Here is a 57671-nt window from a genome sequence, read left to right as displayed (position 1 = left end):
AATCAGGATCAGGCTGACTTGCGGCCATGCCAGGACATTGAGCGAAGCCGATAGTTGCAGTCCGATACCCCCCGCTCCGACCAGGCCAAGAACCGTGGATTCGCGGATGTTGATATCCCAGCGAAAAACGGCGATGCCTGCAAAGGCGGGCAGAATTTGTGGGACGATGCCATAAGCCATGATCTGCCAGCGCGATGCGCCGGTGGCCGTTATGGCCTCGACCTGAGTGTGGTCGATTTCTTCTATGGCTTCATAAAGCAGCTTGGCGCAAAACCCGATAGACCGGATCGCGATGGCGATAACGCCTGCGAAAACCCCTGGACCGATGATTGCGATCAGCAGGAGGGCCCAGATCAACGAGTTGATCGAACGGGTTGAAACGATAATCAGCAGCGCGATAGGCCGGATGAAAACGGCCGAGGGTGTGGTATTGCGCGCAGCCAGAAAAGCGACTGGTACGGCAAGAAACAGGGCGATGATCGTGCCGAGCGTGGCAATATTCAGCGTGTCCCAGATCGGACGCCCCAATTGCGTGATATAGTCCCATTTTGGTGGTGTCGCACGGGTCCAAATGTCATTTGCGATGCGCGGTGCATCCCAGACAAAGAACCAAGTCGTCGACGCCGAGATGATCTGCCAGCAATAGACAAAAACTGCGACGCCCAAAAGCCAGCCAAACCAGCGAACAAGGCTTTGTCCGGTCGTTCGCCTGCGCCAAATCTGCGTACCTTCCTGCTCCAGAACCGGCATTACTGTACCCTCGCGCGAATGATACCCGAGAGGTATTCGAGCGCCATGACGATCCCGATAATCAGGATCAGTATGGCGGCAGCAGTGTCGTATTCGTATCGATCGAAGGCTGTGTTCAGTGTCGCTCCGATGCCGCCCGCACCCACAAGCCCTAAAATGGCGCTTTCGCGGAAATTGATATCGATCCGGTACATTGAAAGACCAACCAGCCGCGGCATGACCTGCGGCTGCACGCCGTAATTGATCCACTGCATCCAGCGTGCGCCCGAGGCTTTGATGGCTTCAGCCTGCACTTTGTCCATGGCCTCGATATCTTCAGCCAGAAGTTTCGACAAAAACCCGATGGTGGCGAATGAGAGCGTTAGGAAACCTGCCAGCGGACCAAAGCCAAAGATCGCAACCAACAGGATCGCTACAATGATCTCTTGCAAGGCACGGCTGATGGCGACAATGCCGCGACAGATGACGTAGATGGGCAGAGGAGCGATGTTGCGTGCAGCACCCAGCCCGATCGGAATCGAAATCAGGATGCCCACAACAGACGCCGCAACAGTCATGACAATGCTTTCCAGCAAACCGCTCCAGATATCGCTCCAGCGTGATACAAAATCGGGGCTGGTGAAGGCGAGCACAAAGGCCCAGCCGCGATCCAGCCCTTCATAAACCCGACCCCAATCGACCTCGATGGTCAGAATGGCGGCAATCAGATAGGCGACAAAACCTACAATCAGAGCCCAGCGGAGCATCGCGTTCTTAACAAACGGTGGTTTACGCCACCCCTTGCCAAGAACGTCATCAAGTTCGGTGTGGCTCATTCTGCGGCCTCGATCTCTTCGTCATCGTCCACTTTTTCAATCGTGGCTTCCCAGTCTTCTTCACCGTAGATTTCGGTTAGTTTGTCGGGGGTAAGACCGGTGGGGAGGCCGTCATACACGATCTCGCCAAATCGAAGGCCCACGACACGCGGCACGAACATCTGCGCAAGCGCCACGTCGTGAATGTTGATGATTGCTGCCAATCCGCGTTCCTGACAAAGCTCGGTAATCAAGCGCATGATCTGACGGCTGGTTTTGGGGTCCAACGAGGCAGTTGGCTCGTCCACCAGCAAAAGTTTGGGGTTCTGAATCAGAGCGCGGCAGATGCCGACCCTCTGACGCTGACCGCCCGACAGTTCATCCGCACGTTTGTCTGCCATATGCAGCAGTCCGACCCGATCCAGCAGACGAAAGGCTTCATCGACATCAGATTGAGGGTATCGCCGCAGGAAGCTGCGCCAAAAGCCGACATATCCCAACCGCCCTGACAGGACGTTTTCCATAACCGTCAGGCGTTCAACGAGCGCATATTCTTGAAAGATCATACCCATTTCGCGTCGCGCTTTGCGCAACCCGCCTGAGCCAAGTTTGGTCAGGTCGGTATCATCTAGCATGACAGCGCCACTTGTCGGCTCAACCAGTCGGTTGATGCAGCGGATCATCGTGGATTTGCCTGCACCGGATGGCCCGATCAAAGCAAGCACCTGTCCCTTGGGCACCTCAAGATTGATCGCCTTTAGGGCCTTATCTCCGGTTTTATAAGTTTTAGTAAGCTCTTGAAGCCGCAGCATTTAATACCCCTGTAAGGGTTGAGACGGGCCCGTAGGGGCCCGTCATTATAGTATCGGATTATTGGCAGGCGTAGGAAACGCCGTTTGCCGCATCAATCTTGCGGATCACGTCCCAGAATTCCTGATAGGTCATTTCGAGGAACTGGCCTTCGTTCGATTTTGAGAACTCAGCCTCGAGCGTCGTGCCGTCCCATTCAAAGCTAAAGAAAGCGTTGCGGATTTTCTCCTGCAGTTCCGGAGTCAGGTTGTACACGGTGCCAAAGCCCGTCGTCGGGAAAGTCTGCGACTTGTAGATCGTGATGACGTCGTCTTCGTTGATCACATCTCGCGAGATCATCCGCGATTTGACCGAGTTTGCGATCGAAGCAGCCAGATAGTCCTTGTTGGCCACACCGAGGATCGAGTTGTCATGTTTGCCGGAATAGACTGGTTCGAAATCACGTTCGGGCAACAGATCAAAGTCGCTTTTCAGAATAGCCGACGGTGCCTTGAAACCCGAGTTCGAAGTGGGTGAAGTAAAGGCCAGTTGCTTGCCCTTGATGTCCTCGACCTTTTCGATGCCAGAGCCTGGATAGGTAATGATCTCCATTTCATACCCGAAGTTACCATCTTTTGAGGCCATGATCGTGAAAGGACGGAACCCGGCGCAGTTCACCGCCAGCGGGTTCGAACCAGTGTTGAAACCCGCGATATGCAGGCGTCCAGACCGCATCGCCTCGATCTGGGCGGCGTTGTTCTGAACCGGGAAAAAGACAACATCTTTACCGGTTTCAGCTTTCAAATGGTCAAGAAAGTCCGACCACGCGGTTTTGTAAACGGCTGGGTCCTCGACCGGAGTGTAGGCGAAGATCAATGTGTCGGGATCGATCTGTTCGGAAGGATCGGTGGGGATGTCCGCGATCAGATCACCGTCGGCATCGCAGAACCGTTCATCCAGATCACCGCGCGGACAATCCTGAGCCGACGCAGCCCCGCCCAACGACAAAAGTGCAAATGCTGATGCTCCGATCAGTAATTTCACGTCAATATTCATATTATTCCTCCCAGTTATGCGTGGCCGTCACTGTCCACAGTTAGTCGTTCTTTGAAATGGATTCTCCGATAAGAATGGCAACGCCGGCTGCATTGATAGAGCCCAGCAAATCACCTCTCGGCTTTGTGTCGGTAATGATGGAATCCAGCCCATCAAGATCACCTACCTGCGACAGGCCTTTGCGCCCGAATTTTTCTGAATCAATCAGCAAATGCCGTTTTGCTGATCGCGCCAACATCTTTTGTTTGACCGCAGCAAACCCCTGCACGGTCTCAGACGGGCCCTCGGCCGAAATTCCGGATGCCCCGATCATGCATTGATCGACATTGAAACGGGACAGGTATTCGAGCGTATCAGTGCCGATAATGGCCGATTCCTCGGCAAGATACTCGCCTGGGCACAAGAGAACCTGGGTGGGCGAATGGCCGAGTGTCATCGCTACGGGGATTGAGTTTGTTATCACCGTGCACTCAGTTCCCTGATAAGAAAGCGCGCGCGCCATCTCAACCGTGGTCGAACCGGAATCAATCATCACCGTATCGCCATCCTGAATCAGCGCGGCCGCACATCTTCCAATTCGTTCACGCTCCTCCGTACGCGCATTGGTCCGTTCATCAAGACTTGGATATCGTCCCTGTGTAGGCGCAGATGCCCCGCCATGTGCGCGTGCGATCAGCCCGTCTTCTGACAAGGCATCGAAATCCCGGCGCACGGTTTCTGCCGACACATTGAACCGCTGCGCCAGCTCACTGATCCGGACATGCGGGCGCAACTTCAGTTCAAGCAGGATCTCTCGACGGCGATCGGATTTTTTAACCCGAGCCTGACTTTTTTCAGACCTCATCCCGCGTGTTTCTGTTTTGGACATCCGGCAACCCGACTCGGCTTCATATTCACCTTTGTGGTGTTTCGGGCGTTTTGCAACTATTTCTGTTGCAAAACCCTCATATTGTTGTGAGACTTCGGAAAACATTGCCTCTTTCGAAGTCCCGGATCAATGTATGGATTGGCTGGTTGGCATCGCAGAGAACGGTAATTGAACGGACATACAGAATGCGCGATGGCCACGTTCGAGGAACAACGAAAGTCTGAAGGAAAAAGCACATAATACACCGGGAAAACCGGACGCAATGAACCAAACAGGGAGAGAAAATAATGAAGAGATTTACGTCTACCGCATTGGGCTCGCTAATCGCCCTTGCAGCTTCAATGTCAGCAGCCCAAGCAGACAAGCTGACTCTTTATTGCTCTGCTCAAGAGGATTGGTGCCAGCTGATGGCGCGCAGCTTTGAAGATGCGACCGGCATCGACGTCAACATGACACGTAAATCCTCGGGTGAGACATTTGCTCAGATTCGTGCTGAAAGCTCCAACCCTAAGGGCGATGTCTGGTGGGGTGGCACCGGTGATCCGCATCTTCAGGCCGCAGAAGAGGGTCTGACAATGGAATACGTCTCGCCCATGCGCGATCAGCTTCATGACTGGGCGATTTCTCAGGCTGAAAGTGCCGGTAACAGAACCATCGGCATCTATTCCGGTGCGCTTGGTTACGGCTACAATGCCGATCTTGTCGCCGCAAACAACCTGCCCGAGCCGGCGTGCTGGAAGGATCTTTTGAAGCCCGAATACAAGGGTCATGTTCAGATGGCGAACCCAAATTCGTCAGGTACGGCCTACACGACACTTGCCTCAATGGTGCAGATTTTTGGCGAGGATGAGGGCTTTGACTACATGAAAGGCCTGCATTCGAACATCAACCAATACACCAAATCGGGCTCGGCCCCGATCAAGGCTGCGGGGCGCGGCGAAAATACCATCGGTATTGTCTTTATGCATGACGCGGTTAAGCAGGCCGTGTCGGGCTTCCCGATCAAAGTCGTCGCACCGTGCGAGGGGACCGGTTACGAGATCGGTTCGATGTCGATCATTGAAGGCGCGCGCAACGAAGAAGAGGCCAAGAAGTTCTATGACTGGGCGTTGTCGCCCGAAGCACAGAACCTTGCCCTTCAGGTCAACGCATTTCAGGTGCCGTCAAACAAAGGCGCCGAGACGTCCGAAAGCGCTCCGGACATGAGCCAGATCAAGCTGATCGACTATGACTTCAAGAAATACGGCTCGTCGGATGAGCGCAAGCGCTTGCTGCAAAAATGGGACGAAGAGGTTTCGGTACTGCCGCAGTAAATGACTGACGACACGACAAAAACGACCCATCCGGTTCTGATCTTCTGGGTCATCGCCGGGTGGGTCGGATTCTGCCTGCTGCCGTGGTACATGGTTGACGGTGGCCTGTGGTCGTTCGAGTGGCTTCTGGACGGCTACCCTTTCGACGAAGATTATGCTCCAGCAGCCTTTCTGATCGGGCAGGGTGAAAAGCTGTGGCTTGCGCCGCTTCTTATCGCTCTACTGTTGCCGCTTTCGGTACTAAGGCGAGCCAAATCAGATCCGCTCTATGCGCGCATTCTGATCCTGTCAGGGGCGCTGGGCTTCGGCTGGCTGATCGCACAAGGCTTTAGCATCGGAATCCGAGGCTACAATTTCGATTGGCTGGAGTCTGTGTTCGGAGAACTCGGGGATCGGCAATTCGGCATGGGCTATGGCGCGATGATCTGCGCGTCGAGTTTTCTGTTCCTTCTAACCCAGGGTGTCGCCGCACGTGGGGCGATTAACGGAGACGTCTTCGTGGTCAGCGCCATCGGTGGTGTGATCACCATCGTTACCGCGTTTGTGTTCTTTCCCATCGCCAAGATGCTATTCGCTGCCTTTGTGACGGAAGAGGGCGCGTACTCCATCGCAGTTTTCTTCTCGAAGTTCTTTGACGACCGGCTATGGGGGTTGGGTTGTTTCTGGGGTGCGCGATGCGGGGCGGCATGGAACTCACTGTTTCTGGCCATCCTCGTCGGCTTCATCACCACTGCGCTCGGCTTGTGCTTTGCGCTTGTCGTGACCCGCTCGGGCTTTCGGTACAAGCGCGCGTTGCGCGCACTGACGGTTCTGCCGATTATCACGCCACCGTTCGTGATCGGCCTAGCGCTGATCCTGCTGTTTGGATTGTCGGGTTCAGTAACGCAGTTCTTTGCCGAATTATTCGGCACCCAACCCACTCGCTGGCTGTATGGCATGCCAGGTGTTCTGATTGCTCAGACTTTGGCATTTACACCCATCGCCTTCCTTGTGCTGATTGGCGTCGTTGAAGGGGTGTCTCCCTCGATGGAAGAAGCGGCCCAGACATTGCGCGCGAATAGATGGCAGACGTTCAAAACCGTGTCCCTGCCGCTGATGCGCCCTGGCCTTGCCAATGCATTCCTTCTGGGCTTCATCGAAAGCATGGCGGATTTCGGCAACCCACTGGTTCTGGGCGGCAATTTCGACGTGCTATCGACCGAGATATTCTTTGCCATCGTCGGCGCCCAGTACGATCAAGGCCGCGCTGCGGTTCTGGCCATGGTGCTTCTGTTCTTCACGCTTTCAGCCTTCTACGCGCAACGTGCCTGGCTAGGTAAGAAAAGCTACACCACAGTCACGGGCAAAGGTGACGCTGGCGTACATCCATTGATGCCAACCGGGCTTTCCATCCCCGTTTTGACTGTCGCCCTTGGCTGGGCCGTATTTACCATCGTCGTCTATGCCATGATCGTTTACGGCAGCGTGGTTGAACTGTGGGGAGTCAATAATTCCCTCACGTTCAAACACTACGTCACTGCCTTCTCAGTTCGGTTCGAGGCGGAGGGTATTCGCTGGACTGGCGCTGCGTGGGATAGTTTCTGGACCACCATAACGATCGCCGCAATCGCTGCGCCGTTAACCGCTGCTGTGGGCCTGGTGACAGCTTATCTTCTGACCCGCCAAAGCTTCGCGGGTAAAGACGCCTTTGAGTTCGGCACCATGCTGTCCTTTGCCATCCCCGGTACGGTGATCGGTGTCAGCTACATTCTTGCCTTCAACGTCCCACCGATCGAGATCACGGGCACGGGCGTCATCCTTGTTGTCAGCTTCATCTTCCGCAATATGCCAGTGGGCGTCCGAGCCGGCATTGCCAGCATGTCGCAACTGGATCGCAGTCTGGATGAGTCCTCGCTGACACTGGGCGCTAATTCCTGGCAGACTTTCCGCCGGATCATCCTGCCCCTGTTGCGCCCGGCAATTCTTGCGGCGCTTGTCTATAGTTTTGTGCGGGCCATGACTGCGATTTCGGCGGTGATCTTTCTGGTCAGCGCGGAATATGACATGGCGACCAGCTATATCATCGGACGGGTCGAGAATAACGACTATGGCCTCGCCATTGCCTATTCCACGACGCTGATCTTTGTGATGCTGTCTGTAGTTGCCTTGATGCAGCTGATCGTGGGTCGGACCAAGATCGGGCGGCGAATGACGCAGTCGCGGACCAATGTTTAGGAGAGTTTGACATGAGCCTGCAGTCCAAAGCCGCGCCGGTTCGGTTCGAGTCCGTGACGAAGATGTTCGGCAAGGATGTCGTTGCTGTCGACAACATCAACCTGCATGTCGAAGCTGGAAAGCTGGTCACGCTGCTGGGCCCTTCAGGCTGTGGCAAAACAACGACCTTGAGGATGATCGCAGGGCTCGAAATGGCTACCTCGGGCAAGATCACCATCGGGGATCGCGACGTCACCAAACTGCCCGCCACGGACCGGGACGTGTCTATGGTGTTCCAGTCCTACGCCCTGTTTCCCCATATGAGCGTACTTGAGAATGTGATGTACGGCCTCACGTTTTCGGGCTTTGCCAAAGACGACGCCCGCAGCCGCGCTCTGGACGGTTTGGAGCTGGTTGGCCTGAAAGGTTTTGATGGCCGTTTGCCTTCCGAGTTGTCCGGTGGTCAGCAACAGCGTGTTGCTGTTGCGCGGGCCTTGGTGTTGGAACCGCAGGTGTTGCTGTTCGATGAACCGCTATCCAACCTTGATGCGAAACTGCGCCGTCAGGTCCGAGAAGATATCAGGGCCATCCAACAGGACCTTGGCCTGACGGTCGTCTATGTGACACATGATCAGGAAGAGGCCTTGGCGGTATCAGACGAAATTGTCGTGATGCGGAATGCCGCCATCGCGCAGATCGGTACGCCACGCCAGCTCTACGATGCACCCAATGATCGCTTCGTTGCGGATTTTATTGGCGAAGCCAACTTGCTGGCTTGTCAGATCATCTCTGTCGAAGGAGATATGGCCACGATCGAGATCGAGGGCTACCGCCACACGCTGTCATCTCGCGATATGCCTCAGGGGCCTGCAACTGTCGCCATCCGACCCTCGCGTCTGGTGATCGGCGCCGAGCAGGGCATCGCCGCCACCGTCGCCAAGGCAACCTATGTTGGTGTTCGCATGGAGTACACTCTGACTGGAGCGTTCGGTCAGGTCTTCGCGGTGCATGACGATGTGGATGCACCGCTTGAACCCGGTGCAGAAATTCGGATGGGTTTTGCCGAGAAAGGACCCGTGCTTTTGCCCGAATAAATGCCCAAGCTTCTGATCATCACGCATCCCGAGGTCGTAATCGACCCCAACATTCCTGTAACGGATTGGGGGCTTAGTAAAACAGGGCGTCACCGCGCTTCCGCGTTTGCGAATGCCGAGATCTTCTCGGAGGTCTCTCAAATCTGGACCAGCACCGAGCAAAAGGCCCGCGATACGGCTGAGATTCTAGCGACGCCCCGAGACCTGCCGGTAAATCTAAATGCTGACCTTGGCGAAAATGACCGCAGCACCACCGGTTTTCTGCCGCGCGATGCTTTTGAAGCCGCTGCTGATGCTTTCTTTGACCACCCGGCTGCCAGTTTTCACGGTTGGGAAACGGCAATAGAGGCTCAACAACGCATTCATCGGGCAACGATTTCGATTGTTGAAAAACAAGATGGCAACGACCTTGCCATTGTTACGCACGGGGCTGTCGGTACTCTGCTATGGTGCATCTTATCGGGCCGTCCCATTGACCGGAGATACGATCAACCCGCGCAAGGCCACTATTGGCAGGCCGATCTAAAGACGCTTGAACCGTTAAGCGGGTGGTGCTCACTCGACTAGTCTCTCATGTCTTCCATGCACGCTCGGCTATCTCGCGCAGGGTGTCGAACACATCCGGTGTACCTGCGATCACCCGGCCGCCATTGCGGATCATTGCATCGGCATCCTGATCCTCGATCCTGCCGCCAGCTTCCGCGATCATCAACTGACCGGCCAAGCAGTCCCATGCATTCATATGCTCTTCGACATAGCCCAGCAGCCGACCCGCAGCCACATAGGCCAATGACAGAGCACCGCTGGCGTTTCGGTGAAACATCGCTCCATGTTCGATCAGATCTGCGATAATCGGAACAACGTGGCGGGCTTCGATGCGGTTCGAATATCCAACTGCTACTGTTCCTTCCTCCAGCGCGACGCCTGAAGCTACCCGCATCGGGGCGTTATTCAGCGTTGCGCCTCCACCCCGGACGGCGACATAGCTTTCGTCGACATTTGGATCATGGATGACGCCAATCTGGGTCTGCGCATTTGACACACCAGCCAGAACGATGGTCCAGGCCGGAATTCCGTTAACAAAATTTGTCGTCCCGTCGATTGGGTCGATCACCCAATCAAACCCGCTTGTCCCTTTGCTTGCACCATGCTCCTCACCAAAGACTCCATCTTCGGGCCAAGCATCCCTGATCTTGTCGCGAATAAAGGTTTCAACGTTCCGGTCTGCCTCACTCACCCAATCCTGAGCGCCCTTTTGGTCGACCAGCAACGCATCCCGATTTGCGAAATACCCGGCCGAGACTTTTCCCGCTTCCTGGCAAGTCATAACCGCAAATTCTTTTCGCTCTGAGAGTTGCAACATGGGTGCCCCTGCATTTGATGAGTAGAATGTGCACCTTGGCGGATGTGGTATCGGCTGACAACAACCTTGGGAGTATGTTTTTCAATTCTTTGAAATGCGCATTGATCAGCTCAGAGGAGCAAGTGTCGCATGTAGATCGGTCACATTTGTGAACATCGGTGAATGACTGAATTCTGCCTTATCCAACCTGATACGCGGAAAGGATTGAGTCATATATCGGACAACTTCTTCAACTTCGATTGTGATCGCGTAGCGCCCTAGGCAAGAAAATACACCACCCCCGAAATTCAAATGAGCTGGCTGCCCAGCACGTTCGAGAGAAAATTTTTCAGGCTCCGGGTAATAGCGCTCATCCCAATGGGCGGCCCCGATATTTGCAAAGACCGGTGTGCCCTTGGCGATATGCACGCCATCGATTTCTACGTCCTCCAGTGCTTCGCGAGAGGTTGAGATTGACCGTGGGTGGATACGCATAACTTCGTTCACGGCAATCGGAATTGCGTCAGGATCTTCGCGCAGCCTTTGCCAGATAGCGGGGCGTGACGCCAGTTCGATAATGGTACTCGCGATTTGATGAGAGGAGTTGTCGGTATTCGCCTCTGCCAGTTTGATAACCCAATTCCGAAGATCGTCATCCGTAAACTCACCGGCGTCTGCTGCCCGGACCAAATCCGAAATCAGGTTGTCAGAAGGGGCTTCGCGCGCGGCAGCAATCCGTGCGTCCGCATAATCAAGCAGGCTTTCAAACGCATCGACAATTTCCGGCGTCTTTTCCGGATCTCGCGTATGAACTTGCTGAACTGTGTGTGACGTCTTGGCGATATAAGGCGCGTCGTCTTTGTCGGCGCCGACCCAATAACAATAAACCCGAGATGGCGTAGGATCACAAAGTGCCTCGATCAGGTCAACTCTGGTATGCGTCGGGATGTCAGAAATGATGTCAGCGACAACATCCTTAATGTCTTGCCGGAACGCCTCAGAGGCGTGCGGGCTCATCAGGCGCGCTATCGGCTGTCGTAATTTGCGCCGTTTATCACCGCGGTTGTAGAAGGATATGGACTCACGTTTGTAATTTAGCGCACGTCCTTCCGGCAGGCCCAACAGATGCATCAACTTTGGATGTCCTGTGCCAAATCGACGATCCAGGATCATGTTCCTGCAAATGTCATAGTCCAAAATTTCCACGCCGCGTTTACTACGGGCGATGCGCCATTTCCGTGCATGCTCAGCAAGGGTTTGAAACGGTCGCTTCTGATACGCTTCCGATGAAAAGTCTATCTCGGGTAGTTCGGAGATTGATAGCATATCGATTGCCCCAGAGTGGTCGACTTACCAGTGCGTGTCCTTTCTAAGACTGGCGTATCGCTACAATGGACCACAGAACGGCTCTTGGGCAAACTTCGTAACGATTACGGAAGGGTTCTGCACGCAGCCAATTCGTTTCTTTGGTGATTATCCCCGTCAAAGCTCGCAATCAACTCGTCAAAATCGTGCCTTCACTTTGGGTCATACAGATATCCGATGCCACGCACGGTTCTGATGATCTCGGGCTTTTCCGGGTTGGTTTCAAGTTTTCGGCGAAGCCGGGAAATCCTGATGTCGATACTGCGATCAAATGGATCCCAGGATCGATCATGGGCCTGTTCAAGCAGCTGGTCGCGGTTCAGAACGCGTCCCTTGTTTTCGGCGAATACCTTGATCAGGTTGTATTCCATAGCGGTCAGCTGAACCTCGGAACCATCAGCCGCCAGAAGTTTGGCCGCGTCTTTGTCCAATGTAAAATCGCCAAATGGTGCTCCGTTGATGTCAGGGGCTTCCTTGGTCGCCGTTTCATGTATTGCTTCGCGCCGGAGTATCGCCTTGATCCGGGCTTCGAGTTCCCGAAGGTCAACAGGTTTGCCCAGATAATCATCTGCGCCCATCTCCAATCCGACGATGCGATCGATAACGTCGCCTGCTGCAGTCAACATGATAACCGGTGTAGTGTTCTCAGGGCGCAAGGATCGAAGTATTGAAAGGCCATCTTCCTTTGGCATGTTGATATCCATGACAATGACGTCGACCCCGTTCGCAGACAGTATCTGCCTCAGCTCATCTCCGCCGGATGCTGCCGAAACCTCATATCCACGCTTGCCCAGATATTCCTGAAGCATTTCACGCACATCGACTTCGTCATCGCACACCAGGATATGCGTTCTCTTTTCATCCATCGGTTGCTTCCTTCCCTTCGGCAAGCAAATTGCCAACGAGGGTTCTGAGTTCCAAAGGCGAAACGGGTTTCTCGAGATGAGGCAAGCCGGATTCACCAAGCAATGCTTGCGAAGCCTGCCCCATCGTATCCCCGGTCACATAGGCCGTTCTGTTCAGCATGTGCGGAAATTCGGCAACCAGAGCCTGATAGATCTTTCGTCCATCAACACCCGGCATATTCAAGTCACTCAGGAATACGTCATAGTTTTGTGAGCGAAGATTGCGCAATGCTTCCTCACCGGATGAGACGAAATCGACGTCAAAACCTTCTCTTCTCAGAATCTCTGCGTGCAGCTCACCAACTTCAACTTCATCATCCACCACCAATGCCTTCAAAGACAGTGAAGAAGAAATTGAATCTTTCGGCTCATCTTCCATAAACTCGCTCTGTGCCCCGATAGGCAGCAAGATCCGCATACAGGTGCCAGTACTGTCGCTCTGATCAAGCCGGATCTGACCGCCATGAGACAGTATGATCCTGTGGCAAAACGCGAGACCAATACCGGTGCCTTCCCCAACTTCCTTGGTGGTGAAGAACGGTTCAAAGATTCGGGCACGAATAGCCTTGGGGATTCCCGGGCCATTGTCCTTTACCGTCAACTCGACCATGCCTGAATCAAACTTCGGCCGCGCTGAAAGCTCGATCAGGTCACCGCGCCCAGATGACCTCATGGCCTGTTCCGCATTAATAATCAGATTGATGATAACTTGGGTGATCTGATCGGCATCCGCGGCAACCGGTGGCAAATCGGCAGGAATTTTCTGCACGACGCGGATTCCATCTGATGGCGTGCCATACCCAACGACATCCGCCGCAGTCGTGATCAGCCCGGCGACATCAACATCCTCGATATTGCTGGGTTGCTGGCGTGCCATTGCCAGGAATGTTTTAACGATTTTCGCACAGCGCTCGGCCGCATTGCTGATCTTCTCGATCCGGGCAGTCATGTCTGGGTCGGTGATTTCCTCTTTCAGCATGAGAGAATGCCCGACAACCACCGAAAGCGGGTTGTTCAGTTCATGGGCCACGCCAGCAAGAAGTTCGCCAAGCGCTGACATCTTCTCATTCTGGAATAGCATCTCGCGTTGTTTTTCAAGCTCCTCTTCAATCGCCAGTTCATCTGTCAGATCTCGTGTGTTCGAGACGATGACTTCTTCGCCGTTGAATTCGATCAGGCGGGAAGAATCTGCAGCCCAAAACTTTCTTCCATTTGCATCAACAAACTCCATCCGCCGATCTTTGAGAGATCCAGCTTCGCGAAGGTCTTTCAGGTATCGCTGACGTTCTGTCGGATCAGCGTAGTAAGATTTGGCACTGCGGGCAGGACCAAACAGAGCCTTTATTTCCGGCGTTGCAAACAGGACTTCACCAGTCTCTGCATGCGTCATGTTGATCGCGGCGGGATACGCTTCCATCACCTGCCTGATCAAAGCATCGGCTTCCTGCTGAACCGTGAGATCAATTATACTGGTTACGATTACTTCTTCGCCTTTGTAATCGATCAGCTGCGACGAAATTGAGGCTGGAAAAATCTTTCCATTGGCATTGCACAAATCGAGCTTGAAGTTTTCGACATGACCATCCGCCAACAGCAAGGTCACAAAATCCGCGCGCTCCTCAGGCTTGGCGTAATGCTCCCGCGCGAACTTGGAGGCGCCAAACATCTGAAGGGCGGCGGGTGTGCGATACAGGATCTGACCATCGCCAATGCGCGCCATCGTCACGACCGCAGAACTGGCATCCAGCACCTTCCTGATCAGAAGGTCTCCGTCGCGTTCTTCAGCCTCGGCCTGCTTCCGATCAGTAATATCCTCGCGCGTAACAACAAAGCCGCCAAGATTGGTGGGATGGACCGACACCAGATAAGTTCGACCGTCCGTTTCGGCCAGTTCATAATCCTGAATGAACTCGATCCCGTTGGCCAATCGATCCGAGACCCACTGTTCTTCATTGCCGATGGCGTCAGCATAAATCCCGCGCCGCGCTGTTTCCCGCATTAGGATTTCCCAGTCTAGTCCGGGCTTTAACAGGTCCGCGACACCCTTGTTCATCTCGGCATAGCGCTGGTTGAACATGAGCAGGCGACGGTCGTCATCATAAAGGGCGAACCCTTCCTTAAGAGACTCGATTGCATCGCGCAGAAGGTCCCTTGCCTTCTCGATTTCCTGAAAATCGTTCGCCATGTCCATCGTCATCCTATTTTTCTACGGTATCATTGTTTCAGCGCCATTTCAAAATCAGCATCTAATGTTTCAATTGTTTCAAACCGGTCGGAGTGGCGCAAATTCCGGCCGTAATTTCCCATGTTTCAGAGACAGATAGCGCGTTGTGTGACTTGCTTCACAGAGCAACAACTGAAACACTTTGCGCCCGTTTCGGAAATTTCAATGAAACAATGAACCGTCAGTTATTGCTCATCTAAAACGCAAGTGAGTAAGTACGATGACGATTTCATTTAGGTCTACCGAAGCAAGCAATGCACCGATTGTCGCATTGCATTCCTCCGCATCCAGCAGCGCTCAGTGGAGCCAACTGGAAGCCGATCTTGACGGTCGCTTTGATGTTCATGCCTTTGATCTGCCCGGCTATGGTCGTGCACCTTTGGCGAGCGATCACAGCCAAAAGGGGGCGGCAATTTTGGCGGCCTCCGTAATCAGAGAAATCGAAAAGCTGGGCAGCGCGGTTCATTTGGTCGGTCACTCGAACGGTGGCGGCATCGCGATCAAAATCGCCCTGATGCGCCCTGATCTGGTCAAAAGCCTGACTGTCTATGAACCGGCCGCGTTTCATTTTCTGGCCCATGGGAACAACAAAGGACGTCGCTTGTTTCAACAGATCAAGCTTTTGTCTGGGTTGGTATCTGGCGCTGCTGCCGAAGGTGATGCGGCCGCAGGAATGCAGCATTTCCTTGATTTCTGGAACGGAGACGGTTTTTGGGACAACCTGACCGACAAGGCCAAAAAGAAATTTGCGGGCCTGATTTCCTCAGTCATGACGGATTTTGCCAATGGGTTTGCCGAGAGCTGGACGTTAAAGGATCTGGCCAATCTCGAGATGCCAGCCCTGGTGATGACCGGTCTGGAATCCCCTGAGATCGCTCAGAATGTCGCCGTGGCCATCGCCAAGACGTTGCCCAATGCACGTATCGCATTGTTGCCCGAGCTTGGACACATGGCGCCAATCTTCCAGCCGGAATGGGTCAATTCAAGAATCTTCGAGCATGTTGCCAATGCCGAGCGGCCGATCGCCGATTTCAGCTGGCCTGATCTCGAAGCTGCATAACTCAAACGCATTCAGAAGATGCGGCTATTTTGAAACCGCTGATCTAGGGTCAGCACAACACCCGGAGGACATCAATCATGGGTATTCAATCAACCATCGCACCCACAGCAGATTACACGGCAATCAAAGCCAAACAGAACGCAGCGTGGGGTGCCGGAGATTACAGCAAAGTCGGGGTCACGCTGCAGATAACCGGTGAACAGCTTGCTGAAGCAATGGACATGCGCGCAGACTCAACGATCCTTGATGTGGCAGCGGGCAACGGCAACGCAACACTGGCCTTTGCCAGACGCTTTTGCGACGTAACCTCAACCGATTATGTCGAAAGCCTGCTGGAAGCCAGCGGCAAGCGTGCCCAAGCCGAGGGTCTGTTCGTAAACTACAAGGTCGCAGACGCCGAGAACCTGCCCTTTGATGATCAGTCATTCGACGCGGTAGTGTCCACATTCGGGGTAATGTTTACACCTAATCAAAAACAATCCGCTGCCGAACTTCAGCGGGTCGTTAAGGCAGGTGGAAAAATCGGCATGGCCAACTGGACCCCGGAAAGCTTTATCGGGCAACTGTTTAAAACGATTGGCAAGCATGTGACGCCGCCTGCGGGCGTGAACTCTCCGGCGATGTGGGGAAACCGGGACTGGATCGATCAGAATTTCGGCACTCGGTGCGCGGTGAAATCGTTTCGGCGCAAGAACTTCATGTTCCGCTACCGGTCAGCCGAGCATTTCATGGAATATTTCCGCACGTTCTACGGCCCGATGCAAAAAGCATTCGAAGCGTTGGATACCGAAGGTCAGACATCATTGCGCAATGACATGATGGCGCTGATCAAAAGGTTCGACATCTCGACCAACGATTCACTGTGCATTTCTTCCGAGTATGCCGAGATTATCGTCGAACGCCGCTGACATAGTTTTTAGAACCCTGACGCCCTTCGGCAAAGCTCCGAATGGCGTCAGAATGCAGCGACGGCGGCAGACTTGAATTGAACTGTGTAGAATTTGTAGTCTTTGACAATGGGAGCGCTTCCCTATTCGTACTATTTTGAAAGGGTTTTGGTATGGCTGAACGCACGCTCTATGAGAAGTACGGGGGATTTTCGCAGGTTAGCAAGATCGTCCTCTCCTTCTACGATACCCTTCTTGATAACGACGACATCGGGCCATTCTTCGACGAGGTCGATATGTCCCGGATGGTTGATCACCAGACTAAATTCATTGCTTCCCTGCTTGGCGGACCAGCGTCTTATACGGACAAACAGCTAAAACAGCTACACTCACATCTCGATATCAACGACGCTCATTTTGATGAGCTTGAGGTGGTGCTGCGTGCGACCTTGATTGAACACGGTGTGGCCGACGAGGATGTCGAGGCAGTTGTCGCAGAGTTCGCCAAACGCCGCCCATTGATTGTCGGGTGACCCATGAAGATAGAAGCCATTAATGAACAGCTCCTGCGCGCAATCGGCGTAGGGGTCGCGCTACTGGATCGTAAATCATTGCGTTTCAATTTTCGCAATGACACGTTTGACGACTGGTTCAGCAACGAAGCAGAGCCAAATCAGTTGCAAGAGCTTTTTCCTGATCTGGATGCCGAGGCCATGCAGACTGCCCTTGAGGATAACGGGCGATACGCATCGGAGATCAAGTTCAAAAAGAAACGCAGGACGCTGATCATCGCACTCGATTTCACTTCCACCAAAGACGACGTCCTGGTTCTTGTCTGTCAGAACATCACGCGGATCAAGGAGTTGGAATCTATGATCGATTCCTATTCGATGATGGTCGAGCGCAACACAAGAGAGATCAAACGCGAAAAAGAGCAGGTGGAGAAACTGCTTCTCAACATCATGCCTCGTTCGGTCTATGAAGAATACAAAACCTTTGGTGTGGTGACGCCACAGCTGTACAACCCTGTCTCTGTTCTGATGCTGGATTTTGTGGGCTTTACGGAAATGGTCGCCTCGCAGGACCCCAGCGTGACCGTCACTGAACTGAACGACATATACAGCGCGTTTGATCGTATAGGTGAGCAATTCGGTTGCGAGCGCATCAAAACGATCGGAGACGCGTATATCACTGTGGCGGGATTGCCTGATCCGACACCGGATCACGCCAAGGCAATCGCCAACACAGCCATCCGATTTGTGCGCTATCTGAACCGGCGCAATCTGAGCCATCCGCATCAATGGCATTGCCGGGTTGGTCTGTCTTCGGGTTCGGTTGTCGGCTCGGTCGTCGGAATTCAGAAGTATGTTTACGACATATTTGGACCTGCCGTGAACCTCGCTTCACGGTTGCAGGAATTCTCCGAGCCGATGGAAATCAGTGTTCAGGGCGAAGTCGCACATGTCCTGAAGGACCAATTCGATCTTGAAAATATTGGGGTCAGAACGATCCGAGGATTTGGTGAACAGGAAGTCTGGCGGCTTTCGGACAGCAGCTGAATGCAGCACCCTTGCCATCTTGGCTAACGGTAGATCAACTGAGTTGCACTTTCACAAAGTACGAAACGGTATTTCTACGCGCGTTTTGGTCACTCGAACTCCATGTAGTTCATCATATCGCGGCGTTGCTTGGCAAATACGATCAAATGGGAGAACACATCGTTTACAGTCGGCGTGAGCTTTGAAGTTTGATCGCTACAAATCGCAATAAAAATCGTCACTCCTGTGCGATTGTTCCAACGGATTGGTTTGTCGCAATCAACGTCGATCCATTAATTCCAAAGAATGGTATTGGCGGCGCAAAAGTCCCACTTCGATGGTCCAGAGCTAGTCAATGTCGCAGAGCCTAGTAGTAAACATAAACACCGTCGCAACGGTATTCTCTCATCATCTTAGCAGAACCGAAGGTACACTACACCTGGGTGGAGCCGGGATAGACGGAAGAGCAACTGGATGCCCATGTCGAAGAGGTTTGGCATGAAAATGGATTGTCGGATGATACCAAAGTTATTGCGTTTCATTGGAAGTCATCTGAGGATTGAAGCTGGTGGCGTTTTGCGGCGTCGAGAATGGCGCAAATTTACCTGCAGGGTGCGGCTAAAACCATAACCCAAGTACGATCCGCCGCTTCATAAAGCGCGAACTCCTTGGCTTTGCGAGAAAGCAGGTTTGCTCGATGTCCCGGTGATTTCGACCATGCTGCCATCACAGCGTCCAAACCGTTTTGTCCCTTTGCAATGTTTTCAGCCACGAAACACCAGTTGTAGCCTGTTTTGCGCACCCGTTCGCCCACGTCTGACCCGTTAGAGCCGGTATGCGAGAAGAACCCCCTCTTCACCATGTCATCGGCATGCGACTTGGCGGCTTGCTCCAACTTTGGGTTGTAACTTAGTGCTGGAACACCTTGACCGCCGCGAAACGCATTCAGCTCGTTTGTAGCCAATTTGTCGGCCATGAGAGCCGAGGGGAGCAAGAGCGCCATGGATAACAACAGGCCTAGCATCTTATGTTTGCCCGTAACTTTACTCAGTAATTTGAGTACCTGAAATTGACCACGGCATCGTTTTGAATTGCGCAGTGAGCTTTTATGTAGGAGCGGGCATCGGTACTATCGCTGGATCTCGCGACCTCCAAATCAATTAAATCAATCCCGTCTGCATTTGTCGTGTACGAGAGTGTGCGTTGGAAATCCACGGCGTAGTAGCCCTGATTAGTCATTGCGGCATGCGTTCGGTGCATACAAAGCCCGACTGCGTTTTCCTCTGAAGAAAGACTTGGGTGCTTCTGATAATGCGACCCATGATGGTGGTGATGCCGCGCTATGGATGCCCCTAAAACCCCGAGTGCGACACCTGCGATAACGTCTCCAGCATCACTGGCATTCGCGGTTGTTGGCTTTAGACCGGTCGTAACGAACAAGGCAAAGGTGATCCCCATGCAGAGAGTTCTGTTAAACATTGGGCCTCTTCCTCGAAAATGGGCATGGTATGCGTTGTCAGATATCCGTACCTGTAAGGCTAAGCTAGATTGCACGTTTCGGACCAGCTTTTTTGACTAAATTCGTGTCGATGGCTGGTTTGCACAAACAGTTTTATCTTCGTTTCAAAAGGTACGACGCGCCGAACGCGTACCCCCTCATAGAAATCGCCAATCTCCATCAAGGCACGCCGCTCCTGCTTTGTATCGGTACAGCGTGTTTGAATTGTGTCTGGGATCAGAAAATAAGGGGTCTACGGGAATCCCCCAATTTCGGACAAGGCACTAACAGGGTAGATTGAATTCAACGGAACAACACTACCACTCCGTATACCCCCTCAAGAGAGAGGGGCTGGCTAAGACCCCCTCATCCAGCCCCTCACCACCTTCACTCTCAATCATTTGTGAGACGGTGGGTTCTTCCCCTACTATCAATTTGGGAGTCCAAGGCAGTATACCACATGTGGCCCGCCATATTCAGCCCGCTATAAATGGGGGGTAGGCAGGCCAACTGTCAGAAGGTGACGAATTCTAAGTCATCACTCCGGTTTAGTCGGATGTCGGCTCTGAGCCCAAAGCTGATACATCCCAAAGGTCTTAGTGACGAAAGCAGACGACGGAATTCTTTTTTTGCTAGGGTGTTGCCGCACCACAGATGGAACATCCGTGGTGCGCTTCCATGGTCAGGCGAACGATACGCCGTTGTCCCTCATAGGCAGTTCTGCAATACGCACGTCAAGCTGTGCAATGGCATTGGCTAGGGCAGGCGCTGCCGGAGGCGTCCCAGGCTCCCCAATCCCCGTTGGCGCCTCGGCCGAAGGCACAATGTGCGTAACTATGCTCTTGACGTCGGAGATCCGCAGCGGTTCGTAGTCGGGGAAATTGAACTGTTCCACCGTTCCACCATCAAGTGTAATCTGCTCGCGCATTGCGTGGCCAATTCCGTAACCGATCGCCCCTTCCGTTTGGGCGCGAACAATGTCCGGGTTGACAGCGATGCCGCAATCCACGGCTGCGGTGACCTTTTCGATCTGAATACCGTCATCAAGGCTGCCGGAAATCTCTACTATCTCTGCCACGTAAGAGCCAAAGGATTTGTGAACGGCGATCCCTTGGACATTACCGACCGCTGGCCGGCCCCAATTGCCTTTCTCAGCAACCAGTTTCAGTGCGCCTGCCTTACGTACAGCGTCGTCGTCTCCGCCCTCTAGATACGCCAAGCGGAATTCGACCGGGTCGCGGCCCACAGCCTTGGCGGCCATGTCCATCATCACTTCCATCACATATGCTGTGTGCGTGTGACCCACAGAACGCCACCACAGAACCGTCGTGGCCTTTTTAACATCCGTCAGGCCCACCGATATGTTCGGAATGGTGTAAGGATTGTCTGCAAGGCCTTCGACCGTAGAGTGGTCAATACCGTCCTGAACAGTAAACGACTCGAAGGGAGTGCCTTTCATAATCGACTGGCCGGCGACCTGATGCTCCCAGGCTGCGATATTGCCCTCGGCGTCCAGACCGACTCGCACCTTGTGACCCGTTGCAGGTCGGTAGTATCCGCCGCGGATGTCATCCTCTCGATCCCAGACCAGTTTCACAGGCCGCGAGCGATCTGTCATCACAAAGGCCAATGCGGCTTCGACCTGATAGTCGGCGTCAGGGGTTGCACGGCGCCCGAAGGAGCCTCCGGTCAGCATGGTATTGATTCGGATCTTTTCCGGCGGCAATTGGAATATCTGCTGATAAGCCATATGCGGACCCGTCGGCATTTGCGCACCATCATGCAGGACGATGTCGCCTTCGGCCGTCTGCTCAATGGTACAGTTGAGCGGCTCCATCGGCGCATGGGCCAGTAGCGGGAAGTAAAACGTCTTTTCGACAATGATCGCCGCGTTATCAACCGAAGCGCTGACTGTGCCCCGATCTACTTTGTTGACGTTGTAGACGGGCGCGGCATCAAGTGCGGCCATCACCTCGTCCCGGATTTCAGCCGAAGAGCGTGTCTCGGCCCCAGACATGTCCCAGTCCACTTCAACCGCGTTCCGCGCCTGAATGGCGGCCCAGGTGTTCTCTGCATAGACAGCGACCCCGTGGTTCGTGGGCAGGGGCATCGCCATGATGAAGCCCGTAACCTCCTTCGCAGCGCTGTCGTCGAACCCCGCGACCAGGCCCCCACGCTGAGGCGTGCGCTTGATCATGACAACCATCTGGTTGGGCAAGTGCACGTCCATTCCGAATTTGGCTTGGCCGTTCACTTTGATGGGGCTGTCAACGCGGCGTGTGGCGTCGCTGCCAATGATCTTCCATTCGGAGGGATCGCGCAGGCGCGGGCTTTCAGAAGGGGCAATGTCCGCCGCCACGGCAACGAAGTCGCCCAGTGGCGCGGAATTCCCGCCGCCAGTGACCAGGCCTGCCTGAATGTCCAACGTCGCGGCGTCTACTCCCCACACCTCAGCGGCCGCTTTGATTAACATCTCGCGCGCATTGGCGCCTGCAGTGCGGTACTGCATCCAGGAATTGGCCATAGCCGTTGAGCCGCCCGTGCCTTGGAACGGGCCAAACAACAGGTTGTTGTAGACTTCGGGGTTCGAGGGCGCGAATTCGAACCCGATCTGGTCCATAGTCACTCCCAGTTCCTCGGCAATCAAGGTCGACAAACCGGTGGCTGGACCTTGCCCCTTTTCGAAGTGCTTGATGATGGCGACGACGTTGCCGTCGCTGTCGATCTTTACAAACGGGTTCAAAATTGCATCGGCGCGTCCCGATGCGGCTGCAGCACCATCTGCCTTTGCTCCGACATAGAGGACGGTCGTGGCTGCCGCGGCGGTTTGGAGGAATCCCCTGCGGGAAATACTTGCAGTCATGACTTTCAAGCCTCCAAAATCTCAGCCGCGCGCAGAACACCTGCACGGATGCGTTGGTAGGTCGCGCAGCGGCACGCGTTGCCATACATGTAATCGTCGACTTCTTCGGGGGTCGGATTGGCGTTCTCGCGCAAAAGACCAACGGCGTTCATGATCTGACCGGACTGGCAGTAGCCACATTGCACAACATCTAGTTCGAGCCAGGCTTGTTGCACGGCTGTTCCGACCTTGTCATTTTCCATATCCTCGATTGTGGTGATCTCAGCGTCCTCAACATCCTCAATAAATGTCTGGCAGGAGCGCACCGGCTGACCGTCCATATGCACGGTACATGCTCCACAAGAGGCAACGCCACATCCGAATTTGGTTCCAGTCAGCTTGAGTTCGTCCCGGATCACCCAAAGCAGCGGCGTTCCGGGTTCGGCCTCGACCGTTCGCATCTGGCCATTCAGTTTTAGTGATATTGCCATGGCTATCTATCTTCCTTTTCGTCGGTGGACTGTTCGCGTTTGAAAACTTCGCTGTCTCTCAGTCAGGCCGTTCTTGTAGTCACCGGATCCTGCGCTCTTATTGCGAGTTATTTAGAGCCCCAATCGGTATGGTCATCCTTCTTTGTGTAGACTGGACTAGTCGTCACGAGACCGGTGCCCTCAACTGGATTGCAAACCTAGTTGTGTTTTCATCCCACCGATAAAGGCCTCGTCATCCAGGGCTTTTCGGCTGTTCAGAAGCTCAACCGCATCCGCGCCGGCGCGGTAGCGCAGAGTGTTTGTGCCATCGGTCACTGAGGCCCAGATGACCTCTGCCACAACACTCGGCGGAGACACCTGTGACCTCATTTCCTCGCTACCCCAGGCAGCAAACAAAGCTTGAACTACTGGCTGGTACTCGGTCATTTCTTCATCGTTGACGAAGTCAAACGACCGTCCACCAAATTCGGTCGCGATCATTCCAGGTTCAATAAGCTTCACTTTGACGCCCGCAGCCTCAAGCTCGTAGTGCAGGGCTTCGGAAATCCCTTCCACGGCAAACTTCGTACCGTGATACAACGTCCCAAGCGGAAAAGTCATCTGGCCACCAATCGAAGAGATATTGACGATCGTGCCTGACCGATTGGCACGCATATGCAGCAGAAGGGCCTTTGTCGTTTCCAGCAACCCGATTACGTTGGTGTCAAACTGCCGGCGGACGCGGTCCATTGGAAACGCCTCAAGCGGACCATATGCACCGTATCCTGCGTTGTTCATCAACACGTCGATCTTGTTGAATTTATCCATCCCGGCCGCCACAGCTGCTTCGATTGACGCAGCATCCGTCACATCGAGTCGTGTGACGAGAATGTTGTCTTTTCCCGTCAGATCCTCCTCCTTTTCCGGTGCACGCATTGTCGCAATTACGTTCCATCCGCGGTCGGCGAACAACTTTGCGGTTTCCTTGCCTATGCCGGACGAAGCACCGGTAATCAAAATAGTCTGGGTCATGCGAGAGGATTCCTCATCTTATATTCCTCCCAGATAGCATCGTAGCCAATGAGCGCCGTGCCCGATCGTCCAAATGATCTGCCCATTTCTCCGGTCGCATAGCCTTTTGTGTTCAACATAGTTGCTAGGAGCCTATAATTCTTGAGCAAAGGAGATGCCCTAATGGTGCCAGAAACTCTGATCAAAGATGTTTTCAGTCATGTTGAAAATGCTGGAAGCCTTGGCATGGGATGTGAAACAGGCGTTGATGGACTTTACGCAATCGCGAACGTCGCAACCACGGAATGCGCGGCATCGTTTTATGAACCGATCATGTGCCTGGTGCTTCAAGGGGCCAAGGAAGCTTACATGCGCGACCGTGTGGTTCGCTACGGAGCCGGCGACGCCTTGATCGTTAGCCACGCAGTTCCAGTGGAAGCGGCTGTGATCAAGGCAAGCCCTGACGCCCCCTATGCGGCGCTTGCGTTGCGGCTCGACCTTGCGCTCGCTCGTAGCCTCTATGATGAAATCGGCGGCGTAGATCAAGCGGACCACGACATAAGCTCTTTGAATGTAGCGGCATCCGATACTGCACTAATAGACGCAATGGACCGTTTATTCCGACTATCCAAAGACCCGGTGGAAGCACGTGCACTCGCTCCTCTGGCGCTAAAAGAGATCCATTTCAGACTTTTGCGCGCTGAGCACGGTGGCACGTTGCGGCAATTATTGCTCCAAGGCAGCCCGGCCAACCGGATCTCGAAAACGATTGCCATCATTCGCAACAACTTCAAAACAAACATCGCGGTTCCCGAGTTGGCATCGGAGTGCGGAATGAGTCTTTCTGCGTTCCATGAGCATTTCAAATCCGTGACCGCCACCACACCGTTGCAGTACCAAAAGGATCTTCGCCTTCTGGAAGCCAGGAGGTTGTTGTCGTCTAACGGCCTATCCGTCGCAGCCGCTGCATACGAGGTGGGCTACGAAAGCCCGACGCAATTTAGCCGAGAGTTTTCAAGAAAATTCGGGTTGTCTCCAATCGCTCAAAAGCTCGAAGGGAGAGTTCTGGCGGAATAGCTCTAGCTTGTGTCGAAGCATTGGTTGATCGCGCATTCGATGGCTACTTCGTCCGCACAATTGCCGTTAGTCTCGTCGCCAAACATCAAAAAGCTCACCAAACGTTCCCCCTGTTTTGCTAAGCTTGCTGAATGTGCGGACGACTCGGCAGACCTGAAATGACATGGGCAGAGCTGTATGCCCTGCAGAACTGGATCGTGAACGGCGTTCCCATCCCGACGCAGCGCGATCCGAGTGCCCAAGGCCTGTCTATGAGCTGGAACGTGAAGCCCACTCAGATGTTGGATATGGCGTTTAGACTGCCGAGGGCCGTAGGCGGCAATCAGAGGGCGCTAAGGCGCTGTGGGCTGAGCGTAATCGCCTGATGGCTCTGGCGCGTGAAATGGAGCGAGCATTGGTCTGACAAATGGCAGGCCCACAACCCCAGCAATATCAATGCCCGTTCAGTAAATTAGCTGCACAGCATCCGGGCATCTGCTCAGATAGCTGTAATCAGTGCGTTTGCCGCTCCTAAAAAACCCGCTACTGCCGCTGCACTCGCCAATAGTATAAAGACGACTTCAATCGCACTTAGTTTCATGTTTTGCCCCCAAGCAAGTCTCACATTGGACTTAGGGCAACCGTCGATGACCGAAAAGAACATCATGATTTACGTGGCGGAAGCCTGCCTTGCTCAAGGCGTCAATCCGCTCAACTATCTATGCATATTACTTATGGTTGAGGGCATGAACGGTACTTGAAGCTTGACCTGTTGCACCACTGCACCGCTTCTATCGCTTGAGCCCTCTCTCTCGCCCACACGCCCCCATTTCGAGTCTGAGCTTCACAATCCCTGCATCACTGGTTCTGTGGTGTTCAGCCGCTCGTATTGCTCTATTGCTGACAAGTACTCCGCAAGCTGCTTGCCTTCCTCGGTATCTGGTTCCGATCCCCATAGATACTCGATCTCTCGCAAGGCGCGCGGTATTCAGTCGGGGTGCGTACAGTCGTCATGGCAACACCTTAAAGCTTAAATCAATGTCAATTGTGATACCTGGAGGCGAACGAATCTGATAGCAGGTAGCCAGAGCAATTTTGCGACATCCTTAACTAATTGCTGACAATACCTCAGCAATCCTCAACAACCCGAGCCATTTGATTAAAGATTATAGAAGGAAGCAGATGACTGGCACGCACCGAAAGTAATCGGGAAGCACACCAACGCGATTGTAGAACCGAGTTTTTCAACGCAATCCACAGGAAGCGGACTTTGGATCAAAGGTGCAGCTAATGCTCTAGCGGAAAGCTCTCACGTATCCAGTATGATCCTTGCGGCAGTTCTGTTTTGTCGCCGTGGCGACCATAGAAAGCCAGTTTGCAGCGTGAAATTCAAACTACCCTTTCGCTGCGCAGTATCATAACCGTCGTACTACAGGGTCTTGACACAATTTGCTTCAATGAGGTTCGACAATCGTTTCTGACTACGCAACAATTACCCTTTTTGGACATAATTTCGTCCTAATGCTAACGATAACTCTGACCTTAAAACTATTAATGTAGCTTTGAGCATGAAACTTATCGTTCAAATACCAGCGCTTAACGAGGAGGAAACACTTGCAGACGCGATTGCGGCTATTCCCCGGTCCATTCCTGGCATCAGCGATGTTGAAGTGCTGGTTGTCGACGACGGCTCTACCGACCGAACAGTCGACGTCGCCTGGGGTGCCAAGGCCGATCACGTCCTGAAGATGAGCAGCCATGTCGGCCTCGCCCGCGCATTCAGCGCCGGGATCGAATATGCGCTTTCATTGGGTGCCGATGTGATAGTCAATACCGACGCCGACAACCAGTATTGCGCGGATGATATCCCGGCCCTGATCGATCCGATTCTAAAACGTCAGGCTCAGATTGTAGTCGGTGCCCGCCCGATCACCGAGATCGAAAGCTTCTCCCCGTTGAAGAAGGCTTTGCAACGGCTAGGCAGTTGGGTCGTACGCTTGGCCAGCAAGTCGGAAATCCCCGATGCGCCCAGCGGGTTTCGCGCCTATTCCCGCGATGCCGCCGCCAGGCTTTGTGTGGTAAACACCTATACTTATACACTGGAAACGATCATTCAGGCAGGCCGCAAGCATATCCCGATGACCTCAGTGCCGGTCCGGGTCAACAAGGTGACACGCCCGTCCCGTCTATTCAGGGGTATCCCCGAATATGTCACCCGCTCAGCTCGAACCATCCTGAGAGTCTTTGTGATCTACGCGCCGCTGCGGTTTTTCTTGACGCTTTCGGCAATCTTTGCCCTGCCGGGCATATTTGGTGTGGGTCGGTTTCTTTTTTATTACGCAACCGACGGGGGCGCCGGCCACGTGCAGTCGCTGGTTCTGTCCGGCGTGTTGCTAGCGATGGCCACAATCCTGTTTGCAGTTGGTATCCTAGCCGATCTCATCGCCGCCAACCGCAGTCTGCTGGAAGACATACGTGCCCGCGAATTACTGCGTACACCTCGTAAACCAACCCAGGTAATCACCATCGACCCGGCTAGGGCGGTCGAGAATGGATAACACGGTAATTGACGGTCAGAAGATCAACAATCTAGCGGGAGTTATCACCCTAGAAGGCGTCGTGCGTGCCAGCATTGCCGTTGTCTTCGCGCTGATTTTGGTGCTGGCCTATACTCACAATGTGAACTGGGACGAATTCTATTTTCTGTCTCATGTCCATGCCTTTCTCGATGGTCGACTGGACCGGCCGATGCAGACCTTCTTCGTCCATGGCTTCACATGGCTCGATGCGCTACCGGGCCATGAGATGGAACAGATCTTTGCAGCCCGGCTTGTGATGGTTGCCTGTCTCGGTCTGACCACATTTTCGGTTCACCGCATCGCCCGACATTTCACTGATCGGCGTTTTGCCGATATTGCTGCTCTGGGTTTCCTGACCTCGGGCTTCGTGCTGGCCCACGGTGCCAGTTTCCGGGCCGATCCGATCGCTGCGGCGCTGCTGACCTCTTCGATTGCGATTCTGCTGACCACGCGCCTGTCAGTCTGGCAAGTGATGGCTGCGGCGCTAATGAGTGCCTTGGCGGCTCTGGTCACGATCAAATCGGCGCTCTACCTGCCTGCGTTTCTGGCGGTATTGGTGTGGAGGATTGAAAATCGCGCGGTGGTAATGCGGATCATCATTGCGGGTTTTTTGGCAGGCGGCATATGTGCTTTGCTCTACCTCTGGCACGCGTCTGGTATAAGTGTCGCCGAGGGCAATGAAGCCGCGAATAATGCGAAGGATGCGCTGAACACCACACTGTTGAATAGCGGGATATTTCCGCGAGCGACGGAGATTCTCAGCTGGGTGATGTTCAGCTTCCCACAGATCATTCTCGTGGGGATCGGGTTGAGCGCCGGATGGAACGCTCGGCGGGCTCTCTTGCTGATGCTCTTCGCTGCACCGCTCCTTTCGGTGGTGATCTATCGCAATGCCTTTGTCTATTTTTTCCCCTTCGCCGTGCCACTCCTGATGGTAGCGGTAGCGATCGGAGCACAGCGGTTGGGGTCATCGCGTCGTCTGGCACAGCTAGTTATGGTGATGCTGGCGGGGTTCTGTGTTCAGGTAGTCTGGACCCTGCCTGATCGCGCGGACACCCAGCACGCCACCATTGCGGAGATACATCGCCTTTTCCCTGAACCGGTGGCCTATATCGACGATAGCCACATGATCGCGACTTTCCCAAATCCTGGGTTCTTCATGTCAGGTTGGGGAGTCGCGCACTATCGGACAGCAGGCCATCCTGTCTTTGACGGGATCATCGCGGAGCATCAACCGCCCTTGCTAATCGCCAACAAAACCGCGCTGGCGCAGACGATGGATCCAATGTTGTCGGACGGCATCGCGCCGGTCCTGCTGCCTGAGGACCACGCAATACTGCGCGAGTCATACGTACATTATTCGGGATCGATCTGGCTTGCCGGGGGGGCGGTTACACTCACCAGCGGACCCGACTGGCTCGCGCTTCCGTTCTCCGGAAATTATCGGGTAGAAGCCAGTAAACCAATACAGATCAATTCAAGTGTCGTTGAGTCTGGCGACGTGCTCAACGTGGGAACGGAACCAGTGGAAATCTCCGGACCGGAAGGCGTTACCGTCAGGCTGATCTGGGATACCGGCGTGGCTCCGGTGGCTCCGGGAAGCCTGGACAATGATATCTATGTCGGCTTCCGGATGTTGTCCCTATGAACACCGATATGTCCCCCACCCCCCCGGCGGCACGCGCCGCTCCGGCGGTGCCCGAACTTTGTGACAGGCGGGTAGTTTTTTGGGGCACCTACGACCTCAGCAAACCGCGCACTCGAATTCTGCGCGCAGGGCTGCAAGATCTTGGCGTAGAGGTGATCGAGATCCACGCCGAAATTTGGCCGCAGCACGCTGATAAAAGCCAGCTGAACCTGGCGGTGATGATCAGAGTGTTACTCCGCGCATTGCTAGCCTATCCACTTTTGATCCTGCGCTATCTGCGTGCGCCCCAACACGATGCTGTGCTCGTACCTTATCTTGGGGCTCTAGATACATTGGCGCTGTGGCCATTTGCTCGGTTGCGGCGGCAACAGATAACCTGGGACATGTTCCTTTCGCTCTACGACACCGTCATCAATGATCGTCGCATCGTCACGGCTAAAACACCGGCAGCGTGGATGCTCTGGGCCACCGAATGGCTGGCCTGCCGAGCCGCGCACCGTGTCTTGCTCGACACAAAGGCGCATGCCGGGCACATTGCGAGGATTTTCAATTTGCCCGAACACAGGTTGGGTGCGGTGCCGGTCGGAGGTGAGCCGGGGTCTTTCCGGCGCCTACCGGCACCTGCGCTCCATGACGGCGCCACGCGGGTGCTGTTCTATGGCCAGCTTATCCCGCTACACGGGCTTGAGACGATACTGACCGCCGCGACTTCGGAGCGAGGCCGCGAGATCGACTGGCATCTGATCGGCACCGGGCAGGAACGCAAATTGCTCGACACTGCATTGGAGGGGACCGCACATGATCACATCTCCTGGCAGGATTGGGTTCCGTATGAAGAACTGACCGAGGCGATCTCGCGCACCGATATTTGCCTGGGCATTTTTGGCGCCTCCGGCAAGGCCGCGTCGGTGGTGCCGAACAAGGTTTACCAGGCGCTGATGTCGGGCCGTTCGGTCATCACCCGGCACTCACCTGCCATGACGGAAACCTTCGGCAGTGACACACCGGGTTTGAAACTGATCCAGCATTCCGATCCCGGGGCGCTGCTGAACGCCATCGCCGACTTGCGGGCCGAGGGTTATCCGGCGCTGCCGGCGGACAGGTTGGACATGGCGCAACCGCCCGAGATCGCCCAGGTCCTTTGCCGATACTTGTTTCGCTACACCCTTCAAGCCGGATAGAATTGTGAACGATATGACAGATACGACGCTTACTCCTGCCGGGCATTGCGGTTCTGCCACCCGGCACAAGCATTTCGGCCCGGCGTTGCCGCATGCCAACTGGGTGCCCGCACCGCGCTATCTGTTGAGGCGCGACCGGGTTATGCGGCACGTCCGAAATCTGGCGCCTTGCAGGGTTCTGGACATCGGATGTGGACCGGCTGCGCTGCTGTCCGAGTTGGCGGCACGGGGTTTCGAAGCCTATGGCGTGGATCGTTCACGGCAGGCCCTGAAACTGGCAGGGGCGCTCAATACTCCAGCCGGCCCGATGACGCTCGTGCCCGAGCTCGATCCGGATTGGAAAAGCTCGTTCGATCTGATCATGTCATTTGAAGTGATTGAGCATCTTGAGCAAGACATTGAGGCCATGAGAGAATGGCAAACCTATCTGAAGCCAGGTGGGCGACTGATTTTGTCTACACCTGCGCACCCGTCCCGCTGGAACGCGGCGGATGTTTGGGCCGGTCATGTTCGGCGTTACACCAAAGAGCTTCTGATACGTTCAATTCAGGACGCTGGCTACACCGTCGAAACCGTCGAATGCTACGGCTTTCCGTTGGCCAATATCATGGAGCACTGGCGTGCTCGGGCCTATGGAAAGATGCTGAAAACCAATGCTAAGATAGGTAAAAAACTGAACGATCTTACAGACGAAAGCGGCAGCGACCGTTCTGTTGAAAGTCGCTTCTGGCCTTTGTTTTCCTCGATACCCGCGGTGGCAGCAATGCGGGTGTTTTGCCAGTTACAGCGTCCGTTTGTAAAAACCGAACTCGGAAACGGATTTCTTGTAGTTGCGCGCAAGATCTAAAGAGATGGCCACAGTCCTGCGCTATATCGGAACTGTCGCCGCCCTGGTTTTCATCGGAGTTATTCTGGTGCGCCATGCGGGGGAGATTACGGTGCTCGACCTTGGATCAGGTAGCGCCCGGTTTGCTTATGCAGGTGGGTTCATCCTCTACGTTCTGTCGCAGTTCGTCGGCGCGGTGGCCTGGCGGGTGACGCTGAGCATTCATGATGTGTACCTGCCGCGCGCCCGCGCCGAAAGCCAGCTTCTGGTATCGCAGATCGGGAAATACATCCCCGGAAACGTGGCCCATCTTCTGGGGCGCTTCGCGCTTGCGCGGGCCGACGGGGTGCCATCCGCTATTATCGCGTCTTCGCTCCTGCTCGAGGTTGGTTTCCTGTTCACCAGCGGTGTCATGATCGTCGGGATTCTGCTGCTGACCATGCCTGAGTTGGTCGCTGCGATAACGGCAGACCTTCCCGAAACCTGGCTCGATGGACAGATGGTGTTAATTTTCTTTGGGCTTCTGGCCTGTATCGCGATTGGTCATATCGTGACCTGGCACAAGGCAGGGAAACCACAACTCTCTTTTTTGAAATGTATAATCGTGCTGTCGCTGCATAGCTTCAACTTCTTGATGCTGGGCGTATCACTCTGGTGTGTTGCGCTAGCGATCTACCCCGAGGGCGGTGCCAGTATGTGGCAATGCATGGCGATCTTTACCACCGCCTGGGTTGCAGGGTTTTTGATGCCAGGGGCACCCGGTGGCATCGGCATTCGGGACGGGATCATCGCGCTCGGCCTTGGGCTCTTCATCGACCAGGGAGCCGGTCTGGGTGCAGCAATCGCGCATCGTGCAATCTCAGTTCTGGGCGATGTAACCGTGTTTGGACTTGGCCTAACATTGCGCCGAAACCGAAGCGATGGTGAACAAAAATGGGCATAATCGAATGCTGGCCTTATTGTCGTCGTTGATGAACAAGTGCGAACCTTGGGAATGGCGGGAGCAAGGAACTAATCTGTGCCGATTTGTTAAGAAGTTTGGAGAACAGTCACGGGAACGTTACTTGTCCGGTCCTGAACTCGAACGGCTCGGGAAGGCGCTGCGCGATCTGGTAGACGACGGCACAATTTGGCCGGATGTAGCCAACCTAATCAGGGTCCTATTGCTGACAGGTGCGCGAAGGAACGAAATCGCCACCTGCGAATGGGATTGGATCGATTGGGGGCGTCGGGTCATCTTTCTGCCCGATAGTAAAACTGGGGCGAAACCACTTTTTTGGGAGACCGAGCTATTAAAATTCTAGACTCACAGAAAGTAACTACGCGCGCTCCGGATTCGGCTCACATGTTCCCCGGCAAAAACAGGACGCGCCATTGGTTAACTTGTCGAAGCCTTGGAAAATGATCTGAAAAGCCGCGGATCTGAAAGACATCAGAATACATGATCTTCGCCACGCCGCCGCCAGCATCGTTGTGGGGCAAGGCGTTGCCCTTCCTATTATTGGGCGCTTGCTAGGGCATACACAAACTCAAACAACCGCACGTTACGCGCATGTTGACAGCGATCCGGCACTGGCTGCGGCCAATGCAATTGGTAACGTCGTCGGCGAGTCTATAGCATAGGCATGAAGCTCACTGAAAATAGACATTGAGATGACCAGTCTCAGCGCTTGGCAAACATTTCTTACCTGCGACTTCGGTCGGAAGCTAATGTTTGCCGTAACTAAATAGTCTTGATCGGCCACACAGCTGACATTCGAAATCTCCGGTTCATCTTCCGCTCAAAGCCCAGAGCGGACCAAATAGTTTCGCGTAAGTTTTGTTTTAGGTGGCCCCAAATTGGTGAAAGTGCCATCTAACTAGTGGACCAGTTTCAATCCGACGGGAGGCTGGTACTGTCGAAATAGCGTCTAAATCCTTGCCTTCGGGCCTCTAACTTTACGTTCAGCCGTTACTTGCAAATTCGTCTTCCGGCTCTCCATCCGGGTTTTGATCTACTTCCTCCAGTTCGCCATCAACATCATCGTCCTCTTGGCCGTCGGCATAAACGCTTCCCTCATCCGAAGTGCCAAGTGTGGCTTTAACCGATTCTTCATCGGGATTGGAGGCACGGACGGCGTCAAGGACGCGGTCTTGCTGTTCCTCCGCGACGATTCTGTCCTCAGAAAAGTCGCCTTTGTAATGCCCCAACAAACTGGCCTCCGCGTCATGCACCGCCTCCGCAGCCGCCAACTGATCGTCCGTCGGTTGCCCTATCTTATTTCCGTCCTCATCTGTTGTTACGTCGTACGCATCTTTCACCGCTTGTGCGATTTCTAAATCTTCAGGTGCAATCGCATCGGGAGTGGCCGCGTCATCGGCAAGAACCTGTTCAGCTTCCTCAAGCGTCATTGAAGCCGTGTCCAAATAATCATACGCCGCAGCAACTTCCTTCACTTCTTCAGAGCTCAAGTCGTTATCTTCACCCATGACATGACTGAAATTTGCGTCGGCTACTGCAAGGCCAGCGGATAGGCTTACCGACCCCGTAGCTTTCGCATACTGTCCGTTCGCGATATGCGCGAGTTTTGCATTTATACTGGAGTTAATGGCACCATTCAGTTTGCCGAGGTTGCGCGGGGCAAGTGTACCATCATCAAAGAGTTTTGCTTTTCTGATTGGTGGTCTCGGGGATTGTTTAACACTCGCTTTATTTGTTCGTGTTGTGGTGGTCCGAGCCTTGTTCCCGTTGAACAGACCTTTGACGCCGTTTTGCTTCAGGTTGCGGCCTAAAGTCTGGAAGTCTTCCTTCACAGCCCTACCTAAACGACTGCCGTTCTTTGACTTATGACTTTTGCTCGCAGACTTCGTGTTTGTCCCGTTGAGAGTTTTGTCTGAACCCCATCCCTTTTTGGCATCTTTTTCACCGCTGTTGCCACCCTTTCCGCCACCCTTGCCACCTCCGTTATCCCCTTTTCCGCCGCCGTTACCTCCACCTTTGCCGTTAAAATTTTTTGCATATGCGTAATCGGTGGCGAAAACGGTCACGATTGGCGCGACTACAAATGCAGACAGTACGAGTGCGGAGACGCTCACTTTAAGGAAGTTCAACACGGCAGAAACCCTTTTCGTTTAGAGAAATACGGGTCAGCGGCGGCGAACGAATGCCATCCCTAAGAATGTTGCTCAAACAGGGCCGTAATGTGGCAGCTCTCCGACTTTCAGGAGTCGTTATTTTTAATTTAATATTAAAATCTTAGCCTTTGTCTCCAAAAGAATCACTTGGGAATAAAAGACTGTTAACAATAGCAGTAGTTCTAAAGTTTTGTCTCCAGCAGCGATCAAAAAAACCACAAAAGCGGAAATAATTGGAGCATTAACACTCGGTTCATGTGGGATCTGAAAAAAGAATAAATAGTTATTACGAGTTGACTATGGTTAAGCAAAGAAAAAGGGAGCTATTCCCATCTTTAAACGACGCCGAGGTCGAAACATTTGGCCCGGACAAGAATAGCTCCCTAAAACCTATGATAAGAAAGGCTATATTTGCTGCCCCGATATTGTTGTATTTTCTTCTACTGGCCTTTTTTCTAAGTAGAGCGTCCGCCGCTAGCTATGTATCGATCCTGTAGTAGAAGAAGGCTTTTGCCCTAAGATAGACAATGAGGGGTCCGCGCATTTAGACGAGACAGCGAAAGATAGTTCTGTTCGTCCACTCCGCCTTCTGAGCAATCCTTCAATTGGTTCCGGAGCTCTGCGCCGCAGCAAACGGCAGCCTTGTTCGCACAGCTGACGCTCCTCATTGTGAACGCCGAGTGTCCCGTTTGAGCCCAAAACAAACGGTACTGTGCAAGCACAGAAAGCGCTTGACGGATCCACGGCAGAGAGAATTTTTCGCTTCTTGCTTAGATTTGATAAGTGTAAGGCGCGTCAATAATGTCGGTACTTAAATGACTGGAGCTTGTCTGGTGATGTCCATGCTATAAAGGGACAATTGGACACCATGAGGTGTCAAAAAGCCTCTACGACACGAGGCAAATAAAGGAATTAACTATGCCGCTATATGAACGTCGTACGTATCAGGTGCACATGGGGCAAATGCCAGGACTAGTTTCGCTTTACCGAGAGAAGGCTTGGCCCGTAGTCGAAGCGGCCGGTCTCGCGAAAAACTGCGTGGGATATTTCATCACCGACACTGGAGCGCTGCACCAATTGGTGCATATCTGGAGGTTTGAGGACGACGCAGAACGCCGCTACTTCTGGGAAAAACTCCTCGGTATCGAAGCTTTCCCATTGGCTGAGATACGGGCGTTTCTGGTCAGTCAGGAAAACCAGCTTATGCGCGGCGCGTCTTGGGGCCCGACAGCGTAACGTTTTCGGCGATTTTAAACTATGGCCGCAAAGCAAATGTTGGGCTTAAATGCAGAGAGTATCCGCAGTTTTTGAAAAATCATTCTATTTAGCAAGTTCTCCAACTATGCCAACGGCGTCTACGACCGTCGAAAGATCATCAGTAACTTCCAAAATTTCATCGTTGACGCGTATGTAACGATTGCCTTTTCCCGGAGGTTTTAATTTCCAGTTAGCAAGGTCTCCAATGTCCGTGTAGTCCAAGTCGCTGGGAAGCTTGGCGCCCCTTGTATATCTCTTTATTTGTCCCGGTGGCACAGCTTTCTGGCCTTTGCTTGGTTTGCCGTCCAGCTGAACTTTCTTGTCTTTTGAATTTCCGCCTTTCTCTTTGGCGGACGCCAAATCTACGCCTCCAAATGTCAAGCTAAGAGCAAGCAACCATACGAATACGGAATAGATCTTCACGCGATGTCCCTTCAATTTCACAGAGTTCTTACTAACAATGCACAAGTCACAATTGCTATGAAAGCATCAAATTATGAAGCAATGATCGATGGTGTTCCAAACCATTGCGCTTGTCGATCTGGCTTTGAAAGCGCCTGGACAGTCTGGCCATGATGGATGTGTGCGTGTATTTTTTTGAGCGAGCGCAAATACCCGTGCCGAGTACTCTTTCGGGGGAGAGTAAATGACAACAACACACACAGGTTATCTGCTTATTGCAGATATCACCGGCTAGACGCAGTTTATGACATCTTCAGAAATGGATCACGCCAATCCAATCATGCAATCTCTTCTGGGAGTTTTGCTTGAGCAAGTTGGAGACCCGCTGCACTTTTGGAAAACCGAGGGCGACGCCGTTTTAGCGTATTCGATACGACAGGATTTTCCATCGGGTGAGACGTTTCTGACCATATGTGAAAATCTCTACAACGCGTTTGCGCAACGACAACAGAACATAATCGCGAATACAACATGCAACTGCAATGCCTGCGCAAATGTGAGCACACTGAATCTCAAAATCATAGACCACCACGGCCAATTCGACGAAATTCAAATGGGTCCTGCCAAAGACATATCCGGTGCCGATGTCATTCTGGTTCACAGATTGACCAAGACAGATGTTGCAGAACATACGGGCATTCGCAGCTATGCCCTGTTTAGCGAAGCAGCCGCAGACGCAATGGATATCAGTGAAGTAATGGAACCCTTTTCGCAGGATATCGAGCACTTTGGCGAAGTCCGCATGAAGGTCTATGATCTGGCTAAATCGTGGGAGCGCCTGCGCGCTAAACGCCAACGCCATTTCCTCGCCGAAGAAGATGGGGTTTGGACATTCCGGCACCATTTCAACGCGCCTATCGGCGTGGTTTGGGAGTTTCTTGTAGATCCTGAGCACAAACAGAAATGGATGGACCGCATCAAGACGGTCACGGTGGAGAATACACAGGGACGTCTCGCCCCCGGATCTGACTATCATTGCGCCCATGAGCTGGCAGACTTTTACTATCGCGTCACTGATTGGGAGCCGTTCGAATACTTTTCGACGCGAATCCAAGATCCCGCCCGTCCGCACATCAGCCTGCCGGAAACCTATCATCTGACGGAAAACAATGGTGGCACTGATTTGCGCTACACATTCGGCGAAGCAACTGATGCAGCTGGAAACCGTTCAGAAATCTCTGAACAAGAGGCGGCGGCATTTCTGGCGGAATTTTGGGCTGCGTCCTTTATGGAAATGAGCAAGCAACTCGGCCTATCTAATTAACGCCATTCGGCTCAAAGACCAAACCAATGTCGAATTATTGGTAGTCTCCAAATCTGTCTTATCCGAAAGGTGGACGACGGCGCGAAAAACCCCGCGGCCGTACTCCACGAATAAAGGTCACGCTACCGCGCTACGTAAGTCACTTTCAATGAGCGTTACCTGCGAATGCAAAGCAGCGGATTTGACCCTTAGGCTGTTCCGCACTCCCTATGCGTCGAAATTCCAGATGTCGCGCTGAACTTTCCAGCCGTCGTCTCCTCTTCGAAAGTAGAGAATATACTTCCCAGCAAGTTCTTGCCCACCCATTGAGCCTGTCAGCGTTCCCATCGTGACCGCAAAGTCTCCGCTGACATGTGCTGCGGTCGGATTGGCCAAAACGTTCTCCAAGCCCCCATCAATTGCCGCCTGCCAATACTCTTGGATGGCAGCGTGGCCAGACATTGTAGGAGCACCCGGTGGCATGACGGCTCCATCTTCAGCGTAAGCCGCTGTTGCCATACCCGCGTTCTTGGCATTGATCCCTTGAATGATGGACGCGTCGAGCGCCTTTACAATTTCAACATCCGACATCTTTTCCTCCCAAGTTTACCCGCTGGTGCCAAGAGACTATCACAAGGGCCTGTCTCGATGCTCATCTTCGTACGCCACGTGAGAAATAGTTAAAATTGGAGAAGCCAATTATCGCGGCTTTGGCCATATTGTCGCTGTAGTTCAGGCGCACAATGAACGGCTGCTTAGTCCGCACAGCGGTCATTGATAAACTACGTTGCGAAAGACTGCTGTGAGCCCAAAGCGGTCACTTGCAAACGCTCCCGATGTCACGCTTATGTAAGTAATGAATTCGCTACAAAAGCCGTTTGTTCCGTGGCCGCAGATAACGCAGTTAGTGGCACTTGGAACGCCAGTCTTTTTGCTTTCTGTTTTGCTCGAGCTGCCGCACGCAGTTGGAATGATTGCTTTCGCCGCTGGGCTGCTGGCTACCGTTTTCAGCAACCGAAAATGGGGTTTGATTTCTGTCGCGTTAACGGCGGTGGCATATCCGGTTGCGGCTTTGACAGGAACTACGGGTGTTTTTTTCGTAGGCGCTCTTCTGGCGATCGGAAGTATGCTGGCGTTGCGTCAAGCTGGGGCCAGAGCTGTTGGGTATGCTGCGTTCGGCTGGTCCTATCTAGTTTTCTCTGAAGCAACGCATCCGGATGCCTCAACTATGACGTATTATGTTTTCGGAGCGCTCTGGGGTGTAACCTCTGCTAGGCTGGTGGGAATAGAGGCACTAATGGCACCCAAAGGCCCGGACCTGGAGCTCCCACCTTTCGCTGTAAGATGTGCGATAGTCATCGGCTTCTTGGCTTCGCTGGTACTAGCGATGTTTCTGCCGATAGAACGTTCCTATTGGGTTCCGTTCGTTTATTTGAGCGTACTCATAGCAAACGGCACGAACGGGTTGAGCATGTCTTTATCGAGGATGATCGGCGTTGTTTTGGGTGTTGCAGGTGTCCTTTTACTCTCTTGGCTCGAACCTCCACGCTGGTTCGAATTCGGTCTCGCGACGGTTGGTTTTGTATTGGCGATCAGGATCATTTTGGCATTCCCAATACTTAGCCGTGCCTGCATGACCGCAGCAATTATCCTTATGCTGATTTCTGTTGAACCCGATGCCGCCTCTTCAAGACTATTGGCTGAAGTAGTCAGTGTTTTGGTTTTGATGCTGCTCGCAGGTTCCATCAGTTTTTTTGCACCCAAGGAGGAAGCGACGGGCGATCAGAACTAGGCCAGATTAATTCTCCAATGAGGAATTGGTCTAATGAACCCTCGTCGACATAAAGCAGTCAAAGGACCGCTCAGGGTCCATATTCTACTTTTTCGTAACAACTAGACTTGTGCGTCAGGGGTCAGTTCGCCGACGCTGAACAAGACCGGAAATGACACCAACTATGAGGCCAATCGCTAGTGCACTCGGCATTTTCAGGCTCCAATCTGCCGACAAGAGATTTCCCTCTGGGAGCCAGTAGGCAAAGAACACGCAAAGCGCGACAGCATAAACCAATGCCGAAAACCCGTATGACGCGTTGCGTCTTCCAAAGTTTTTTACGATCGAGTGCGATCCAAAAACTGCGGGCAGGCCAACAAGAATTGCCGCAAAAACTAAATTCAACATCTCTACCCCCTGAGCGGCATTAACCCCGAACTGGGTAGACAATCCTTACAATAACAATGGGTTTCAGTAAATCGCGGTCAGATCCTGGTCTCGGCTTATCTCGGCCCTGGACACTAAACCGCTAACCTAGGTTGCGGTGTATGCCTCGCAAAAGGAAGAAGAACTGCCGCGAGGGAGAGGCGGTAAATCTCGCGCGACTCGTACTCGTCGAACTAAATGAACTTCTCACAAACCTGACAGAAACGGTACGGCGAAAAAGAGACTGAGATCCGACGGTTCTGCGTAATAGTCGAGCGACACCTAAACCCAAAAAAGTATGAACAGGGAGGCGAAGCCATGACAACGCGACGAGATTTCATGAAGTCTGTTCCAGCTGCTGGAGCTGCATTCGCGGTGGCGGCGCATATAGCGCTTGACGATTCGCCGGCCTTTGCCCAATCGGCTTCCACCCCGCCAGATGGGCACTTTCATCCCAAAGGAAAGGCGCCTTCCGAGCACACACTCAAGGTTCTGGCCGAGGCACGCGAGAAGCTACCCTTTTCGGACACGCGGGACTTCGATGAGAATGCCAAAGGTCTTATCGCCGAAATGCCCGAGAAGAAGATCTTGACCGATACCGGCAATGTCGCCTGGGACATGGAAAGCTTTGACTTCTTCAACGAAGACGTCGATTGGCCAAGCATCCACCCCTCGCTACAGCGGATCTCGCGTCTGAACCAGAACTACGGGCTCTACGAGGTGATCCCGGGCATCTATCAGGTGCGCGGTCTCGATTTGTCTCAGATGACATTGGTGCGCGGTAAGACAGGTTGGATCGTCTTTGATACCCTAATAAGCTCCGAGACCGCGCGAGCGGCCTGGGATTTGTTCCAGCAGCACGTGGGCGAGGGACTTCCGATTACAGCCGTAATTCACTCGCACAGCCACGGCGATCACTGGGGCGGCGTGCGGGGTATCGTGGACGAAGCGGATGTGCGCGCCGGCAAGATCGAGATCATTGTTCCGCGCGACTTCATGGAGTTTACGATCTCCGAAAATGTCTATGCCGGCAACGCCATGAACCGTCGGCTTTCCTATCAGTACGGCCAGCAGTTGCCGATCAGCCCCTACGGTTTCGCGGGACAAGGCCTAGGCCACCGGGTGTCGTTTGGAGAAGTTGGGCTGATCTCGCCGACCAAGGTCGTCGAGGAGGACATCGAGTATCTCGAGGTCGACGGCATTCGAATGGTGTTCCAGAATACGCCTAACACTGAAGCGCCTTCGGAGATGAACACCTACATCCCAGAGATGAAGGCGCTATGGATGGCCGAAAATGTTAACGCGACGCTGCACAATATCTACACTATGCGAGGTGCAGAGGTTCGTGATGCGCTGATCTGGTCGAAGTACATTGCCCAAGCGCTTTATCTCTTCGGCAACGAAGCCGACGTAATGTTTACGGCGCACCACTGGCCCCGCTGGGGCAATGACCGAGTACAGGAAGTTCTGCGGGCCCAACGCGATCTCTATGCGCACATGAACAACCAGGTGTTGCATCTTGCTAACCAGGGCGTGACGATCAACCAAATCCACAATGTGTATAGGTTGCCTGAAAGTCTGGAGCAAAAATGGTATTGCCGCGGCTATCATGGTACCGCGCGCCACAATAGCCGTGGAGTTATCCAGAAGTATCTTGGGTTCTGGGATGCTAATCCTGCAACGCTAGTGCCGCCTTCTCCCGAAGACTCGGCACCTCTCTTTGTCGAGATGATGGGCGGTGGCGCGGCGATTCTGACAAAAGGCAAGGAATTGCACGACACAGGCGAGTACCTGATGGCCGTCGAGATTCTGAACAAGCTCTTTCTCGCCGAGAACGACAATCAGGAGGCGCGAGATCTGCTGGCTGATTGCTATGAGCAGCTTGGTTATCAGGATGAGAACCCGGGTATTCGCAATTGCTACCTCGCAGGCGCCTACGAACTTCGCTCGGGGATCTCGGATGCGCCGGTCGTAAAAGGCTCTAGCCCAGACGTGATAAGGGCGATGTCCACAGAACTATTTCTCAACTTCCTCGGCATCCGAATGGACAGCGGCAAAGCCGAAGGCATGAAATTCACCATCAATATGATCACTCCAGACAATGGCGAGAAATTCATAGTTGAGATGGAGAATGCGACACTAACAAATATCGAAGGCTTCCTGGCTGACGACGCTGATCTGACGCTAACAATCAACCGCGCGGATCTCGAGCGTACGATGGGCGGCGAAGTCACTTTGGATGCTCAAATTGCCGACGGCACCGCCACGGTGGAGGGTGACGCGGAAGTTCTTGCGCAACTAGCCTCGACCATGGTTGATTTCGATCCCTTGTTCGAGCTCTTGCCGGGAACCGCGACAGCGCACGAGGTCGAACAGGCAAATGCCTACGAGGCTGTGCCAGGCGCGCCAATCGCCGAGTGACGCGACCAGACAAAAACTGATAGTGCGCTTGTCCAACGAGCCCTTCGAGACGATGTGTACCGATATGCGAGCGACAACTTTGCCCGCATTGCGGTCAGGCAAGTAGATTTAGATAATAATCGCACCGAGCACAAATCGTGTGTTCGTTTCGGGCGCAGCTTTAAATACGCATGGGTGGACCTCCGATCATTGAGCAGCAGCTCAAGCCAATATCTGAATGCAGATCGGGCGCGGTTTGCATTCATTCATTGGTTCCGGCATCCAAACTGGAATCCTACATTGCAATGTGCCTTCAGCCGTTCGGTATCCTCCACAGTCCAATTTTTTGGAGCAGTGACTTCGGCCCATGGCGTAATGTAATCCCGTGCAACATAAGCGTGTCCATGGCCTGGTGGCGCACCGAAGGACAAGGCCATGTCGAGCGCCAGTTGGAAATGCGTTACGACCGGGATGAAAACAAGGTGCCTTGAGACATCCTCAGCCGGAGGTTCGTTCATCCAAGGTGGCGCGCGCCATACCGAAAGTGGATCATAGAAGACGATCGGGTCGCTGGAATACTGCAGGAATACGATCCTCATATCACCCCAATCCGAAACAGCTTGCGAGGCATCCGAGAAATGGGATGAATATCTAACCAACGATCCGCTTCCGATGGTTGGAAGAACCCAGGGGCTACCGGGTTCCCGGGCGTTCTGAACATGTTGCCAGAACCGAGACGGGAATGGCGGGCCGACCCAGAATGCCCCGTCGATCGGATCATCAACCAGGCGGAAGAGGTTCGTGGCATACATCGATGACCACGCGCCAAGGCTTAGACCATGCGCATATAGCCTTGGGCGACGGTCCTTCGGCAGTGTCCGCCAATATGCGTGCACCACGTCGAGAAGCGCCGTCGCTTGATTGAGGCCAGTTCGGGTTTCCAGAACTAGGGCCAAGGGCGATTGCAAGTAGGAGTATTGTACGCTAACCGTCGCGATGTCGCCATTGTGCATGTATTCCACAGGATCGTGAGAACCGGGGTCCATCCACCCAGTCCCCGTGGGACTTGTGACGATTAGAACTTCCCTGTCAAAGGCATTCAGCCGCTTCAATTCGACCAGCGCCAGGTCGGCCCGTTCCTGTGGCGTCTCGCCGTTTGCTCGGCCGACATAGACTCGGATCGGGTTCATAGCAGGTTTGCCAGTAAACGCGGATATTGCCTCGGCGTCCGGGCCGTCCAGGACAAAATCCCGGCCCGGCTGACCCATCGCGGCCCAGTCGATCAGGGACGCTTCAGAGCCTGCTTGGTCCGGCCGTTCGGGCAAGGCGGGCGCGACATCAAAGAGCAGTTGAGCAGCCTCGTAGCTTTCATCAAGACCCTTGACCACCCGATCAAATATACCGTCGCGGCTGACGACAACAATAATCAGCGCAACCGTCACGAAGCCCAGGACGTTTGCCCTTCGCGGAGGCATGAATCGATACAAGCGACCCCTGATCCATCGAAAGAAGGCCGCCACAAACGCGCCGATTAGAAAAAAGACTGCGAAGGTTCCCGCGCCCGCCAAAAGTATCTGCACTAGGTGTTTAGCGTCGGCGAGCTCCATCCCCATCTTTGCACGAATCTCGTTTTGCCATTCGAGGCTGAGAGATAGTGCCCAGATCGCAAATCCGGCGACCAAGGCTGCAAAGATAAGGTTCCCGCCAAGCGCCAACCGCCCACGCAATCGCGGCAGATCTGCAGCAAGCCAAACCAGTTCGATCACCCGCCCCAAAAGGTATCCAAGGGCAACCAAGATCCCGCCTAGTATTCCCTGAACCAACGGCTCGCGGGGAATGAGCGATGGGGTTAGCGAAGCAGCGAAGAACAGAAGACCCAAAAGCATGCATGGTAGGGACATCCCAGTAGTCAGTGACCTTATCCACCGCACGATCGACCCTCCCTGAACAAAATCAGTTCGATAAGCTTAGTAAAATGCCGGCGTATCGGCCATGTTAATCGCGCATGATCCGGGTGTTTGTCCCGCGCTGTCCCAACTTTCTAGACTTCAAAGCAAATAGTTCAGATATCTCTGATGTTCGACGCTTTTCTGAAGTAGTCATTCGATTGCTCAGCAGTAAACGGCAGATTTGTCAGCATAGCTGACTTTCACTGCATCGGGCTCCATTGTCTGCTATGCGGACAATCTTCCAGCCGCTTCCTTCTTCTCAAGTTCCGCTGCGGGTCTGAGACCGACATCTTTGCTTTCCCGAAATTGGGGATGGTTCTTCTGCTGTCTTTTAGTGCAAGAAAGAGTGTCTTTGCTCCTATTCACGGATATGAAACGTGTTGAAACTCATCAAGAATGCGCGCCTCTATTCACCTGAGCCAGTTGGTTTAGGCCATATTCTCACCGCGGGTGAACGCATCATTTACCTCGGTAGCACACAGCCCGAATTGCCGGATCAACTTCAGGCGGAAATCATTGACGTCGCAGGTGCAGCGGTTGTTCCAGGTTTTATTGATGGACATGCGCATATCACCCGGGGGGCGGAGAAACCGGACCAGCCAGTCGGGTGCCACCGATGGTCCTGTCCTCCTTCACCCGTGCCGGTGTCACCTCGGTGGTTGGGGTGTTGGGCACGGACGATCTGACCCGCAACACGCAAACGCTGGTGCAACAGGCCTACGGGCTGCGTGAAGAGGGACTTTCGGCTTGGTGTCACACTGGTGGGTATCATGTCCCACTGACCACCCTCACTGGTTCAGCCCGCGGAGATATCGTGTTCCTTGATCCGGTCATCGGTGTTGGGGAGTTGGCGATCAGTGATCACCGGTCTAGCCAGCCAACATTGGATGAATTCCTGCGCATCGCAAGCGAGGCGCACGTCGCGGGCCTGATGACCGGCAAAGCGGGGATCGTGCACTGCCATATGGGAGATGGCGAGCGGGGTCTGTCGATGTTGGAACAGGCAATTAAGATTTGTGAAATCCCCTCACGCATCTTCAATCCAACCCATGTCAATCGCAACAAACCACTCTTCGAACAGGCCGTGGCGCTAGCACGGCACGGATGTTACATCGACGCTACCGCATTCCCCTGCCAACATGTCGAGCCGGGCATCTCTGCTGCTGAGGCCTACATTCAGTTTCGCGATTTGGGCGGTCACGCGGACCGGTTCACCATCAGCTCTGACGGTGGTGGCTGCCTGCCCGCCTTTGACCATGAAGGCGATCTGACACGGTTCGGTGTGGGTTTGCCGGACACTTTGCCGGACACGCTGCGCGAACTCACCAACAGAGGAGTACCAATGCCCGAAGCGCTTGCTCCGCTGACCTCAAATGTCGCCGACCTGCTGAAGCTGCACCGAAAAGGTCGTCTGAACGTGGGTATGGACGCCGATTTGGTCGTTCTTGACGAAAACACTGCCGTGCGGCATGTGATGGCCCGGGGGGAATGGCGTGTACGTGACGGCCAGATAGCCCGACGCGGCATGTATGAACAGGTTTGAGCGTCCGCGCGGTCCCCGGTGGCTGCCCGCTATAGCACCGGAAGGTAGTTAAGATATGTGCCCTGCACCCATTGATGCAGAAACCCCGCGCGGGTTCATCATTCCGATCGGCGGCGGTGAAGACCGCGTTAAGGAAATGCAGATTCACCGAAAGTTCGTAGAACTGTCCGGCGGTGCCGACGCTGATATCGTCGTGATCCCAACAGCCTCGATGCTGGAAGAAACCGGACCGGACTATAACCGCATCTTTTCCGAGCTTGGTGCAGGCAAGGTTGAATTCCTGCCTATCTCGCGCCGCGCCGATTGCGACAACCCGGATTACGCGGGGATGCTGGATCGTGCTACCGGGATTTTTATGACCGGTGGGAACCAGTTGCGCCTGTCAGCGATTCTTGGAGGCACTCTGGTCGCCCAGAAAATCCGGCGCCGAAACGCGGCAGGGGTGCCGGTTGCAGGAACCTCGGCCGGTGCTTCGATCATGTCCGAGCATATGGTAGCAGGTGGCAGCAGCAACTCTGGTCCAGCCGAAGGTAACATCACGCTGGCTCCCGGTATGGGTCTGACCAACGCCGTCATCATTGATCAGCATTTCACCCAACGCAACCGCCTGGGTCGATTGCTAACCGCTTCATCTTTTAACCCTTTTCTAATCGGATTGGGCGTTGACGAAGACACGGCGGCCTTCATTGGGCCCGATAACGTCTTTGAAGTAATCGGCAGCGGAACGGTTACCGTGGTGGATGCCAGCCATTTGACCCATTCTTCGATGTGGGATGCCCGTCGCGGCGAAGCACTCAGCCTTCTTGGACTTCGGCTTGACGTTCTTGGTGAAGGGTGCCGTTATGATCTGACGGCTCGCCAGGCTTTTCCGCCGGATGAGCATATGGCGTTCTGCACATTGCCGGATCTGTCCGAGGATGAGGCCGCCAGCGGGGGGAAACAATAAGCTAACCAACGGGGAGCCTCATGAAAATAATCTCGACCAATGTCTTTGTCGGCCCGAACGTCTGGGCAAGTTTTCCGGTCATTCGCCACGTCATTGATCTGGGCGTTCTGGAAGATTGGCCTTCGGCCAAAATTGGTTCCGAGTTTATTGATGCCTTGACCCAGGCCCTTCCCGGTCTGGCGGAACATGGCTGTTCCTACCGCGAACCCGGTGGTTTCATCCGCCGATTGCGCGAAGATGAAGGCACTTGGCTTGGTCATGTTTTGGAACATTGTGCCATCGAAGTGCAGAACGTGGCCGGTTCGGATGTAACCTTTGGCCGCACGCGCGGCACAGGCGAACCCGGCCAATACAACATGGTTTACGAATACCGCCAGCGCGATGTTGGTCTGGACGCAGGCAAGCTGGCAATGCGGCTGCTGATGCATCTATTGCCGCAATCACTCAAGGAACAGGTGGACTACGACTTCGACCCGGAATTCAACTGGGATGACGAGTTGCGTAGCTTTGTGCTGCGGGCGCAGCGCAAGGAGTTTGGTCCCTCAACCGGCTCATTGGTTAAGGCCGCGCAAGAGCGTGACATCCCTTGGATCAGGCTGAATTCTGGGTCACTGGTTCAGTTCGGGCACGGCAAATACCAGAAACGCATTCAGGCAACCATAACCTCTGAGACCAAGCATATCTCGGTCGAGATTTCCTGCGACAAGGAAGACACCCACAATCTGCTGAACGATCTGGGCCTGCCTGTGCCACAGCAACGCATGGTCTATTCCGCGCGCGAAGCCGTGCGCGCCGCCGCACGGATCGGGCACCCGGTGGTGGTCAAACCGCTCGATGCCAATCATGGGCGCGGTGTTTCGATCAACCTGAACTCGGATGAAGAGGTCGAGGCAGGCTTTGCGGAAGCCGAGGAACATTCCCGCAGCCGCGCCATTCTGGTGGAAAGCTTCATCACTGGGTTCGATCACCGGATGCTGGTGGTGAACAACAAGCTGGTCGCGGTGGCCAAGCGCGTGCCGGGCCATGTGGTAGGCGATGGCACGCAGACGATTGCCGAACTGGTCGATATCGTGAACGAGGATCCGCGCCGTGGCATCGGGCATGAAAAAGTGCTGACCATGCTGGAGATCGACAATCAAGCCAAACGCCTGATGGAAAATGCGGGCGTTACTGAAGAAACTGTGCTGCCTGACGGCGAGGTCTTCTATCTGCGATCAACCGCGAACCTGTCGACCGGCGGCACGGCCATTGATCTGACGGATGTGGTGCACCCTGACAACCGTGACATGGCCGAGCGTGCCATCATGGCCGTCGGGCTGGATGTGGGCGGCGTCGATTTCCTGATCGACGACATCACCAAATCCTACAAGGATATCGGCGGCGCGATTGTCGAGGTGAACGCCGCCCCCGGTTTCCGGATGCACGTGGCACCGTCCGAAGGTCAGCCGCGCGACGTGGCGGGCAAAGTGATCGACATGCTGTTTCCGGCCACCGAGGAAACTCGCATCCCCATCGCGGCAATCACCGGAACCAACGGCAAGACGACCACTTCAAGGATGCTGGGGCACATCATGAAAACCAGCGGCAAGACCGTTGGCATGACCTCGACCGATGGTGTTTATGTTGACGGCAAGCTGAGCGTCAAGGGCGACATGACGGGACCCAAGTCGGCACAGATCGTTCTGCGCGACCCGGCTGTCGATTTTGCGGTGATGGAAACCGCACGCGGCGGACTTGTGCGCTCGGGTCTGGGCTATCAGCGCTCGAACGTAGCGGCCTGTCTGAACGTCTCGGCAGATCATCTGGGCCTTGGCGGCATAAACACGGTTGAGGAACTGGCCCTTGTCAAACGCGTGGTGGTGGAAAGCGCCACCGACACGGCAGTTCTGAATGCCGATGACATCAACTGTCTGAAAATGGCCGACTATGCCGGTGCGGATCAGATCTTTTATGTCACCACCAATCCGGGGCACAGCCTGGTCAAGGAACATATCAAGGCAGGCGGCAAGGCCATTGTGCTTGAAAAGGGCATGAATGGTGACATGCTGACCATTTATGACAACGGTCTTCATATCCCGGTGCTGTGGTCGCATCTGATCCCGGCGGCATTGGAAGGCAAGGCCATTTTCAACGTCCAGAACGCGATGTTCGCCGCCGCGATGGCCTATAGTTTCGGAGTGGACCTGGACAATATTCGCCACGGGCTGCGCACCTTCGACACCAGCTATTTCCAGGCACCCGGGCGGATGAATGTCTATGACGAGCATCCTTTCAAAGTGATCCTCGACTATGGCCACAACCCTGCCGCGCTCAAGGCGATGGCGGCGCTGGCCGATCAGTTGGAGGTCAAGGGTCGAAGGCTGTGCGTTGTTGCGATGCCGGGCGACCGGCGCGATGAGGATATTATCGACGGGGCTGCCGCATTGGCGGGGCATTTTGATCATTTCATCTGCAAGGCAGATGACCGCCGCCGGGGCCGTGGACACGACGAAGTGCCGCAAATGATGCGGCAGGCCCTGATCGACAACGGCGTCGATGATGCCGCAATCACGATCATCCCGGATGAGGTCGAAGCGGTGACTGCAGCGTTGGAACAGGCCGCACCGGGCGATTTGCTGGTGATTTTCGGTGATGACACAACGCGCTGCTGGAAGCAGATCATCTATTTCAACTCCGATAGCGAAGCGCCAGTCACAGAGGCTGCGCCGGTGGCAAGCCCCATCGACACCTCGTTCGAGGACATGTTCGAAAGCGACCAGAACCTGATCCGGGATGCGCGCGGCGTGCGCCTGGCCCGCGACATCAGCGAAGACGCGGATTGAGCGGGGGTACCGGAATGGACCGGATCGAAGAGCTTGAAAACGCGCTGACAATTGAAAGCGCGTACGCCGATCATATCCGGGTAGACGATGCCCGACGCTTGACCGGGCCGGGACTGTTGTGGAACCGCCCCGGCGCGGTGATGGATGTGTTTTTCACCGATATCGGCAGCGCGCAGGTCACCGCTTTGTGGGAGAAACACGCGCGCCGCGTGCTGGACGCGCTTGGCTGGCAGGATCAGGACGTAACCCACCGCACTTTCACCGGTGGCGTCAATCTGGCGATTTCAGCGCCGATGGATCAGCTCTATTCCGCGATCTTCGCGGTGCAAACCGTCTGGCATTTCTGTGCTGCCGAACTGTTGGCATCCGAGCCCGGCGATTTCGATCAGATGGTTGCGGATGTCAAAAGCGTCATGGAGAAGGAAGCCAATCCCGCGCTGATCGCCCTGATTGCGGCAGCAGAAGCGCATGGTGTGGATATCCTGTGCGATGATGACGAAGTGTCGATCGGGCACGGGACTGGCAGTCAGACCTGGCCGGTCGATGCGCTGCCTACCCCCGATGACGTGGACTGGTCCGCTCTGCACAATATCCCGGTGGCCTTCATTACCGGAACCAACGGCAAAACAACCACAACCCGTTTGCTTGAGGCGATCGCGCGCGCTTCGGGCAAGGTTGCCGGGCTGACTTCGACCGAATTTGTGCGGGTGGGAGACGACATTCTCGACCGTGGCGATTATTCCGGCCCCGGCGGCGGGCGAATGCTGTTGCGTGACAAAAGGCTGGAGGTCGCCTGTCTGGAAGTCGCGCGCGGAGGTATCCTGCGCCGGGGTCTGCCGACCCGCGCGGCAACGGCAGCGGCGGTCACCAATGTGGCAAACGACCATCTGGGGCAATACGGGGTCAACACGGTGCCGGAACTGGCTCAGGCCAAATTCGCCGTGCATCGCACGCTGGCCGAGGGTGGCGTGCTGGCACTGAATGCCGATGACTTGTATATCCGCGCAGAAGCGGAAAATACATCCGCAAATATCTGGTGGTTTTCGCTGGATGCGCAAAACAACCTTGTCCGTCAGGCGCGTGATGCGGGCAAGTGCTGCGCCTATGTGCAGGAGGGAGATATCGTCTTTTTCGACGGCGCGGCCGAACAGGTAGTGATTGCAGTTTCCGATGTTCCCCTGACCATGGGCGGCGCTGCGAAATACAATATCCTGAACGCGCTGGCGGCCTTGTGCCTTGCCTTGGCACTGGACTTGCCCGTTCAGGGGGCTCGGGATGGGTTGGCCGGGTTCAAACCCGACGCCAAGGACAACCCCGGACGCTGCAACGAGTTTAGTTACAATAATGCGCGTGTTTTTGTGGATTTTGCGCATAACCCGCACTCGATTTCGGCCGTTTGCGATGCGCTATCAAGCCTACCGGCGAAACGGCGTTTCATTATGCTCAGCCATGCTGGCGATCGGTCGGATCAGGATATCCGGGACGTTACCGAGACGGCGTTAATTTTTCAGCCCGACGTGGTCGTCGCAGCCGAACTGGAAGGGTATTTAAGAGGCCGCGAATGGGGAGAAATCCCGGACCTGATCGAAAAGTCTGCCTTAAAACAGGGATATGACGCGCAACAAGTCCTCAGAGCATCTTCGCCCTCTCAGGCTGCCTCGATGATATTGGAAAAGCTGGAACCGGGTGATCTTGCCTTGCTGTTGGTCCTGTCCGAACGCGACGCCGTGCTTGCGATGCTCGACGGGTAAAAACAAAGACGGTTGCAGGATTCATGGCGTTGCAGTTGGCACGGGGCAATATCAGCAAGCCCAGATGCAGACAGGCAGAACTCCGGGCACCTAAAATGTTGCGCCTTTGCCTAGAGACCGTTCAGTGGCGGGATGGCGCAGGACCGGCCATTTGATCGTTGCCCAGCACTTGGTAGTTAGGGCTCAGTATTTCGGTTCCCATCAGCAAGCATGACCAGCTGGTCGCAGCCCAAACCGGACGTTGGCGCCAAGGTTTTGCAATTCCTGAAATCCAGACAAGTTGACCAAAAATCCTTTCAACTAAGATGTTCAATGAACTTGCCACAGCCGCACACGAAAGAGTTCATGTTGGACGGATTTTCGTCCTAACTTATCGGGATAGGACAGCGGACCAAAATGCCATTACACTAAGTTTGCAACGGGTTGGAGGTGTCTTTGTCAAATGAGATTAGAAGACTTTCCGCAATAGTGGCTTTCGACATGGTTGGCTACAGCCGACTAATGGAGTTGGACGAGTCCGGAACCCTCGCGCGGCAAAGAACTGTCCTGGATAAGATCATTAACCCAAAGGTGATCGAGTTTGACGGTCGAGTAGTGAAGACCATGGGAGACGGAGCACTGATTGAGTTTGCCAGTGCCGTAAGCGCGGTTTCATGGGCGGCTTCGGTACAACGCGCGATGATCATTCACGAACGTGATCAGGATGCGGATAAACGAATCTCTTATCGTATTGGGATCAATCTCGGTGACGTTCTCGTCGAGGGAGACGAATTTTTTGGGGAAGGGGTGAACGTCGCTTCTCGCCTGGAAGGATTGGCTGAGCCCAACGGGATTAAGATCTCGGATACGGTATTCAAAAGCGTGAAAGGCAAACTGGATCTTGGCTTTGCCGACGTCGGGCTCAACAAGGTCAAGAATCTTTCGGAGCCAATACAAGCATTCAAAGTGCTTCTTGACCCAGGTGATGCCGGCAAAATTCTTGCCGATGCAAACCCGATCTCAAGCCGGATCGGAAAACCTATGGTTGCCGCAGCGGTTGTTCTTTTGGTGGGTTTGAGTGTCCTCATCGGTTCAATCTGGACTTCGAGCTTCGGTGATCCCGACGATGGAATATTGATCGTCCCGTTTTCGGCCGAAACAAGCTCTGACAAGGTCTCAGCGGATGTCGTGACAGAGTTGTTTTTTCGATCATACGGCAGGCTCAGGCAGTTGCCTTCTGCTTCGTACAGTACATCGATGCGGTACAAAGGTATCGCCGTCACGTTAGTGGACCTGAAACGGGACATTGATGTCAGGTATGTTCTCGATGGGTCAGTCAGAACACACGAAAACGAAATCGAAATCCGTGCGCGTCTCAGAGATGCAACAGAAAGCGGCGACGGCGTCATCTGGCAGCAAGTTGTAGAAGGGGAAAAGACCGGCTGTTCGACCTTGTCAGCGACCTGAAATTCAAAGCAGCTGGCGCGCTGAAGCTCAAACTCAACCCGGTCGAGCGCCGTTTTTTTGAAGAGACGCCCACAACTGACCAAAACGCATTTCTTGCCTATGCAAACGCCGATAGGTTGCTGCACAGCAAGGATTTCACGGATATCGGTAAAGCCCTGCCATTATATGAGGAAGCAATCTCGCTAGATCCAAACTTTGTTGCGGCAAAACTTGGATATGCAGAAGCCAACTTTCAAATCTGGGAAGGAAGCTACAACACAATACGTTTCACGCTGGACGCACTGGATGAAGCAAAGACTATTATCCGAGATGTGCTCAGCTCCGATCCCTCAAATTCAATCGCTATTGGATTGCAGGTCAGATTGCTATTGCAGCAACTCCAAAGGGACCGCGCTTTGTCTATAGCGAGAGCCGCAGTTTTCAACAGCCCAAGCGAACCAAGCCTTAGGCTTGTGCACGGGCTCACTTTGAATGCGGTTGGCGATTACGAACAGGCCATTGAGGCGTTCAATCAGTACGAGGCGCTGTCTGCGCGCCTTAGTTCGGGCGACAAAGGGGATCTGGCTTGGAATTTACTCCGGGCGGGCAACAGCCAGAAGGCGCTTTCGTTGTTGCTTAGCATTCCGGAGAACGAACTGCGCGAACAGCATTTTAGATTTCTGGCGGAAGCTTTTTTCCGCGAAGGCGACAGCGAAAAGGCCCGTGAATATATCCAGCGTTTTCTGACCAATAACGTATGGCTGAATGTGATGTGGATGAAGCCATGGTTCGAAATTTATGATGATCCTAATGTATTCATAATCTATTCCGAAGCAATGTTGGCGTCTGGATTGCCTGAATGGCCTTATAGTTACGACAAGGGGCGCGCAGGGGACCGCATCAGGCAAGATGAGCTACTTGAATTGTATTCCGATCGGTTCGAAGAACAGTTCACGACAGGCCCATTTGGAACGCCATATTCAGAAGAACGAAGATCTGACGGAACGGTCGAAATGGAATTTGGTTGGATGAATGGTATCCCTCTCAATGGGACTTGGAGTATCAAAGACGATGCTATTTGTCAGAGGCTTCCTTCGGTCCATCAGGGGAGAGAACAATGCCATTTCCTATATCGTAACGCGGATAGGTCGACCGAGACCAATCGGCATGTGTCAGCAGTCTTGTCCTTCGGTGTGATCGATTCAGAATTCATACGTGTCAAAGAGTATTGAATGCCGCGCATTGCATACCTCAATGAATTCTGCGGATGCCAGATTGGTGTTTTAGAAGTCGACATGAGCACTTCTTTTAAAGACCACCTGTGAGAACTAATCGAATTTTGCAAAGTCTGCTTCCCGCGCATAACCGCGGTTAGTTGATCGCGCAGCATCGGTCACTATGGGCTCTGAGCGGTCGTTCGCTGCGTTCCGTCTGAATGACCGCTTTACGGACAAAGCCGCCGTTCAGTTTTTGGGTGGTTCGTAGGGATCAGGCGTTCCTGGTGGGATTGGAGGGTATTCCTCGAAGGTTGCAATGTGCTGCTGCAACTGCGGCAGCGCCTTTTCGGCCGCCCATGTGTGTGGGAAGAGCACGCTTTCACGCTCATGCGGATCATTCAGAAGGTTGTAGACCCTAGGTGTGTCGAAAGACTCCGTCGCTCCAAAAGCCGTTGTGTTCTCTTTGAACAGAACTTTCCAGTCCTTCCATTTTACGCCGAATATCTGCTCACCCATGTAGACGATCACGCCTTCTCGGCTTGAGTTTGGTTGGGCACCAAGAAAGAACTTTGACTGGTCGATGCCATCAAAGGCCCTGTCATCAGGCACCTTGCCCCCTGCAAAAGCCGCAAGTGTCGGATAGAGATCCATTGAGTGGACAACATCGTTGCTTTCTGAACCGGCAGGGATCTTTCCCGGCCACTTGATTGCAAAGGGTACACGCATGCTTCCTTCGAGGCTGGTGAACAGAGTGCCGCGCCAAGGCCCGGCTGTCCCATGTACCGCAGGAACCGGCGAGACGTTGGCATTTCCAACCGGAAGAGCTTCGGGGCCGTTGTCAGCAGTAAATATCACCACGGTGTCGTCGGAAACACCTGCCGCTTCAATCGCATCAACGATGCGTCCGATATAGCTATCTGTTTGAAACAGAATGTCGGCCCAGACGCCGTTTCCAGTGGTGCCATCAAACTCCTCGGACGCGATATTTGGATAGTGGGTCTGCGTGTATGCAAGATAGATGAAAAACGGCGCATCTTCGACACTCTTCGCTTCGATAAAGTTGATAGCCTTTTTCGTCAGTTCGCCATCTATCTCGCCGCGATAGTCGAGATCGTAGTCCCGCGCGATGGTTGCTGGCTCGCCTGCAACACCCTGCATCACAACAGGCTCTTCCATGTTGGCTTCAGCAAATCCCGGAAGCGTGCGCCAGACTGTAACGTCAGTGGTCTCAACTCCGTAAAATTCGTCGAATCCTTGATTCGTTGGATAGCGTCCTTCGGTCCAGCCAAGGTGCCACTTGCCGTACATGGCCGTGTTGTATCCTACATCCTTTAGCATCTCAGCCATTGTGATTTCCCACTGAGTTAAGCCGTAGACGCCGCCGCCCAGTGGGACCGTGTGGTTGCCGCTTCGGATACCGTATCGTCCTGTCATGGTCGCTGCACGGGACGGCGTGCACTGGCTTTCCACGTTGAAGTTTGTGAGTCGTAACCCTTCCGCAGCGAGGGCGTCCATTTCGGGAGTCGCTGTGCCACGGATAATGCCGCCACCGTTGAAACCGGGCTCACCCCAACCAAAATTATCTAGAAATATGAATACGATGTTGGGTTTATCTTGAGCAGAAGCAACCGTGGCAAATAGAAGAGTTAAGGCCAGTAGGAATGTTCGCGATAACCATTTCATAACAACGACTCCAATCAAGATCACGGATTCAAGACTGAAGAACCAAGTCACCAGTCGTCAAGAGCATCCAGTTTGTAGCGGAACTTTAGCACAGCGGCTGAACGTCAAAGTTACGTGCGAAGCTGTGGTCCGGGATTAGTCGAACCTCCCCCGGGATCTCTTATTCCCAACTAAGAAAAACCGTTGTTTTCCTTGACGAACAGCCACGTCAGATGTTGGCATGGGCTGGCATTCAGCTCGGCTGGGAGGTTCAAATGAAGTTTTTTCTGACGACATCAACAGCAATAGTTTCCGCAGCATTCATAACAAGCTCTTCACATGCTCAAGAGGCTGCAGAAGGTGGGCAAGTTGGAGAGATGACCATATCAGTTGATGATATGCGTGAACCCGCGCCTGCTGATTTCTCACCTTATGCGGGTCGAGATTTTCCTACACGCCCATTGTGGGGTGACACTCACCTGCACACGTCAAACTCGCTCGACGCCCGCGGATTTGGTGTCATACTGAGCCCCGACGATGCCTATAGGTTTGCACGTGGTGAGGAAGTCACCACATCGCACGGCCTGCGCGTGAAGCTGTCGCGCCCGCTCGACTGGCTTGTTGTATCCGATCATTCTGATGCCATGGGTGCAATGAATGAAATCATCGCGGGAAACTCCACACTGATGCGCGATGCAACGCTCCGAGACTGGAGCGAACGGCTTAACGCGGGCGGAGACGTTGCACTTGGAGCCACTATGGAAGTCATTGAAACCTTTGCTGGCATCACCGGCGAGGCACTTCCCGAGGCTGTCGCAGATCGCAGGTTCGTACAATCCGTATGGGACGAGTTCACACAAACTGCGGATCATCACAACGCCCCCGGCACATTCACTGCGTTCATTGGGTACGAATGGACGTCCACCGAAGCTGGCAACAACCTCCACCGTAACGTGATTTATCGAGATGATGCCATTCGCGCCCGGCAAATGCTGCCCTTCACAACCGCAGAAACCTTTAATCCGGAACGGTTATGGGACTGGATGGAAACATATGAACAAGAGACTGGCGGTCGTGTACTCGCCCTTGCCCACAACGGCAACGTCTCTAACGGTCTAATGTTCCCAGTCGAAACTAACCCGGAAACGGGTGAACCGTTGACAGAAGATTACGCAGAACGGCGTGCGAAGTGGGAACCAATGTACGAGATCACCCAAATCAAGGGTGACGGAGAAACGCATCCGTTTCTCAGCCCGAACGATGAGTTCGCGGACTATGAAACCTGGGATAAGTCCAATCTGGGTCCGACACCCAAAGAAGACTGGATGCTGCAATACGAGTATGCCCGTGAGGCTTTGAAGAACGGTCTCAAACTAGAGGCTCAGCTCGGCACCAATCCATACAAGTTCGGAGTAGTGGGCTCGACTGACAGCCATACGGCTTTGGCCACGGCGGAAGAAGACAATTTCTTTGGTAAACACTCTGGCGTCGAGCCGGAACCTGGCCGTTGGCAGCATGTCGTTGGCGAGTTTGATGCCTTGAGGATTCTCGGGTGGGAAATGGCAGCCTCTGGCTATGCAGCGGTCTGGGCTCAGGACAACACACGCGAAGCCATATTCGACGCCATGGAACGGAAAGAAGTTTACGGGACAACCGGTAGTCGCATCGCGGTTCGTTTCTTTGGTGGTTGGGATTTTACGGAAGCTGATGCTAGGTCTCGTTTGCCCGCAGAAATAGGATATGAAAAAGGCGTTCCGATGGGTGGGGACCTCGCAGGCGCGACAGAAGGCGCGGACGCCCCAACTTTCTTGGTCGCTGCGCTGAAAGATCCGTTCTCCGGCAATCTCGACCGTGTTCAGGTTGTGAAAGGTTGGTTAAATTCCAGCGGCGAAACTGAAGAGCGGGTCTATGACGTGGCTTGGTCGGGAGACCGAGAACCCGATGCGGACGGCAACCTGCCAGCGGTGGGGAACACCGTGGATGTTGCAACGGGCACATTTACCAATTCCATAGGGTCTCCAGAGCTGATCACTGTTTGGACCGACCCTGAGTTCGATCCTTCAGTGCGGGCTTTCTACTATGCCCGTGTCTTGGAAATTCCTACACCGAGGTGGACAATTTACGACTCCGTTCGGTTCGGAGACGAACTTCCCGCGGAGGTTCCGACGTCAACGCAGGAACGCGCGTACACTTCGCCAATTTGGTATACACCCGAGGACTGAAATATACCTAATCCGACGTCGTTGCGTTAAAAGCCCGGCAGTTCCTGTCGCAGCAACACTAAGCTGATGCATGCGTTCATGCGAACGTCCGCTTAGGGCTGCCGATTCAACCGATCGCCGCAACACACTCTTCGAACTTCTCTGCCGGTGAGAAGTAATTCAAGGTCATTCT

At 54.1% G+C, this 57671-nt stretch carries 47 protein-coding genes and 1 pseudogene (1 of these 48 running past the window's edge); 28 read left to right on the top strand and 20 right to left on the bottom strand.

The annotated features are described in order from the left end of the window. The 5 genes in view from phnE (ACR0KN_RS14785) to ACR0KN_RS14765 are tightly spaced (at most 58 nt apart) and all read right to left on the bottom strand, a layout consistent with a single transcriptional unit that may run on beyond the window. Window positions 1-750 carry the 5' portion of a phosphonate ABC transporter, permease protein PhnE gene (gene phnE, locus ACR0KN_RS14785; protein ID WP_170774569.1) on the bottom strand. Its footprint begins 66 nt before the window's first position, so the window shows 750 of its 816 coding nt (coding positions 1-750); the start codon lies at window positions 748-750; its stop codon lies off the left edge, out of view. Next, window positions 750-1565: a phosphonate ABC transporter, permease protein PhnE gene (phnE, locus tag ACR0KN_RS14780; protein ID WP_480654604.1), complete on the bottom strand. Its 816-nt coding sequence runs from the start codon at window positions 1563-1565 to the stop codon at window positions 750-752. Before phnE (ACR0KN_RS14780) ends, phnE (ACR0KN_RS14785) begins: the two co-directional genes overlap by 1 nt. Further along, window positions 1562-2356: a phosphonate ABC transporter ATP-binding protein gene (gene phnC, locus ACR0KN_RS14775; RefSeq protein ID WP_480654602.1), complete on the bottom strand. Its 795-nt coding sequence runs from the start codon at window positions 2354-2356 to the stop codon at window positions 1562-1564. The genes phnE (ACR0KN_RS14780) and phnC overlap by 4 nt, the downstream gene beginning before the upstream one ends. 58 nt (window positions 2357-2414) lie before the next feature. After that, window positions 2415-3389: a phosphate/phosphite/phosphonate ABC transporter substrate-binding protein gene (phnD, locus tag ACR0KN_RS14770; protein WP_170471462.1), complete on the bottom strand. Its 975-nt coding sequence runs from the start codon at window positions 3387-3389 to the stop codon at window positions 2415-2417. Window positions 3390-3429: 40 nt separating this feature from the next. After that, the gene (locus tag ACR0KN_RS14765) at window positions 3430-4257 is read right to left on the bottom strand and encodes a DeoR/GlpR family DNA-binding transcription regulator (protein WP_480654600.1); all 828 of its coding nucleotides are present in this window, start codon (window positions 4255-4257) and stop codon (window positions 3430-3432) included. A gap of 287 nt (window positions 4258-4544) precedes the next feature. Between ACR0KN_RS14765 and ACR0KN_RS14760 the strand changes: the two genes are divergently transcribed. From ACR0KN_RS14760 to ACR0KN_RS14745, 4 genes are read left to right on the top strand one after another with little or no spacing between them, the layout of a single operon-like run. After that, window positions 4545-5570, top strand: a complete 1026-nt coding sequence (locus tag ACR0KN_RS14760; RefSeq protein WP_480654598.1) for an ABC transporter substrate-binding protein — start codon at window positions 4545-4547, stop codon at window positions 5568-5570. Then, entirely contained in the window at window positions 5571-7784 is a 2214-nt protein-coding gene (locus ACR0KN_RS14755; protein WP_480654596.1) for an ABC transporter permease, read from the top strand. Window positions 7785-7795: 11 nt separating this feature from the next. Beyond that, entirely contained in the window at window positions 7796-8857 is a 1062-nt protein-coding gene (locus tag ACR0KN_RS14750; RefSeq protein WP_480654594.1) for an ABC transporter ATP-binding protein, read from the top strand. After that, entirely contained in the window at window positions 8858-9424 is a 567-nt protein-coding gene (locus ACR0KN_RS14745) for a histidine phosphatase family protein (protein WP_480654592.1), read from the top strand. It abuts the gene before it with no gap. A gap of 4 nt (window positions 9425-9428) precedes the next feature. On the opposite strand, the gene ACR0KN_RS14740 is transcribed toward ACR0KN_RS14745, so the two are convergent. From ACR0KN_RS14740 to ACR0KN_RS14725, 4 genes are all read right to left on the bottom strand, one after another. Beyond that, window positions 9429-10220, bottom strand: a complete 792-nt coding sequence (locus ACR0KN_RS14740) for an inositol monophosphatase family protein (protein ID WP_480654590.1) — start codon at window positions 10218-10220, stop codon at window positions 9429-9431. Window positions 10221-10325: 105 nt separating this feature from the next. Beyond that, entirely contained in the window at window positions 10326-11372 is a 1047-nt protein-coding gene (locus ACR0KN_RS14735; protein ID WP_480654588.1) for a cytochrome P450, read from the bottom strand. Window positions 11373-11716: 344 nt separating this feature from the next. Further along, entirely contained in the window at window positions 11717-12430 is a 714-nt protein-coding gene (locus tag ACR0KN_RS14730; RefSeq protein ID WP_170542138.1) for a response regulator, read from the bottom strand. Continuing rightward, the gene (locus ACR0KN_RS14725) at window positions 12423-14654 is read right to left on the bottom strand and encodes an ATP-binding protein (RefSeq protein WP_480654586.1); all 2232 of its coding nucleotides are present in this window, start codon (window positions 14652-14654) and stop codon (window positions 12423-12425) included. The genes ACR0KN_RS14730 and ACR0KN_RS14725 overlap by 8 nt, the downstream gene beginning before the upstream one ends. Before the next feature lie 259 nt (window positions 14655-14913). Here ACR0KN_RS14725 and ACR0KN_RS14720 point away from each other — a divergent pair, with 259 nt between their 5' ends. The 4 genes from ACR0KN_RS14720 to ACR0KN_RS14705 all read left to right on the top strand — a co-directional run bounded on the left by ACR0KN_RS14720 (window position 14914) and on the right by ACR0KN_RS14705 (window position 18199). Then, window positions 14914-15753 (top strand): alpha/beta fold hydrolase, encoded by an 840-nt coding sequence (locus ACR0KN_RS14720; protein WP_480654584.1) that lies wholly within the window; start codon window positions 14914-14916, stop codon window positions 15751-15753. Between the two features lie 77 nt (window positions 15754-15830). After that, on the top strand, window positions 15831-16661 hold the full coding sequence (locus ACR0KN_RS14715; protein WP_480654582.1) for a class I SAM-dependent methyltransferase: 831 nt from the start codon (window positions 15831-15833) through the stop codon (window positions 16659-16661). 152 nt (window positions 16662-16813) lie between these two features. Next, window positions 16814-17173, top strand: a complete 360-nt coding sequence (locus ACR0KN_RS14710; RefSeq protein WP_480654580.1) for a group I truncated hemoglobin — start codon at window positions 16814-16816, stop codon at window positions 17171-17173. A 3-nt stretch (window positions 17174-17176) separates the two neighbouring features. After that, complete coding sequence (locus ACR0KN_RS14705) at window positions 17177-18199, top strand: adenylate/guanylate cyclase domain-containing protein (RefSeq protein WP_170774543.1); 1023 nt, start codon at window positions 17177-17179, stop codon at window positions 18197-18199. Between the two features lie 580 nt (window positions 18200-18779). Here ACR0KN_RS14705 and ACR0KN_RS14700 read toward each other — a convergent pair. From ACR0KN_RS14700 to ACR0KN_RS14680, 5 genes are all read right to left on the bottom strand, one after another. After that, the gene (locus tag ACR0KN_RS14700) at window positions 18780-19154 is read right to left on the bottom strand and encodes a CAP domain-containing protein (RefSeq protein ID WP_238528758.1); all 375 of its coding nucleotides are present in this window, start codon (window positions 19152-19154) and stop codon (window positions 18780-18782) included. Between the two features lie 71 nt (window positions 19155-19225). Beyond that, a complete protein-coding gene (locus ACR0KN_RS14695) occupies window positions 19226-19657 on the bottom strand; it encodes a hypothetical protein (protein ID WP_480654577.1) in 432 nt (143 codons plus the stop codon). A 701-nt stretch (window positions 19658-20358) separates the two neighbouring features. Then, window positions 20359-22539: a xanthine dehydrogenase family protein molybdopterin-binding subunit gene (locus ACR0KN_RS14690; protein WP_480654575.1), complete on the bottom strand. Its 2181-nt coding sequence runs from the start codon at window positions 22537-22539 to the stop codon at window positions 20359-20361. Between the two features lie 5 nt (window positions 22540-22544). Further along, window positions 22545-23009, bottom strand: a complete 465-nt coding sequence (locus ACR0KN_RS14685) for a (2Fe-2S)-binding protein (RefSeq protein WP_480654574.1) — start codon at window positions 23007-23009, stop codon at window positions 22545-22547. Between the two features lie 180 nt (window positions 23010-23189). Continuing rightward, window positions 23190-24020 carry an SDR family oxidoreductase gene (locus ACR0KN_RS14680; RefSeq protein WP_480654572.1) on the bottom strand — a complete coding sequence of 277 codons (831 nt, stop codon included), beginning with the start codon at window positions 24018-24020 and terminating at the stop codon, window positions 23190-23192. Window positions 24021-24182: 162 nt separating this feature from the next. Between ACR0KN_RS14680 and ACR0KN_RS14675 the strand changes: the two genes are divergently transcribed. The 9 genes from ACR0KN_RS14675 (at window position 24183) to ACR0KN_RS14635 (ending at window position 32912) form a co-directional block, all read left to right on the top strand. After that, window positions 24183-25076: an AraC family transcriptional regulator gene (locus ACR0KN_RS14675; RefSeq protein ID WP_480654794.1), complete on the top strand. Its 894-nt coding sequence runs from the start codon at window positions 24183-24185 to the stop codon at window positions 25074-25076. Between the two features lie 158 nt (window positions 25077-25234). Continuing rightward, window positions 25235-25441 carry a hypothetical protein gene (locus tag ACR0KN_RS14670; protein ID WP_480654570.1) on the top strand — a complete coding sequence of 69 codons (207 nt, stop codon included), beginning with the start codon at window positions 25235-25237 and terminating at the stop codon, window positions 25439-25441. Window positions 25442-26623: 1182 nt separating this feature from the next. After that, window positions 26624-27613, top strand: coding sequence for a glycosyltransferase family 2 protein (locus ACR0KN_RS14665; RefSeq protein ID WP_480654568.1), 990 nt, complete (start codon window positions 26624-26626; stop codon window positions 27611-27613). Next, entirely contained in the window at window positions 27606-29282 is a 1677-nt protein-coding gene (locus ACR0KN_RS14660) for a hypothetical protein (RefSeq protein ID WP_480654566.1), read from the top strand. Before ACR0KN_RS14665 ends, ACR0KN_RS14660 begins: the two co-directional genes overlap by 8 nt. Before the next feature lie 8 nt (window positions 29283-29290). Beyond that, entirely contained in the window at window positions 29291-30463 is a 1173-nt protein-coding gene (locus tag ACR0KN_RS14655; RefSeq protein ID WP_480654564.1) for a glycosyltransferase, read from the top strand. 13 nt (window positions 30464-30476) lie between these two features. After that, window positions 30477-31310, top strand: a complete 834-nt coding sequence (locus ACR0KN_RS14650) for a class I SAM-dependent methyltransferase (protein ID WP_480654792.1) — start codon at window positions 30477-30479, stop codon at window positions 31308-31310. 4 nt (window positions 31311-31314) lie between these two features. Then, on the top strand, window positions 31315-32232 hold the full coding sequence (locus tag ACR0KN_RS14645; protein WP_480654562.1) for a hypothetical protein: 918 nt from the start codon (window positions 31315-31317) through the stop codon (window positions 32230-32232). Window positions 32233-32353: 121 nt separating this feature from the next. Next, window positions 32354-32593: a site-specific integrase gene (locus tag ACR0KN_RS14640; RefSeq protein WP_480654560.1), complete on the top strand. Its 240-nt coding sequence runs from the start codon at window positions 32354-32356 to the stop codon at window positions 32591-32593. 169 nt (window positions 32594-32762) lie between these two features. Next, a complete protein-coding gene (locus ACR0KN_RS14635; RefSeq protein ID WP_480654558.1) occupies window positions 32763-32912 on the top strand; it encodes a hypothetical protein in 150 nt (49 codons plus the stop codon). Between the two features lie 321 nt (window positions 32913-33233). Here ACR0KN_RS14635 and ACR0KN_RS14630 read toward each other — a convergent pair whose 3' ends face one another. Continuing rightward, entirely contained in the window at window positions 33234-34382 is a 1149-nt protein-coding gene (locus ACR0KN_RS14630) for a hypothetical protein (protein WP_480654556.1), read from the bottom strand. 939 nt (window positions 34383-35321) lie between these two features. On the opposite strand from ACR0KN_RS14630, the gene ACR0KN_RS14625 reads away from it, so the two are divergent. Continuing rightward, window positions 35322-35639, top strand: coding sequence for an NIPSNAP family protein (locus tag ACR0KN_RS14625; protein ID WP_480654554.1), 318 nt, complete (start codon window positions 35322-35324; stop codon window positions 35637-35639). Between the two features lie 84 nt (window positions 35640-35723). On the opposite strand, the gene ACR0KN_RS14620 is transcribed toward ACR0KN_RS14625, so the two are convergent. Then, a complete protein-coding gene (locus ACR0KN_RS14620; RefSeq protein WP_480654552.1) occupies window positions 35724-36083 on the bottom strand; it encodes a hypothetical protein in 360 nt (119 codons plus the stop codon). Between the two features lie 283 nt (window positions 36084-36366). Here ACR0KN_RS14620 and ACR0KN_RS14615 point away from each other — a divergent pair, with 283 nt between their 5' ends. Next, window positions 36367-37386 (top strand): DUF2652 domain-containing protein, encoded by a 1020-nt coding sequence (locus ACR0KN_RS14615; protein ID WP_480654550.1) that lies wholly within the window; start codon window positions 36367-36369, stop codon window positions 37384-37386. 207 nt (window positions 37387-37593) lie between these two features. Here ACR0KN_RS14615 and ACR0KN_RS14610 read toward each other — a convergent pair whose 3' ends face one another. Beyond that, a complete protein-coding gene (locus tag ACR0KN_RS14610; protein ID WP_480654548.1) occupies window positions 37594-37956 on the bottom strand; it encodes a YybH family protein in 363 nt (120 codons plus the stop codon). 265 nt (window positions 37957-38221) lie between these two features. Between ACR0KN_RS14610 and ACR0KN_RS14605 the strand changes: the two genes are divergently transcribed. Together ACR0KN_RS14605 and ACR0KN_RS14600 are read left to right on the top strand one after the other, a co-directional pair. Beyond that, window positions 38222-39157 (top strand): FUSC family protein, encoded by a 936-nt coding sequence (locus ACR0KN_RS14605; protein WP_480654546.1) that lies wholly within the window; start codon window positions 38222-38224, stop codon window positions 39155-39157. 723 nt (window positions 39158-39880) lie between these two features. Then, window positions 39881-41983, top strand: a complete 2103-nt coding sequence (locus ACR0KN_RS14600; protein WP_480654544.1) for an alkyl/aryl-sulfatase — start codon at window positions 39881-39883, stop codon at window positions 41981-41983. 245 nt (window positions 41984-42228) lie between these two features. Here the strand turns inward: ACR0KN_RS14600 and ACR0KN_RS14595 are convergent, their stop codons facing one another. Both ACR0KN_RS14595 and ACR0KN_RS14590 read right to left on the bottom strand, forming a co-directional pair. Further along, window positions 42229-43848, bottom strand: coding sequence for an alpha/beta hydrolase (locus ACR0KN_RS14595; RefSeq protein ID WP_480654542.1), 1620 nt, complete (start codon window positions 43846-43848; stop codon window positions 42229-42231). 491 nt (window positions 43849-44339) lie between these two features. Further along, window positions 44340-44474, bottom strand: a complete 135-nt coding sequence (locus tag ACR0KN_RS14590) for a hypothetical protein (RefSeq protein ID WP_480654540.1) — start codon at window positions 44472-44474, stop codon at window positions 44340-44342. Between the two features lie 26 nt (window positions 44475-44500). On the opposite strand from ACR0KN_RS14590, the pseudogene iadA reads away from it, so the two are divergent. From iadA to ACR0KN_RS14560, 6 genes and pseudogenes are all read left to right on the top strand, one after another. Next, window positions 44501-45454: pseudogene (gene iadA / locus ACR0KN_RS14585) on the top strand (beta-aspartyl-peptidase); the annotation flags it as partial. Between the two features lie 55 nt (window positions 45455-45509). Then, window positions 45510-46400, top strand: a complete 891-nt coding sequence (locus tag ACR0KN_RS14580) for a cyanophycinase (RefSeq protein WP_480654538.1) — start codon at window positions 45510-45512, stop codon at window positions 46398-46400. Between the two features lie 20 nt (window positions 46401-46420). Continuing rightward, window positions 46421-49222, top strand: coding sequence for a cyanophycin synthetase (gene cphA, locus ACR0KN_RS14575; protein WP_480654536.1), 2802 nt, complete (start codon window positions 46421-46423; stop codon window positions 49220-49222). Window positions 49223-49236: 14 nt separating this feature from the next. Next, complete coding sequence (locus tag ACR0KN_RS14570) at window positions 49237-50973, top strand: Mur ligase family protein (RefSeq protein WP_480654534.1); 1737 nt, start codon at window positions 49237-49239, stop codon at window positions 50971-50973. Window positions 50974-51453: 480 nt separating this feature from the next. Then, window positions 51454-52419 carry an adenylate/guanylate cyclase domain-containing protein gene (locus ACR0KN_RS14565; protein WP_480654532.1) on the top strand — a complete coding sequence of 322 codons (966 nt, stop codon included), beginning with the start codon at window positions 51454-51456 and terminating at the stop codon, window positions 52417-52419. A 116-nt stretch (window positions 52420-52535) separates the two neighbouring features. Continuing rightward, complete coding sequence (locus tag ACR0KN_RS14560) at window positions 52536-53630, top strand: tetratricopeptide repeat protein (RefSeq protein ID WP_480654530.1); 1095 nt, start codon at window positions 52536-52538, stop codon at window positions 53628-53630. Window positions 53631-53861: 231 nt separating this feature from the next. Here the strand turns inward: ACR0KN_RS14560 and ACR0KN_RS14555 are convergent, their stop codons facing one another. Beyond that, entirely contained in the window at window positions 53862-55298 is a 1437-nt protein-coding gene (locus ACR0KN_RS14555) for an arylsulfatase (protein WP_480654528.1), read from the bottom strand. Window positions 55299-55552: 254 nt separating this feature from the next. Here ACR0KN_RS14555 and ACR0KN_RS14550 point away from each other — a divergent pair, with 254 nt between their 5' ends. Continuing rightward, the gene (locus tag ACR0KN_RS14550; RefSeq protein WP_480654526.1) at window positions 55553-57499 is read left to right on the top strand and encodes a DUF3604 domain-containing protein; all 1947 of its coding nucleotides are present in this window, start codon (window positions 55553-55555) and stop codon (window positions 57497-57499) included. Window positions 57500-57671 lie beyond the last annotated feature (172 nt).

This window comes from Ruegeria sp. AP7, assembly GCF_056539905.1.
This window is presented reverse-complemented; position numbering and strand designations above follow the sequence as displayed.

Bases quoted from the DNA above. Each gene is read 5' to 3' on its own strand.
- phnE (WP_480654604.1), bottom strand. From the start codon at position 1,565: ATGAGCCACACCGAACTTGATGACGTTCTTGGCAAGGGGTGGCGTAAA.
- phnC (WP_480654602.1), bottom strand. From the start codon at position 2,356: ATGCTGCGGCTTCAAGAGCTTACTAAAACTTATAAAACCGGAGATAAG.
- phnD (WP_170471462.1), bottom strand. From the start codon at position 3,389: ATGAATATTGACGTGAAATTACTGATCGGAGCATCAGCATTTGCACTT.
- ACR0KN_RS14765 (WP_480654600.1), bottom strand. From the start codon at position 4,257: ATGTCCAAAACAGAAACACGCGGGATGAGGTCTGAAAAAAGTCAGGCT.
- ACR0KN_RS14760 (WP_480654598.1), top strand. From the start codon at position 4,545: ATGAAGAGATTTACGTCTACCGCATTGGGCTCGCTAATCGCCCTTGCA.
- ACR0KN_RS14755 (WP_480654596.1), top strand. From the start codon at position 5,571: ATGACTGACGACACGACAAAAACGACCCATCCGGTTCTGATCTTCTGG.
- ACR0KN_RS14750 (WP_480654594.1), top strand. From the start codon at position 7,796: ATGAGCCTGCAGTCCAAAGCCGCGCCGGTTCGGTTCGAGTCCGTGACG.
- ACR0KN_RS14745 (WP_480654592.1), top strand. From the start codon at position 8,858: ATGCCCAAGCTTCTGATCATCACGCATCCCGAGGTCGTAATCGACCCC.
- ACR0KN_RS14740 (WP_480654590.1), bottom strand. From the start codon at position 10,220: ATGTTGCAACTCTCAGAGCGAAAAGAATTTGCGGTTATGACTTGCCAG.
- ACR0KN_RS14735 (WP_480654588.1), bottom strand. From the start codon at position 11,372: ATGATCCTGGATCGTCGATTTGGCACAGGACATCCAAAGTTGATGCAT.
- ACR0KN_RS14730 (WP_170542138.1), bottom strand. From the start codon at position 12,430: ATGGATGAAAAGAGAACGCATATCCTGGTGTGCGATGACGAAGTCGAT.
- ACR0KN_RS14725 (WP_480654586.1), bottom strand. From the start codon at position 14,654: ATGGCGAACGATTTTCAGGAAATCGAGAAGGCAAGGGACCTTCTGCGC.
- ACR0KN_RS14720 (WP_480654584.1), top strand. From the start codon at position 14,914: ATGACGATTTCATTTAGGTCTACCGAAGCAAGCAATGCACCGATTGTC.
- ACR0KN_RS14715 (WP_480654582.1), top strand. From the start codon at position 15,831: ATGGGTATTCAATCAACCATCGCACCCACAGCAGATTACACGGCAATC.
- ACR0KN_RS14710 (WP_480654580.1), top strand. From the start codon at position 16,814: ATGGCTGAACGCACGCTCTATGAGAAGTACGGGGGATTTTCGCAGGTT.
- ACR0KN_RS14705 (WP_170774543.1), top strand. From the start codon at position 17,177: ATGAAGATAGAAGCCATTAATGAACAGCTCCTGCGCGCAATCGGCGTA.
- ACR0KN_RS14700 (WP_238528758.1), bottom strand. From the start codon at position 19,154: ATGGCCGACAAATTGGCTACAAACGAGCTGAATGCGTTTCGCGGCGGT.
- ACR0KN_RS14695 (WP_480654577.1), bottom strand. From the start codon at position 19,657: ATGTTTAACAGAACTCTCTGCATGGGGATCACCTTTGCCTTGTTCGTT.
- ACR0KN_RS14690 (WP_480654575.1), bottom strand. From the start codon at position 22,539: ATGACTGCAAGTATTTCCCGCAGGGGATTCCTCCAAACCGCCGCGGCA.
- ACR0KN_RS14685 (WP_480654574.1), bottom strand. From the start codon at position 23,009: ATGGCAATATCACTAAAACTGAATGGCCAGATGCGAACGGTCGAGGCC.
- ACR0KN_RS14680 (WP_480654572.1), bottom strand. From the start codon at position 24,020: ATGACCCAGACTATTTTGATTACCGGTGCTTCGTCCGGCATAGGCAAG.
- ACR0KN_RS14675 (WP_480654794.1), top strand. From the start codon at position 24,183: ATGGTGCCAGAAACTCTGATCAAAGATGTTTTCAGTCATGTTGAAAAT.
- ACR0KN_RS14670 (WP_480654570.1), top strand. From the start codon at position 25,235: ATGACATGGGCAGAGCTGTATGCCCTGCAGAACTGGATCGTGAACGGC.
- ACR0KN_RS14665 (WP_480654568.1), top strand. From the start codon at position 26,624: ATGAAACTTATCGTTCAAATACCAGCGCTTAACGAGGAGGAAACACTT.
- ACR0KN_RS14660 (WP_480654566.1), top strand. From the start codon at position 27,606: ATGGATAACACGGTAATTGACGGTCAGAAGATCAACAATCTAGCGGGA.
- ACR0KN_RS14655 (WP_480654564.1), top strand. From the start codon at position 29,291: ATGTCCCCCACCCCCCCGGCGGCACGCGCCGCTCCGGCGGTGCCCGAA.
- ACR0KN_RS14650 (WP_480654792.1), top strand. From the start codon at position 30,477: ATGACAGATACGACGCTTACTCCTGCCGGGCATTGCGGTTCTGCCACC.
- ACR0KN_RS14645 (WP_480654562.1), top strand. From the start codon at position 31,315: ATGGCCACAGTCCTGCGCTATATCGGAACTGTCGCCGCCCTGGTTTTC.
- ACR0KN_RS14625 (WP_480654554.1), top strand. From the start codon at position 35,322: ATGCCGCTATATGAACGTCGTACGTATCAGGTGCACATGGGGCAAATG.
- ACR0KN_RS14615 (WP_480654550.1), top strand. From the start codon at position 36,367: ATGACATCTTCAGAAATGGATCACGCCAATCCAATCATGCAATCTCTT.
- ACR0KN_RS14610 (WP_480654548.1), bottom strand. From the start codon at position 37,956: ATGTCGGATGTTGAAATTGTAAAGGCGCTCGACGCGTCCATCATTCAA.
- ACR0KN_RS14605 (WP_480654546.1), top strand. From the start codon at position 38,222: ATGAATTCGCTACAAAAGCCGTTTGTTCCGTGGCCGCAGATAACGCAG.
- ACR0KN_RS14600 (WP_480654544.1), top strand. From the start codon at position 39,881: ATGACAACGCGACGAGATTTCATGAAGTCTGTTCCAGCTGCTGGAGCT.
- ACR0KN_RS14595 (WP_480654542.1), bottom strand. From the start codon at position 43,848: ATGCTTTTGGGTCTTCTGTTCTTCGCTGCTTCGCTAACCCCATCGCTC.
- ACR0KN_RS14590 (WP_480654540.1), bottom strand. From the start codon at position 44,474: ATGTCCATCAATAAAACCTGGAACAACCGCTGCACCTGCGACGTCAAT.
- ACR0KN_RS14580 (WP_480654538.1), top strand. From the start codon at position 45,510: ATGTGCCCTGCACCCATTGATGCAGAAACCCCGCGCGGGTTCATCATT.
- cphA (WP_480654536.1), top strand. From the start codon at position 46,421: ATGAAAATAATCTCGACCAATGTCTTTGTCGGCCCGAACGTCTGGGCA.
- ACR0KN_RS14570 (WP_480654534.1), top strand. From the start codon at position 49,237: ATGGACCGGATCGAAGAGCTTGAAAACGCGCTGACAATTGAAAGCGCG.
- ACR0KN_RS14565 (WP_480654532.1), top strand. From the start codon at position 51,454: ATGGTTGGCTACAGCCGACTAATGGAGTTGGACGAGTCCGGAACCCTC.
- ACR0KN_RS14555 (WP_480654528.1), bottom strand. From the start codon at position 55,298: ATGAAATGGTTATCGCGAACATTCCTACTGGCCTTAACTCTTCTATTT.
- ACR0KN_RS14550 (WP_480654526.1), top strand. From the start codon at position 55,553: ATGAAGTTTTTTCTGACGACATCAACAGCAATAGTTTCCGCAGCATTC.